Raw genomic sequence first — 57,671 nt, forward strand, 5'->3', positions numbered from 1 at the left:
CCCGCCGTGCCCGCCTGGACGCGTGGCGGCGTCGGCGTGGTGCAGGCCGCCGCCAGCAGGAGCGCGAGCCCGGCGGCGGTCCGGGCGGTGGCCCTGAGGGCGCTCTTGAGGACGGTCATGACAGGCGCCTTCGGACCCACCAGAAGCAGAACCAGGTCAGGCCGACGGTGAGCAGGGTGTAGATGCCGGTCTCGATCCACTGGAAGGGCCAGAAGCGTTCCAGGGGCTGGTAGGTCGCCTGCTGCCGGTAACCGAGCCGGTTGATCTCGACCAGGCACCCGTCCATGCCCTGTCCGCCTCCCGCTCCCGGCGGTGCGCAGGGTCCCGACGTGGTGGAGGTCTTGACGGCGCCTCTCGTGTCGCTGCCGGAGATCGTGCGCCCCGACGGGTCGAGGAGATCGCTGGACAGGACCCAGGCGCCGGCGTGACCGGGAACGGCTGAGTCCAGCCCGATGTGCACAAGCTGGGTTTCGTCATTCCTCACACCGATGCCATCCACGTTCGTCTTGCTGAGCTCGAAGGCCGCGGTGACCGGGGGCATCAGGTGGGGACGGACCAGCAGCGGCATGGCGAGCTGGATCGCGACGAAGACGGCCAGGGTGAGGGCCATGGCGGCCAGCGTGCGGCGCACCAGCATGCCCACGGCCACCCCGAGAACGAAGGCGAAGGCCGCGTACCCCATCGGGGCGATGCCGCGCGCGCCGAACACCAGGGGGGCCATCAGGGCCAGATCCGGAACGGCGGACTTGTCCAGGGGGTCGGACCACCAGGTCACCGCGAGGCCGCACACGCCGGCGGCGGTCATGGCGGCCAGGCCGGTGAGCCCGAGCTTGACCGCCAGCCAGCGGCCGCGGGTGACGCTCTGGTTCCACACCAGCAGGTGCGTGCCCGCCTCCAGCTCCCGGGTGATCAGCGGCGCTCCCCAGAAGAGCCCGGCGAGGGCGGGCAGGATCAGCACGACGAGGCTGACGGCCATGAAGGGCAGCTGGTACTCGTCGAAGAAGCGGTCGAAGAAGCGGTCGCAGGTGCCGTCCTGCGTACAGGCGGCGATCCCGGCGGAGTAGCCCGAGACCAGGCGCGGCCCGGTCAGGGCCAGAACGGTGATGAGTGTGACGAGCAGGGCGGCCATCATCGTGGCGGAGCCGCGGAACTGGCGCCAGGTGAGCCAGATCATCGCTGTACCTCCAGGGCGGCTCGCCGGTTGTCGGTGGTGCGCTTTTCCATGTAGGCCAGGACGAGGTCCTCCAGGCTGAGCCGGGTGACCGTCCAGGCGGGGTCGTGGATCGGGGCGTCGGTGCGGACCACGTACGTGCTCTGCCGGTCGGTGTGGCGCGCGGAGACCACGTGCTGGTCGGCGGGGAGGCGGTCGGGGTCGCGGCGCGGGCCGGTGAGCCGGTGATGGGTGGACAACAGCTTCTCGGTCTCCCCGGCGATCTGGACGCGGGAGTCGACGAGCACGATCAGGAAGTCGCAGGTCCGTTCCAGGTCGGATACCAGGTGGGAGGAGAGCAGAACGCTGAACTCGTGCTCGACGGTGGCCTCCATCAGTCCCTGCAGGAACTCGCGGCGGGCCAGCGGGTCCAGCGAGGCCACGGGCTCGTCCAGGATCAGCAGTTCGGGTCGCTTGGCCAGGCCGAGGGTGAGGGCGAGCTGGGCGCGCTGGCCGCCGGACAACTTGCCCGCCCGCTGGGTGGGGACGAGGCCGAGCCGTGCGATGCGCTCCCGTGCCGTGGCGGCGTCCCAGCGGGGGTTGAGCCGGGCGCCCAGCCGCAGGTGTTCGGCGACGGTCAGTCCCGCGTAGACGGGGGTGTCCTGGGCGACGAAGCCGACCTTGGCCAGCTGGGCGGGCGTGCCCCCGGGCCGCCCGCCCAGCACGGTGATGCCGCCCGCCGTCGGTTCGAGCTGGCCGCTGGCCAGCTTCAGCAGCGTGGACTTGCCGGCTCCGTTGGGCCCCACCAGCCCGACGACGTGGCCGGCCGGGATGTCGACGGTGCACTCGCGCAGCGCCCAGCGCCTGCCGTACCGCTTGCCCAGCGCCTGGGCCTCCAAGACAGCGGTCACGCTATTTCCTCCTGAGCGGTGGTCCGAAAGGTGGTCATGAACAGGGCCTCGATGCTCTCGTCGTCGAGGCCGGCTCGCCGGGCCTTGGAAAGCCAGCGCTGCAGCTCCAGCCGCAGCGGGCCGTGCGCGGCCAGCGAGGTGTCGGTGAGGGTCGCCGTGACGAACGTCCCCACCCCCGGCCTGGCGGCGACCAGACCCTCGTGCTCGAGTTCCCGGTAGGCCTTCAGGACGGTGTTGGGGTTGATCGCCAATTGCGCCACGGCCTCCTTGACGGTCGGCAGCTGGTCGCCCTCGCGCAGCAGGCCGAGCCGCAGCGCATGCCGTACCTGCTGGACCAGCTGCATGTACGGCGAGACGCCGGACTTCGCATCCAGATGGAACTCGATCACCGGTTCCTCCATTTATATACGGTACTAGTACTTTAGATTATTACATGTATGGAACTTGTTAGGAAACGCTCGATGGGGCCGGTGCCGGCGCGTGACGCCAGCGAGCCCGGTGCGGATGGCACCGGGCTCGCTGGCGGGGGTGGCCGCACCGGGTCCGTGCGGGTTCATGCGGGTTCATGGCGGGGACGACCCCACCTGGTTCGTGCGGGCTGTGACGGATCGGCCGGGCCGGGCCCGCGGTGGCGGGCCGGATCGGCCGGGCCGGGTCTGTGGTGGCGGGCCGGCGCGGCCGGGCCGCGATGGGGGACCGTCAGTCCCGCGGGTTCCAGCCGTCGGTGTCCACGTCGAGGTCGAGCGCGCCGGCGACGTCGCCCCACCCGACGAACTTGAAGTTCGTGTTCTCCCTGGCCTCGCCGTCCCCGTCGACCGCCCCCGGGGTGTTCTCGCCGTCGTGCGCCACGAGCAGGCCCTTGTCGAACCGGCCCAGCGGGACGTTGACCACCATCGAGCCGTCGCTGTGCTCGACGCCGTCCAGGCCGTGGCCCGCGCCGATCCGGAACCGTCCGGCGTAGTCGTTGTCCTTGCGGTCGTAGACGATGAAGGTGTTGTCACCCTGGCCGGAGGCGAGCAGGTAACCGCCGCCGCCGGCACCGTGGTAGATCGTCAGCCCCTCGGCGTCCGCCGACAGGTGCCTGCCGCCGTAACCGGGATCGGCGCCTGGCCGCGCGGCCGGGCACCGTGCTCGGGGCCCTCGGACCCGACGGCGTGGGAAAGACGACCGCGCGCCTGCCCGCTCAGCCGGGCTGCCGCGACGCCGTGAAAGGCCGCGCGGCCGGGCGGACGTCCAGCTCGGCCAGCAGGCCGGCCATGCGGGCGGCGCGAAGCGGGTCGACGGGCAGGACGTGGCCGGTCCACCAGCGGGCGACCTCCGGGGTCGGCCCCGCGGGAACCAGGTCCAGGTAGTCGTCCAGCGGCGGATCGTAGATGAAACCGGGCACCACGCCCCGGCTCTCCAGCCGGGCGACGACCTCGTCGCGGTCCTCGACCAGCAGGGGCACCCGCAGCAGCGGCTGCGGCGGCGCGTCGCGGACGCCCTCGGCCGCCCAGGGCAGGGTGCGCAGCAGCTCGACCCCGGCCACCCGGCGCTCCCGCTCGCGGTCGATCACCCGGAACCGGGAGCGGTGGTAGCCGCGCAGCAGCGGCCCCTGACGCATCCGCCAGTCGTCGAGGTCGATCCGCAGCCAGTGGTCCATGGCGCGCGGGTCGACCGGATCGGCGGCGACGACCGCGCGCAGCTCGTCCTCGCGGGGCGGGCAGCGGTGGCCGGTCCACCGCACGAGCCCGAGCGCCTTGAGCGCGTGCCACATCGGCCTGACCAGCCCGGTGCGGTAGATCGCCTCGCGCAGCACGGGCCGCAGCGTGCCGAGCAGCTGGGCGCGCGCCCCTCCGGAGAGCAGCAGCTCGTCCCTGGCCCGCGCCAGCTCGGGCAGCGCGGCCGGGTCCTCCGCGGTGAGGAACCCGCCGGACATCGCCCGCCCGTGCTTGGCGAGGCTGAACACCCCGGCGGTGCCGAAGGTGCCCGCCGGGCGGCCGTCCACGACCGTCTGCATGGCGTGCGCCGCGTCGTCGAGAAGGAGCACGCCGCGCCGGTCGCACTCGGCCCGCAGCTCGGTCACCCGGTCGGGCTGGCCGTACAGGTGCGTGGTGACGACACCGGCGAGGCCGGTCCAGTCGACGGCGGGGACGTCGATGTTGCCGTCGCGCCAGGAGACCGGCGCCATCACCGGCTCCAGCCCGGCGGCCAGCACGACGAACAGCACCGTCTCGCAGTTCGTCGGCGAGATCAGCACCCGGTCGCCGCGCTCGAACCAGTGGCGCAGCGCCAGCAGCAGGCCGAACCTGGCGGACGGCACGTGGAGGCACTCCTGGCCGATCCGGTCGCGCATGGCCGCCTCGAGCGCGCGGCGGCCGTCCGCGCGGCCGTTCCCGCGGTCGGACGTGGCGGGGCGATCGCTCATCGGGCCCTCCTTCGGGCGGCTCACGTGGTCTTCCTGCGGGTGCGCAGCCGACCGTACCGCTTCATCGCCCTGTCGGCGGCGCCGTACAGGGCCGGGCTGTCGAGGATGAACCGCCGCACCCGGCGGACCGGCTCGGTGCGCAGCCAGTGCGCCGCCGCGCCCGCCGACCGGCGGCGCACGATGCCCTCGGAGACGGGAACGGTCCGGCTGCACAGCGCGTCCTTGTACTCCGAGCCGTTGCTGATGCCCAGGTCGAACGAGGTGACCCCGAGCTTCGCGGCGGACTCGACCATGCGCAGGTGCTGGATCAGGCCGGGGGAGTATCTGGCGTACTCGGGGTCGTAGGCGGGGAACCACCCGATCATCGTCGTGCCGGTGCGCAGCCCGAAGTGGCCCGCGACGGGCCTGCCGCCGGCGTACAGCATCGACAGCGGCCCGGCGAAGTCGCCGGTGTCGACGGCGTGCAGGCGCTCGGCCAGCTCCACGACCCACGCCCTGCCGAAGCGGTCGGGACGGCCCATCCGCTGGTACTGGGCGGACTTCCACTCGCGCAGCAGCCGGAACTGCTCCGGGTCGCGCACCGCGAACTCGGAGGTGACCTCGCCCGCGTCGCGGCCCAGCTTGCGCTCCTTGTACAGGGTGGTCTTGAGGAACTTCGGGGAGCGCTCGCGCAGCTCGTCGAGGAAGGCCGAATAGCCGCCGTTGAGGTCGAGGACCACGGCCTCCTGCCTGAGCGTCTCGAACGGCTGGAACCACGGCTGGCGCTCGACCATGCAGCCGAACTCCCACACGCTCAGCCCGCACGCCTTGAGCAGGGCGCCGGAGTCGAGCTCGGCGCCTGGCCGGTGGACGACCCCCTGGCAGAGCGAGACCCACCCGCCCAGCGCGGCGCCCACCCCGCCACCGTGCCGCTCGAAGGGGAAGAACCCCACGGGCCCGTCCGACTCGGTGATCACCGCCACCCGCGCCGCCGCGCTGACCTCGCCCATCGCGACCGTGAAGTCCGGGCTGAGGAAGGGGTTGTCGAGATGCGGGCTGGAACGTTGCATCCCCCGCCACGCCGCGATCTCGGCCGGGCCCAGCTCCGCGGGCCGGATGACACTGATCCTCATACGCCGCCCCCCGCCGGGCGAGGACGACCAGTGATGGGCGCAAACCTGCCGTTCACGAGGCGGTGGTCCTTTCTCGAAGTCCTGGTCCCAGGCACTGGACGTCGTCGGGGCGAAGGACGAGATCCATTGGGCGCGGGCACGGAGGGGTGTGCGTCACGGCATGAGGAAACCATCCCGGAACCAGGAAGCGATCCCCCGAACCGCCAGCCGGTAATCAATGAGTCAAATCTATCGGGGATGTCGCCCTACTCGCTCAGTAGCCCGCCAGATTCGCTAAGCGACGTCGAAGGAGGCCGGTCCCGGGGGCACCCTGGGCGGCATCGGCGGGATTGCGGGGATGAGCCGCTCGATGACCGGCAGGGCGCGGTGGGCGTACAGCGGGTCGATCGGCAGCACGTGCCTGGCCCACCAGCGCGCCACCTCGGGCGCGGGAGAGGGGTCGGTGAACTCCGGCAGGTAGCCGTCGTACGGCGGGTCGTAGAGGTAACCGGTGGCGACCCCGTGCCGCTCCAGCTCGGCGATGGCCCCGTCGCGGCCGTAGACCAGCAGCGGGACCCGGAACAGCGGCTGGTCCAGGTGACGGCGGACGGCCGGTGCCACGGTGGGCTGCGCGGCCAGTACCGAGACGCCGGCGATCCGCCGTGAGCGCTGCCGGGGCAGCGCGTGCAGGCGCCGCGACTGGTACCAGCGCGAAAGGTGGCCCCGCCTGGCCCGGTAGTCGTGCAGGTCGGCCTGGACCCAGGAGTCGAACGCCGGCAGCTGCTGCGGTGCGTACTCCAGCGCCCTGAGCAGCTCCGCCGGACGCGGGGCGATGCGGTACCCCTCGCGCTCCTCCTCCATGCCGAGCGCGCGCATGGCCCTCAGCGCCGGGCGGACCATGTTCAGGCGCAGCGCGGCGTGCCGGCCCGCGGAGGTCAGCACGCTGTGGATCTCCTTCCTGAAGACGCCGGGCTGCAGCAGCCGGTCACGCTCGCGTTCCAGGGCGCGCAGGTCCGAGAGGTGCTCGACCGCGATCACCCCGCCGGAGCCCGCCCCCGCGTGCTTGGACAGGCTGAACACGCCGGCCACCCCGAAGGTGCCGATCGGCCTGCCGTTCACGCTCGTCTCGATCGCGTGCGCGACGTCCTCGATCAGGATCTTGCCGCCGAACGCGGACACCCGGTCCGGCAGGCCGTACAGGTTGGTGGTGAGCACCGCGTCGACCGTGTCGAGGTCGACGGCGTCGACGTCGATGTTGCCGTCGTCGAGGGAGAGCGGGGCGATGACCGGGCGCAGCCCGGCCGCGAGCACGAGGAAGAGGATCTCGTCGGCCGACAGCGGTGACATCAGCAGCCGCTGGCCGGGATGACACCAGTGCCGCAGGGCCAGATACAGGCCCAGGCGGTTGGAGGGCAGCGGAAGGCAGAGGCGATGTGTCCGCTTCGCCACAATGTGCTCAGGAGTCACTGGAGACCGTCTATCACGTACGACATCGGGACCGCAAACCGGCGGCCGCGTGTCGCCCTAACCGGTGCTCACCTGGGAGGTCTTGCCATGGTTCATCACCCTGCGCATGTTCGGGAAGACCAGCAGCGCCACCAGGAGCTGGCTGCCGAGCATGGCGTAGCCCACCGCGGCGATCCCGAAGTGGGGGAAGAGCACCGCTATTGAGGTGAGGACCAGGACGGCCATCCCGATCTGGACGAGGGCGAGCTTGCGCGCCTCGCTCTGGGCGCGCAGCATGCTGAGGCAGATCTCGATCACCGTCTGGGGGAGCACGGCGATCGCCATCAGGCGCAGCAGCGGCGAGCCCGCCTCGGCGAAGCCCGGGCCGAACACGCTCAGGATCAGCGGCGCGCCGATCACGACTATCGCGACGACCGGGCCGACGATCAGGAAGGTGCGCCGCAGCGCGTTGCGCACGCTCTGTGCCAGCCGGGCGGCGTTGAAGGACCCCTCGACGGTCAGCGAGACCGCCATGTTGGCCGCGAGCAGCCCGACCATGGAGCCCAGCGTGTGGGCTATCGAGAAGTAGCCGAACGTCGGCGCGTCGTCGAGCCAGCCCGCGACGATGACCGGCACGAGATAGAGGATCAGCAGGATGGAGAACGCGCCGGGGAAGTCTCCGGCGAGGAAGCGGCCCACCTCGCGCAGGCGCGGCGGGTTCGCGGCGCTCACCTCGGTGTTCTTGACGTGCTTGGGGATGATCACGCCGAAGATGAGCCAGCTGATCGGGATCAGCGCGATGGCCGTCGGCACGATCCACGAGACGAAGATCCCGCCGAAGACGCCGCCCTGCGGCAGCGCGTACGCCAGCGCGACGAGCAGGCCCATCTTGACCAGGCCGAACGCCAGGCTGTTGACCGGCACCCAGACGGCGTTGCGCAGCCCGGCCAGCGTCACGTCCTGGAGGGTGAAGACGGTCCACACGAGCACCGAGGCGAGGAAGAACAGTCCCGGGCCGAGCCCGCCGAGGTCGGCGTAGACCGAGCCCCAGACCGGCAACGTCAGCAGGAACCCCAGCGCCGCCACCAGACCGGCGGCCCCGGCGACCGCGTAGCCGCGCAGGACGAACTCGGCGGTACGGCGCCCGGCCACCGGGATGAACCTGGCCAGGGCGCCCGCGAAGGCGAGCCCGGTCAGGGAGGAGAACAGCCGCATCGCGCTGATCTGGGCCTGGCCCTCGCCGAAGGCGGCGGCGGTGTACAGGTGCGTCGCGAGGAACCAGTAGCCGAGGCCCAGCACGGCGGTGATCCCCGTATTGATCATCAGCGCGTAGCCCTGCAGGAACAGCGGGTTCCTCAGGTCCTTGCGCAGGCGGTCCATCAGACCGGCCCCGCGCTCCTCGGTCGCCGTCCGGCCCGCCGCCTGGTCGCTCCCCTCGCGCGTCACGCCGCCATCGTCGGCCGGGCCGCTTGCACCGACCTTGCCACCCGCTGTACGGAGGCCGGTGGCCGCGTTCACCGGAGGTTCGGGGCCCTCGGGCCGGGTGCCCGGCGCGGGAACGCCGCCCCTGGGCCTGGCGTGCCGGCCTCGCCCGGTGCCGTGCTCACTCACCCCGGTGCTCCCGGTCGGCGCCGTTCCCGGAGGCGGCGCGGGAGCACCGCGGATCGCTCGGGCGGGGTGGATCGGTGGCCTCGCCGGCGGGCCCCGAAGGGCACGTCACCGGCGTACGCGTCTCGTCACGAGACCTGCCGGTCACCGAGGGGTACATGAGAATCGGCACGTGAGTCATGATGCCCCAGTTTCAAGCGAGCCGTGTCCGGCATGTATCCGGAAGTCCCCGGCACGGCCTGATCGTGATGGGGACTGCCCTGCTTTCGCGGGGTTGAGGGGGTGGAGCGGGAGTGGCCGAGGTCACCGAGGTCACCGCGAGCGACCCGCGGTGTGCGGAGCGGGTTCGCGGGAGCCGGGCGGTCCGGGGCGAGGGGGCGGTCCCGCGCGCCACCCGGGCCCTCAGGGGGTCCTCGGGGCCGGGGGTCTCAGGGCTTTTCCGGGTCCTCAGAGGGCCGGTGCCGGTGCGGGCGCCGCAAAGGACCGGGAACCCCGGGAGGTGAGGAGACGGTTCAGGACGCGGACGCCGAACTCCAGGCCCTCGACGGGGACGCGCTCGTCCACGCCGTGGAACATGCCGAAGTAGTCGAGGTCCGGGGTGAGCATCAGCGGGGCGAAGCCGTAGCCCCTGATGCCGAGCTCCGCGAAGGACTTGGCGTCCGTGCCGCCCGACATCACGTACGGCACCGGCCGCGCCGCCGGGTCCTCGGCCACCAGGGCGGCACCGAGCCGGTCGAAGAACGGCGAGTCCATCGGGGCCGAGGGGGCGTCCTCGACGTTGACGAACTCCCGGGTCACCCGGGGGCCGAGCAGGCGGTCGATCGTCTCCAGGAACTCCTCCCGGTATCCCGGCAGGAACCGCCCGTCCACGTGGCCCTCGGCGGTGCCGGGGACCACGTTGACCTTGTAGCCCGCCTGGAGCATCGTCGGGTTCGCCGAGTTGCGGATCTGCGCGCCGAACAGGTCGCCGATCCGGCCGAGCCGCGCCGCCTCCTCCTCCAGCCGGTCGAGGTCGATGCGCTCGCCGAGGATGTCCGACAGGTCCTCGATCAGCGCCGCCACCCCGGGCGTCAGCCGCACCGGCCAGGGGTGGGAGGCGATCCTGGACATGGCGTGGCAGAGCTCGGCCACCGCGTTGTCCACCGGCGGGCGGGAGCCGTGGCCCGCGACGCCGGTCGCGGTGAGCCGCATCCAGGCGGTGCCGCGCTCGCCCACCGCGACCGGGTAGATCCGCGTGCCCGGAGCCTCGACGCTGTAGCCGCCGGACTCGCTGATCGCGTCGGTGCAGCCGTCGAACAGCTCGCGATGGTGGCGCACCGCGTAGCGCGCGCCGTACTCGCCGGTGGCCTCCTCGTCGGCGAGGAAGGCCAGCACGACGTCCCGGTCCGGCCGTACCCCGCGCCGGGCCCAGTCGCGGACCAGGGCCAGCGTCATGGCGAGGGTGCCCTTCATGTCGACCGCGCCCCGGCCCCAGACGCATCCGCCGGAGACCTCGCCGGAGAACGGGTGGATCCGCCAGTCGGAGGGCCGGGCGGGGACCACGTCGAGATGGCCGTGGATCAGCAGGGCCTCGGGCGAGTCGCCGGGGATCCTGGCGACCACGCTGGTCCTGCGGCTGGCCGACTCGAACACCACCGGCTCGATCCCGGCGTCGGACAGCAGGGCGGCGACGTGCTCGGCCGCCGGACGCTCGCCGGGGCCGGGGTTGGTGGTGTCGAACCTGATCAGGTCCGAGCAGATCTGCGCGACCTCGCTGCTCATCGACTCGCTGCTCATCGACGGAACGCCCCCCGGAGACAAGAACCCACAATATGGATCAAAGGTGCATACCCCTCCGGGTTGGAAATAGCACCTCGGGTCGTCGTGTCGAGCACTCCCGGCCGGCTGCGACGCCGCTACCCCTCCAGGGCCCGGGAGCTTGGCTCACTCGCTGAGCGCGGCCTGCGGAGTCTCCTTGGTCGATCCCTTGGCCACGCTGGGGTCGCCGGCGGCGAACGCCTCGGCGACCTTCCCCCCGATGCGCCCGCGCTCGCTCACCTCGATCCCGTGGGACTTCGCCCACGCCCGGATCTCGGCGCTCCGCTCGCGGTTGCCGCCGGAACCCTTCGCCCGGCCCTTGCGGCTCAGAGAGGTGCTCGCCTTGCGGGCGGCGGACTGGAACGGTTTGAGGGCCTCACGAAGTTTCGTGGCGTTCTTCGAGCTCAGATCGATCTCGTAGGCGGTGCCGTCCAGGCCGAACGAGACGGTCTCGTCCGCCTTCTTGCCGGTGATGTCGTCGGTGAACGTGACGACTTGCTGACGTGCCATTGTGCGACTCCTTAATCTTGGCGCCGGAGCGTGCGGTCGTGAACCCGACCGACGATGGTTCCCGCGTCTCTTCCCCGTGCGCAAAACTCTAGTCCCTCCTTTCACCGCCGCGCTCAGGAAACCCCTGTCCATCGGAGATCCACCCTTCAGGCTAATTACTCAAGGCCGAACTCCGACGTCTCCACGTCATTGGGAAATGCTTCCCGCTCTCGGGGGATTAAAAACGACGGCGGCGCCGTGGTTTCCGAGCGCCTTGTATGCCGAGATCTGTCGGCCACCCCGGCGGATTTTCCGGAAGGGGGCATCTGGGCGCTATGGAGTTTCATGACCTCCGGGTGGTTTCCGGCCTCGCCGCCCGGAAAAAATCGACTTCCGCCACTTGGGGCGACTCCGGTCCGTCGTTCCACCGCCGTTCGTTTCACGGACGCCGTCGCGCCGGGCGCGGCGATCTCCCGTCGTCGCCCCTCTCGGTCGCCGGAGGTGTCCTTCGTCCCCTTTTCGCTGCTCAAGGTACCTGCCGAGCCGGGGTCGCAGGGAGGGAACCGGGGGGCGGGCCGGGTGCGGAGAGGCGGGGAGGAGAAGCTCCGCGCGCGTCCTCCCGGGCGCTCGGCGGACAATTCACGCACGCCGGATGTCCGTAACCGAACGCGTTCCGGGATTCCGGCGGACAAATGACTTCGCCGCGTCCGGAATGCGTGCCGCCGGTCCACGGGTTTGCCGGCGTCCGGCACCGGGTCTCTTCGAAGGCGCCCGGCGTACGCGGCCGATCACATTGAGGTGCGGTCCGGACACTCTGAGGTAAGGCAAGACTCGCCTTGCGGACCGTATGATTCCGGGCGTCTCGCATTGTGAGGGAGGGGGACGGCGGGCGTCGTTTGGTCCTTGGCGGTCATTGGCGCGTTCCATCGTCCGTCCGCCCGGATCAATCAAACGGCGTTCCCCGAATTGTTCGCGAACCGGCGGGGCATCGGATAGGGGCATTGACCGGATCCGGCGTCCCCGCGCCCGGCCCCGGTCCCGCGTCCCCGCGCCCGGCCCCGGTCCCGCGTCCCCGCGCCCGGCCCCGGTCCCGCGTCCCGGCCCTGTCCCCGGCCCTCGGCCTTCGAGGCCGGCGGTCCGGACGCCGGCCGTGCGGTCGCGGCCGGATTTGTCGGTCGTGATCTCTACCGTCCGGCCCATGACAAGTGCAGTGCAGGCCTACTCCTACGCCGGCCCCTCCACGCTCTCCGACGGACATCTGGGACTGTCGACGTCCGGAGGCCGGACCACGACGGGCTTCCTCGACCATCCCCGCTTCTTCAGCGGGTTGCTCACGCAGGCCGCGCCCGCCGCGACCGGCCTGCTCGCGGTCGCCGACGTGGCGCTGGCCCGCTACCACCGGCCGCAGCCCGGGTTCACCCGCGATCCGGTCGTGACCTGCGGCGGCGACCGCCTCAGGTTCGAGTCGTTCTCCGCCTGCGGCGGCGTCTACGCCCGGCTGGACGTGCTGGGCCCCGCCCTCGACGGCGAGGTCTTCGACCGGGGCACCACCAACGTGGACGTCAACAACCCGCTGCGCGAGGCGCTGGCCAGGGTCGGCGGCCGTGACCCGCTGCACGTCGGGGTCGGTCCCGACGAGCTCACCGTGACCACCCTGGACGGCGCGGTCGTGGAGAAGAAGGTGCCGCTGCCCGACCGGTGGCTGCGCGGTTTCGCGGAGGTCCAGGTGATCGCCTCCGGGTTCGACCTGCGCGCCGAGCTCGCCGGGCCGCAGGCCGTCAGGTTCCTGCGCGGCCTGCCGAAACGGGCGGCGGCCGAGGTGTGGGCGGTCCCCGCGGGCAGGGAGCTGCGGCTCTCGGAGCGGGCCGTACCGGGCGGGGTCCACCTGGCAGGGGTCGGCAGGCTGGCCACGATGATGCCGTCGCTGCGCTTCGCCAAGGCGCTGCGCGTGTACGGACCGGCGGACGGCTCGGGGTCGAGCGCCTGGGAGCTGGAACTGCCGGGCATGCGCTACACGCTGGTGCTGTCCCCGCAGGCCTGGCGCGGTTTCTCCGGGGAGGGCGCCGTCCTGGACGACCTCTCCTCGGACGTGGTGGCCGGAGACGCCGACCTGGTCGGCATCCTGCTCGACTTCGAGCCCACCCTGGAACTCGGCGTGCTCGCCGAGCGCTCCGGGCTCGCGCCGGAGCGGGTCCGGGCCTCGCTCACCCAGCTCGGCACGGCGGGCCGGGTCGGCTACGACCTCTTCGAGGCCGCGCACTTCCACCGCGAGCTGCCCTACGACCGCGACCACGTCGCGGCGCTGAACCCCAGGCTCGGCTCCGCCCGCGCCCTGGTCGCCTCCGGCGCCGTCCGGCTGACCGGCCCCGACTCGGCCGAGGTGACCACCGACGGCGGCGTCCGCCTGGTGCGGACGGCGGAGGGGTCGTGCACCTGCCCGTGGTGGTACGACCACCGGGGCTCGCGCGGCCCCTGCAAGCACGTGCTCGCCGCCCGGATGGCCGCCGGCACCGCCGGCGCCCCCGCCGGCTCCCCGGCGGCACCGGCCCCCCTCACCCGGGAGGACGCCCGATGACGGTCTGGGACGAGGTCCGCGGTCTCATGGAGAACGGCGGCCTCGACGCGCTCGCGGCCCGGATGGTGGAGCTCGACGACGCGGAGCGCAGGGAGGTCGCCAGGGAACTGCCCGGGTATCTCAGGCCGGAGCGTCGCGAGGCGGGGTCCTTCGAGCCGTGGAGGAGGCGGGGCGGACGGGGAGAGCACCTGCGGGTGGCGGGGGCGGGCTCGCTCGGCGGCGCCGCGGCCGTGGCCACCTGGCTGAACCGGCGCGAATTCACGATCTTCGAGTGGGAGAGGCCGGGCGACACCGGCGCCCTCATCAAGGTGATCTCCGCGCGGGAAGCCGGGTGGCGGGCCGATCTGGTCTCCCGGCTCGTCCTGCGGATCCGTACCGCGACCTCGCCGGGACTGCCGCTGGTGCTGGCCCTGCTCCGCGGTACCGGCGTGACCCCGCCCCAGCACGACCCGCTCGTGCTGGGCTGGCTCGCCACGCCGCCCAGCGCGGGCGGGCTCCGTCAGGACCCGCTCCTCGACGTCCTGCTGCCGAGGATCTTCGAGGCGCAGGGCGTGGGCCGCGCCCTGCGCGAGGAGCGGAGCGACCCGCCGGGCGCCCGGTCCTGGCTCGGCGCGCTGGCCGTGCTGAGCGGCGAGGGGAGGGTGAGCCGCGAGATGCTCGTGAACGGCTGCGTCAGCCGGTTCCTGCGCGGAGGGGACGCCACCGACCTGCGGTTCTTCGTCCGCCTCCACGAGTTGCTCGAACCCGCGCACGCGGAGGTGGAGGCCCGCGCCCGCGACTACCTGCGCCTGCTGCCGGCCGCGCCGGGACCGGTCGCGGAGCCGGCGCTCAGGCACCTGCGCCGCCTCGACCGCCTCGACCCGGCCGACGTGACGGAGGCGCTGGAGGGCCTGCTGTTTCGCGCCGAGGTCGGCCTGGTGCGTACCGGACTGACCTGGCTCGACCAGACCCTGCGACGGTCGCCGGAACGGGCCCTGGTATCGCGCTCCCGAGGAGATCAGGCCCGACCGGCTTCCCCTCGAGCACGACGTCTCCGTGCCGCACCGGTTCGTGCTCCGGCGGTGCGCGGAGGTGCTCGCCGCGCTCAAGGCGGGTACGTTGCCGCCGGTCCTGCTCGCGACGCCGACCGGCGCCACCGGCCACCTCGACCCCGCCGTGTTCCTCACCCGCCTGGAGACGGTCGAGGCCGCCGGGGCCGAGCCGCTGCCCGCCGACTTCCAGCAGGCGCTGCTGCGGTTGCCGGGAACCGCAGATCCCGAGGTGGTCGCCCGGGCCGGACGGCTGACCTCCGAGGCCGGGCGCCGGGCGGCGCGCCGGCTGGCGGAGGGGCCGGTCGAGCCGGAGACGCGCGTCCGCTGGACGTTCTTCGAGAACGAGAAGTCGTACCACGCCGACGAGCGCGAACCGCCGCCGGGCGCCCACCTGAGCCCGGTCCCCCGGGTGCGGACCGATCCGACCGGCCTGCCCCTCGTCGACGAGCTGCTCGGCGAGGTGCGGGATCACCACTGGGGGGAGCACGGCCGGTACATGACGTGGTGGCCCGCCGTCCTGCCCTCGCACCGCGACGTGATCGCCGCCCGCTGTCTCCCGCACGTGCTCCGCTCCTGGGACCGGCCCGGGGTCCACGCCGAGTACGCCGAGGCGCTCGCCGCCTGCGACGGGCCGGTCGGCGAGCCCACCGCGCTGCTGCTCGCCTTCTTCCTGGTCCAGGCGGACCCGGTCCACGGTGTGCGGCTGGTGCTGCGGATGGCGGCGCGGGGAGACCTGCCGGCGGACGCGCTCGGCAGGCAGCTCGCCCTGCTCACGGGGCAGACCTGGGTGAAGCTGCCGCACGCGGTGGCCGGGCTCGAGCAGGCGGCCGCGCAGGGCGCCCACCGGGAGGTCTGGGAGGTGATCCGGGCGGCGCTGCCGCACGTTCTGCCGGGGCCGGGGAAACGGCCGCGCCCGGGCGCGATCGATCTCGTCGCCCTGGGCGCCGAGGTGGCCCGGTGGGCCGGGGCGCGCGGGGAGATCGCCGGCCTCGTCCCGCCGTCGCGCCGCTCGTCGGAGTTCGGCCGCCAGTGCCGCCGCCTGCACGACTATCTCGTACGCCCCTGATCCCGCTCGCCCGGGGCGGGGACGGCGGGGCGGCGGCCGGGCGGACTCCGTCCCGCCGGGTGCTGCGAGAACCCGGCGACGGCGAGCTTGCGGACCACCACCGTGAGCGCCGCCGTGATGATCGCCGCCCAGGTCTGGGCCTGGGAGAGGCGCAGGAGCCCGGCCGCGAGGAGGAAGTCGAGCAGCACCGCGAGCGCGCCGCCGGCACCGCCGCCGGAGAGCAGCACGGCGAGCCCGGCGGCCAGCCCCATGACGACGAGCAGGGGGACGAGCGTCCGGACGAGGTCAGCCATTCCCGGCACCGGGCGGGACGCGCCCGCCGGGGTCGTCCGGCGCGCCGTGCCCGCCCGGGGCGTCCATGGAGCCGCGTCCGCGCGCGTCGTTCACCGTGCGCCCCTCCCGCTCGATCTCCCTGTTCAGGAAGAAGTTCAGCGCGGTACGGATGGCCGCGATCGCCGCGAGCTGCCCGATCTGCGTGAAACTCGGCGCGATGGCCGTGCGCAGCACGTCGCTGGCCAGCTGGAACTCCAGGCCGAGGGCGAGGAACCGTCCCAGGAACAGCCGCACGGCGATGAACCCGTCGTCGTGCCGCCGTACGGCCACCAGCACGAACCGCACGAACGCGATCGCGGCACCGACGAAGATGACGGCGGCCCCGGCCGCCTCGACGAGGCGGACCAGCAGGTTGACGAGCTGCCGGAGGGTCTCCTCCGGTAGGAGATCGAGCATGCGCTGCTGTTACCCGGTGGATCCCCGCCCATGCGGCCGCGGTCGCCGCCCTGTCCGCGGTGGCCGGGGGTCACCCAGGGGTCGATCAGAGGTAGAGGCCGGTGTTCTCCGGGGCGGACGAGGTGCGGTCGAGGACGCCTTCGCGGCGGGCGAAGAGCTCGGCGAGGGTCGCGCCGGAGGGGGAGAGCCCTTCGGCGGTGCCGAGCCAGCGGGCGGCCTCGTCGTAGGGGAAGGCGCCGACCTCGATCTGGGCGAGGCAGCGGCCGGGGCGGGTGACGGCGGGGTGGAGGTGGGCCAGGTCCTCGTTGGTGGTGATGGCCACCAGGACGTCACGGCCCTGACCGAGGAGCCCGTCGGTCAGGTTGAGCAGCCGCGACAGGCCCTGCCCGGTGGCCTCCTTGGCGCCGGCCCTGATCAGTTCGTCGCAGTCCTCCAGCACCAGGAGCCGCCATCGGTCACCGCCTCCGTCGCCGTCGTGATCGTGGTCATGGTCGTCGGAGCCGACCGCGACCTCCATGAGGTAGCCGGGGGACTGGAACAGCAGCTCCGGATCCAGCACGCAGTCGACCTGGCACCACGACCGCCACTCGTGGGCGAGCGTGCGCAGCAGCGTCGTCTTGCCGGTGCCCGGCGGGCCGTGCAGCAGGATCAGCCGGCCGTGCGCCTCGGAGGGGGTGACGGACATCAGCCGCGACAGCGGCTCGCTGACCGACCTGGCGTAGTTGCCGGAGATCTCCGCCCAGGGGGAGGCGGTGATCGGCTTCTTCGAGCGGCGGCTGCCCCGGGGGCTCTGCCACCAGAAGCCCATCTCGACGTGGTCGCTCTCGGGGGCGGGCTCCTCGGCGTCCCTGGTGACCTCCTCGATCACCGAGCGGGCCAGCCCCTCGTCGACCGCGGTCACGCTGACCGTGGCGGCGCGGTTGCGGTAGCGGACCACGCGCAGCGTCCAGCCCTCCCCGCACAGCAGCCGCGAGTCGCGGCCGTCCTTCTCCGAGGCCGCCCGGACGAGCGTCCCCGAGGCGGGGGCGAGGGAGGCGTCGGGACGGACCCGCTCCAGGCTCGCGGTGCGCGACCAGGGCTGGGCCCCGGTGGCGAACGGCGACAGCGCGAGCGCGTCGATCACGTCCACCGCCGCGTCGCCGTCGTCGAGCCAGATCTTCATCGGCAGCTCCACCGGGCGCGGCTCCGGCTGGAAGTCGACCTCCTTGAGTACGGACATGGCGCCAATGATCCTCGCGAGGCGCCCGCCGGTCGAAGGGTTTTCAACCGTGACCCGTCTGGAGATCGGCCGTGGACGCGTTCGGCGAGGCCTCGGGGACGCCGGTCGTCAGCGCGGGGCGCGGCCGAGGTAGCGGAGCAGGTCGTCGACGACCGGGGTGGAGGAGGGGCTGCCGGCGGTCTCGACCACCGGCGCGTAGGCGCCCCACTGGCGCAACGGTTCGACGATTCCCCGCGCCGCGGCGAGAAGGTGGCCGGCGAGCTCGTCGTCGAGCGGGGACGGCCGGCCCGTGGCGATCGCGATGTCCCATGCGTGCACGGCGGCGTCGAGCGCGCACATCACCGCGGCGACCGGAGTGGGCAGGTCACCGTGCGGCAGCGGCGTCGGAACGGTCTCGGTGTCGTCGGCGACCGTCGCCCACGCCGCGGCGGTCTGCTCGACGGCGTCCTTCACCAGCTCCGCCGCGGTGCCGTCGACGGCTCCGGAAGGAGAGAAGGGGTCGTAGGCCGGGCCGTTTCCGATGCCGAGCATCTTCGCGTAGGCCAGCTGGTCGCCCGCGGCGTGCTGGACCACCTGGGTGACCGTCCATTCCGAGCACGGGGTGGCGTTGTCCCACTGGCCGTCCCGCACACCCGCGACGCTGTTCTCCAGCGCCCGGTAGGAGACGGCCAGCACCTCACGCCAGACCGGCTGCAGGGAGGTGACGGTGGCGGTGGTGGTGGTGTTCATGATCTCGCCTTTCGATCTCTTCCTTGCCTGTGACACCAATCTATGGGTCCATTAGGCTGTTTTCCTTCCTAATGACTTTTCGGGACGAAAAGAGATCGATGGCTGCGACGACGACCCGGGTGCTGCGCCTGCTGTCCCTGCTGCAGGACCGGTCCCACACCGGCCGCGAGCTCGCCGAGCGCCTCGGCGTCACCGGCCGCACCCTGCGGCAGGACGTCCAGCGCCTCCGCGAACTCGGCTATCCGGTGCACGCCGCCCGCGGCTCGGTGGGCGGATACCGGCTCGGACAGGGCGCGAAGATGCCCCCGCTGCTGCTCGACGACGACGAGGCGGTGGCCGTGGCGCTGGCCGTCGGCCTGGCCGAGGACGGTTCCACCGGGATCACCGACATCGACGCCAGCCTCACCCGGGCGCTCGCCAAGCTCCAGCAGATCCTCCCCAAACGCCTGCAGCGCAAGGTGACCGCCCTGCGGTCGGCCACCGCGGTCGGGCCCGCCACGGTCGGCTCCCGCGAGCCGGACGCCCCGGTGCCCGCCGAGACCCTCACCGTCGTCGCGAGCGCGATCCGCGACGGCGCGACCCTGCTGGCGACCCGCGACGGCACCGAGACCGAGGTGGAGCCCTACCGCCTGATCAGCTGGCGCCGCCGCTGGTTCCTGGTCGCCTACGACCTCGGCGCGCACGCCTGGCGGGCGCTGCCCGTCGCCGGCCTGACCGGCGTCCGGTCCGCGTCCCGCCGCTTCGCGCCTCGTGCCCTGCCCGACGACGACCTGGTCGCCTTCGTCCTGCGCGAGGTCGCGCAGACCGGCTGGAAGGTGCAGGCTCGCGTCACCGTCCTCGCCCCCGCCGAGACCGTGATCGCCCGCATCAACCCCGCCGTCGGCGTCGTCGAGGCCGTCGACTCCCACACCAGCGTCCTCGTCACCGGTGCCGACGCCCTGGAGACCATCGCCGTCTACCTCAGCATGCTGATGATGGACTTCCGCGTCGACGGCCCACCCGAACTGGTCGCCCACGTCCGCACCCTGGCCCGCCGCTACACCGAGGCCCTCGACGGGTAGGCCGGGCCTGCCCGCCGGTCCTCCGGCCGAGGCGGGCAGGAGTCCCGCCGCGACGGTGAGCGTGGAGGGACTCCTGCCCGCGGCCAGGTGCCGACCGGCTCCACCGCGAACCGGGATCAGGGCAGCGGTTCACCGGGATCAGAGACGCGGGACAGGGTTCACCGGGATCAGAGACGCGGGACAGGGTTCACCGGGATCAGAGACGCGCGACAGGCGCGGGGACCTCGGGGGCGGCGCGGAGCAGGGCGTCGACCAGCGGGCTCGGCGGCCGGGTCAGCGGGCCGGTGAGGACGAGGGCGCGTTCCAGGGACGGCTTCAGCGGGACCATGACGAGCCCGGGAGGCAGCAGGCCGCGGCCGAGGTCGGGAACCGTCGAGACGCCGATGCCCGCGGCGATCATGCCGATGAGCGTGCCGAGTTCGCGTACGTGCTGGGCGGGCGTGTAGGGGACGCCCGCCATGGAGCACAGGGCGCGGGTCTGGGGCTCGCAGCCTCCCTTGGAGACCAGCAGCGGATCCTCCACCAGCTCGGCCATCGTGATGTGCTCCTGACCGGCCAGCGGATGGTCGGCGCGGACCACCGCGTGGAAGGCGTCGCGGCCCACCACCACGTGCGCCGGCGGCGGGGGCACCGGGTCGACGAGGATCGCGGCGTCGACGACCCCGGTCTCCAGCCAGGGGGACAGTTCGTCGTCGTCGCCCTCGAAGACCTGCACCTCGACGCCGGGGAGCTCCGCCCGCCACGTCCGCATGAGCTGGGGCAGCAGCCCGCAGCAGACCGTGGGCGGGGCGGCGACCCGGACGGTCCCCGCGTGCTGTCCCAGGTGCGAGGAGACGACCTCGTCGATGGCGGTGACCGAGGCGAGCGCGGCCTGGGCGTGCGGCAGGATCGCCGCGCCCAGCGCGGTGGGGCGCACGCTCCCGTGCCGCAGCACCAGCGGGGCGCCCAGGGCGCGCTCCAGGGCGGCGAGCGCGTGGGAGACCGCCGACTGGGACATGCCCAGCTCCTCGGCGGCCACGCCGAAGCCGCCGTTCGCGATCACGGCCGTGAAGACCCGGAGTTGCGCGACCGTCGCACCCATGAGGACATCTCATCACATCCGGCGGGCAACTCATTGGACGCATGATCCGGGTGATGGCGAGACTGCTCCCGTGACCCGTGAAGGAACCGTCTCCGCACCCCCGTCCCCGCCGACGACCGGCGCCGCGCCGTCCTCCGCGGGCCGGTCCGTCCTCGCCGCGTATCTCGCCCTGGCCCTGACGTGGGGGGCCAGCTTCCTGTTCATCAAGGTGGCCCTCACCGGCCTGTCGCCCGCCCAGACGGTGCTGGGACGCCTCGCGCTGGGGGCGCTCGCCCTCAACGTGATCATGCTGGTCACCCGCCGGAGATGGCCGGGACGGCCGGTGTTCTGGGCGCACATGGGGGTGATCGCCCTGATGCTGTGCGTGGTGCCGTTCCTGCTGTTCGCCTGGGCCGGGCAGTACATCCCCTCGGGGCTCTCCAGCATCTACAACGCCACGACGCCCCTGATGACGATACTCGTGACCCTGGCCGCGCTCCGGCAGGAGCGCCTCGGCACGGCCGGGGTGCTCGGCCTGCTGCTCGGCGCCGCCGGTGTCGTCGTCGTGCTGGCCCCGTGGGACCTGGGTGCGGAGACCGGTCCCTGGTGGGCGCAGGCCGCCTGCCTGGGGGCGACGTTCTGCTACGGCCTCTCCTTCGCCTACACGCGGCGCTTCGTCCTGGCGTACGGGCACGACGCCCCCACCGTCGCCGCCGCCCAGGTCAGTGTGGCCGCCCTGGTCATGCTCGCGCTGAGCCCGCTGCTGGCCACCGGCCCGGTACGCCTGGACCTCCCCGTCGTGGCGAGCATGGCCGTCCTGGGCGTCTTCGGCACGGGTCTCGCCTACGTGTGGAACACCTCGGTCATCGCCCGCTGGGGGGCGGCGACCGCCTCGACGGTGACCTACCTGACCCCGCTGGTGGGCGTCGTCCTCGGGGTGGCCGTCCTGGGCGAGACGCTGACGTGGAACCAGCCCCTGGGCGCGGTGATCGTCGTCGTCGGCATCATGACCGGCCAGGGCGTCATCGGCTCCTGGTCAGGTCGCCGGTCTCCGTGACCAGTCCGGGACCGGGGACGTCCTTCCAGGTGTAGGTCAGGGCGCCGCCCTTGCGCCTGAGCCACACGGTGCCGGGGACGCAGCCGGTGCCGGAGCCGAGGGTGAAGGTCAGCTCGTCGGCGGTGACCTCGGTCAGGGCGATCCGCCCCTTGCAGCCGTTGACCGGTTCCGCCCACCCGGCTCCGTCGTCGCCCTCCCTGAGCGTGACCTCGATCCGCTTCTCGCCGGGGGAGAACGGGTTGGTGGAGGTGACGCCGTCGCCGGCCCACGCTCCGGCGAAGGAGGCGGGGACCTCCCTGCCGCCTCCCCGCGAGGCCGGCCCATTCGTGCCGGAGGGTTCCGGGGTGGACGGGGCGTCGCCCCCGGACGGGGACGGGGAGGACGAAGGCGTCGAGGGGGACGGCGTCGCCCGGCCGGTGTCCCCGGCGACGGTCTCGGGGGTTCTCAGAACGAACCAGGCGGCGATGCCCGCGGCGACCAGCAGGGACACCGTGACGAGGACCGCGCCGACGACGACCCCCCGGGAGCCGCGACGGGATTCCTGGGTCGTGAGCGCCGACCGTCCCGGCGGGGCGGCGATCCGGCTGCCGAGCCTGGCCAGATCTTCGATGGACCCGGCGGAGGGGCCGGCCGTGCCCGGGTCGACGAGGCCGACCATCAGCGCGCGGGCCGTCGGGCGGCGCGCGGGATCCTTGTCCAGGCAGGAGGCGATCAGCCCCGTGAACGCGGGGGGCAGGACCGACAGGTCCGGGTGGTGGCTGACGATCCGGTTCAGCACGGCCGGCACGGTGTCGGCCCCGAAGGGGGGCCTGCCGCTCGCCGCGCAGAGCATGGTGGCCGCCCAGCCGAACACGTCGGAGGCCGGCGAGGCGGGAGCCCCGTTGATCTGCTCGGGGGACAGGTAGGCCGGGGTGCCGATGAGGCCGGAGGCGGTCGTGGCCGCGCTCTCCGCCCTGGCGATGCCGAAGTCGACCACCCGGGGGCCGTCGGGGCCGAGCAGCACGTTGGCGGGCTTGAAATCGCGGTGCACCACCCCGGCGGCGTGGATGGCCGCCAGCGCGGTCGCCGTACCGACCACCAGGCGCTCCAGCTCGCCGCCCCGCAGCGGGCCCCGCTCGCGGATCCGCTCCTCCAGCGAGGGGCCGTCGACGAACTCGCTGACCACGTACGGGAGGGGGCCGTCCACGGAGGCGGTCAGCACCCGCGCCGTGCAGAAGGGGGCGACGCTCTCCAGGGCGGACAGCTCGCGGGCGAGCCGCGCCCGCGACGCGGTGTCGCCGCGGAACAGCACCTTCACCGCCACCCGCTCGCCGCTGGGCGCGTGCGCGAGGTAGACGACGCCCTGGCCGCCCTCGCCGAGCCTTCCGGCCAGCTGGAACGCGCCGAGCCGGTCCGGATCGCCAGGGATGAGGGGGGTCGCGACCATGGAGGCAAGGCTATCCGTCTTGTCTGTGATGAGAGGTGTCCTGGACGAACGGTTTAGGGCCTCCGGCCGGGGTTAGGGGGACGGCTGTTCCGCTGCCCGACGATCATCAGGAGCGCTTCCCCGCCATACCGTGCCAAGGGACTCAGTTGGTTTAACGGCCTCATACGGTGTCGTGTCAACCATTACGCTCCGGTAGGGCAATATCACTCAGACAGTGGAGACGTTTCGTGGCCATCGATCTCGTTACTCGCCGTGAGTGGGGTGCCCGCCAGCCGCGCGGTTCCTACAGCAGGCTCACCTCCACCAAGGGGGTGAAGGTCCATTACACGGGTGGCCAGGTCAGCCCCGACATCGTGAACGACCACGCCAAGTGCGTCGCGCTGGTGAAGTCCATCCAGAACCACCACATGGACGGCAACGGCTGGATCGACGTGGGCTATTCGATGCTGGTCTGTCCGCATCGGAAGGTCTTCGAGGGCCGGGGCGCGCACCACGTTCCGGCCGCCAACGGCGCCGGGCTCAACAGCGACCACTACGCGGTGCTCGGCCTGGTCGGCTCCTCCGGTTTCACCAAGCCGACCGACAACGTCCTGCACGGCATCCTGGACGCCATCGAATACCTCAGGGACAAGGGCGGCGCGGGCAAGGAGATCAAGGGGCACCGCGACGGCTACTCGACCAGCTGCCCCGGCGAGCCCCTGTACGCCTGGGTCAAGCGCGGCGCCCCCCGCCCCGGCGGGGCTCCCGACCCGCCGGAGCCGCACCCCTCCTTCCCCGGCCGCGTCCTGAAGCAGCCGCCGGTCATGAAGGGCGAGGACGTCCGCACCTGGCAGCGGCAGATGCGCGACCGGGGCTGGGCGATCGACGTCGACGGCCTGTACGGCCCCGGCTCCAGCGAGGTCTGCAGGAGGTTCCAGAAGGAGAAGGACCTGCCCGTGACCGGCGCCGTCGACCGCGCCACCTGGGACGCCGCCTGGCAGGAGCCCGTCAGCTGACCCCGGTCCGGGACGCCTCCCGGCAGCGGGCCCTATTTCCCCAGACGGATCAGCGGACCCCTGTTCCAAGGCATTGGTAGCGGTTAGCGAGCGCATAGAAGGCGTGCTTCGGTTCCCAGGGCATGTCGGGATAGGCGCGTGAGGACGAGGGAATGCCGTGATCCTTCTCGAGGAGCTTGACGATGCCGTAGGAGGCCATGTCCAGATCCGGAGCACCGTCCGTGCGGTGCGGGGCGCGGCGGTCGATGAAACTGAACCAGAAGACGGAGTCGACGCCCTCCTCGTCGAAGATGGGCATGAGGTCCTCGATGTACCGGACCTGCTCGCTCTCGTCGCGCACCAGATCGGACCTGAGCGTGGCGCCGTCCGCTTCCATCGCCACGTACCAGCCCGCGCCACCGTAATCGCCCGCTCCCCGGAAGGTGCAGCAGCCCACTTCCAGGATGGCCACCGGCTTGCCGTGGGTAAATTCCTCGCGCAGGTCGTCGCGGTAGGTGGCGGCGTTGCGCAGGCCACGAAAGGCATCAAGACCGATGATGTCGAACGGCTCCCAGTCCACTCCGTCCAAAGGGTTGGAGGCATATGTGACCGGGCCGCCGAAGGCGGGCCGTACGGCGGCGACGACCTCGCCGAGGAAGGCGTTGACCCGGTCAGGGATGCCTTGGAGGGCGGTTTCGCGGTCAGGACCGGCGAGGACCGGGACGCGATCCGCGAAGGTGTTGCCGGGAAGGTATCCCTGGGCGAACAGGCTCAGCTCGCAGCCGGTGACGAGAACGACGTCCGTGCCGTCACGGCGCAGCCGTTCGGCCCGCTCCGCGCAGTCGACAAGAAACGGCAGCATCTGATTGTTCGTCATGTCGCAGGGGAAGGGCGAGTACCAGACCTGCAGTCCCGCTGCCGCTGCGTACCGTGCCGCTACGTCGATCCGGTCGGGATCGTCACCGATGACGCGGATGGCGTTGCAGTGAAGATCCTCAGCGATGATCCGTATCTCTCTCTCGACGACACCGGGGTCGAAGGACGGCCGGGAGTGTTTGCCGAGGACATACATGCCGGTGTCGTAGTGGATGCCTCTGCCGCGCATACCGACACCTCCAATAAGAGTCGTTGTGTATCTTCGATGTGAGATTAAGATACATGATGTGTCTAAAGAATCGGTACGCAAGCGCCGACGAGGGGCGGAGCTGGAAACGGCGCTCCTCGACGCCGCATGGGACGAGCTGATCGCCTGCGGCTTCGAAGGGCTGACGTATGAAGCGGTCGCCGCCCGCGCCGGCACGAGCCGGGCAGTGCTCTACCGTCGTTGGCCCACGAAACGGGATCTCGTCCTGGCCGCCTTGAGCCACAAAGCGCCGCCCGTACCTGACGAACCGCCCGACACCGGGAATCTTCGCGGTGACGTGATCGCCCTGCTGCGCTTCGTCGTCCGCCGGATGCTCGATCTCGCCCCGGTGCGACAGGTGCTCGCCGCCGAGCAGGGGGTAGACACGGAACTCTCCGCGTACCTGGCCTCCCGTAACCGCGGCCCGGGGGGCGACTGGATGCGAACGGTCCTGGACCGGGCAGCCCGCCGTGGCGAAATCGACCCGGCAGCCTCGCTTCCCGACCGGCTCGTCGCACTTCCGGTTGTCCTCGTCCTCCATGAACTCCTGATGGCCCGTCGCACCCCATCCGACACCGACTTGGAGGAAATCGTGGACCTGCTGTTCCTCCCCCTCGTCATGCCCCAGGAAGGCCAACGCACCTGAAGTCCTTCGTTCGAGTCGGGCCAGCTCAGGGAGCGGAGTCTGGCGCCGTGCATCGCAAGGTGGAGGAGGGAGTCGACACGGAGCGTCACCGAATAATGACAACGACGCCAGGTGCGGTGCTGGAGCGGGGCACCCCAGCGTGATCCGAACGAAAGCCCCTAGCCGGCCGTCACCCCCTGCGGGTGGTGGCAGGCCACCCACTGGTCGGGGCCGATCCGCCGCATGACCGGCTCCTCGGCGGCGCACCTCGGTGTCGCCGCCGGGCAGCGGGTCCTGAAGCGGCACCCGCTGGGCGGCGTCACCGGGGACGGGGGCTCCCCGCTGATCAGCCGGTCGGCGGGGGGAAGGTCCAGGCCGCCGCGCGGGACGGAGGCGAGCAGCGCCCGCGTGTAGGGGTGGGCGGGCCGGCCGACCAGGGTGTCGCCCGAGGCCAGCTCGCAGGTCTTGCCGAGGTACATCACCAGGACGCGGTCGCTGACGTTCTTGACCACGGCCAGGTCGTGGGCGATGAACACCAGCGTCAGCCGGTAGCGCCTCTTGAGGTCCTCCAGCAGGCTCAGGATCTGGGCCTGCACCGACACGTCGAGCGCGGAGACCGGCTCGTCGCAGATCACCACCTCGGGGTCGAGCACCAGCGCCCGCGCGATGGAGATCCGCTGGCACTGCCCGCCGGAGAACTCGTGCGGGCGCCGGGTCGCGGCGGTGGCCGGGTCGAGCCCCACCGCCTCCAGCATCTCGTCGACCCTGTCGCGGCCCGTCCCCCAGACGCGCGGCCCCTCCGCGACGATGTCGCGGACCCGCCGCCGGGGGTTGAGCGACGAGATCGGATCCTGGAAGATCATCTGAAGTCGCCTTCGGGTCCTGCGCAGCGTCTCGCCCCGCAGGCCGGTGAGCTCCACGCCGTCCAGCCGGACCGACCCGCCGAGGGGCGCGGGCAGCTGCATCAGCGCCCGCGCGGCGGTGGACTTCCCGCAGCCCGACTCGCCCACGATGCCGAGCGTCTCTCCCCTGGCCACGTCGAAACTCACCCCGGAGACCGCGTGCACGCGCCGCCCGCGCCCGGCGGGGAACTCCACGACGAGGTCCTCGACGCGGAGCAGCACCTGCTCGGGGGGACGGAGATGGGCGCTTCCGCTACCTGCCACGGGTGTCCACCCTTTCGATCCTCGTGTTCCCCACCTGTTCCGGGTACCAGCAGGCGTACAGGTGGCCCGGGGTCTCGGCCTCGGCCAGCGGGGGCGCCTCGGCCGCGCACCGCTCCCGCGCGTACGGGCACCGGGGGTGGAACGCGCATCCCGGGGGCAGGGCCGCCAGGTCCGGCGGGCGGCCGGGGATGAGGTGGAGCGGGTGGTGGGCGGGGTCGGTGAGCCGGGGCACCGCCCGCAGCAGGGCCTCGGTGTACGGCATGCGGGTGCGCTCGAACAATGCCTCGGCGGGCCCGCGCTCGACCACCCTGCCCGCGTACATGACGACGACCTCGTCCGCCCAGCGCGCCACCACGGCCAGGTCGTGGCTGACCAGCACCATGGCCATGTCGTGTTCCTCGCGCTGCCGGTGTATCAGCCGCAGCACCTGGTCCTGGACGGTGACGTCGAGCGCGGTGGTCGGCTCGTCGGCGAACAGCACGTCGGGCCCGCAGGACAGCGCCATCGCGATCGTCACCCGCTGCCGCATGCCGCCGGAGAGCTGGTGCGGGTAGCGGCGCAGCGCCCGCGCGGGCTCGGGGATGCCGACCGAGGCGAGCAGCTCGACGGCCGCCGCCCGCGCCCGCCTCCGGCTCAGGCCCAGGTGCACCCTGAGCGGCTCCGTCACCTGGGTGCCCACGGTCCTGACCGGGTTGAGCGCCGTCATCGGGTCCTGGAAGACGGCTCCCAGCCGGGTGCCGAGCACCACGCGCAGCTCTTTGGGGGACAGGGCGGTGAGGTCGCGGCCCTCCAGGCGCACCTGCCCGCCGCGCAGCACGCCCGCGCCGGGCAGCAGGCCCAGCACCGAGCGGATCAGCATGGTCTTGCCGGAGCCCGACTCGCCCACCACGGCGAGCGTGCGGCCGCGCTCCAGGGTGAAGGAGACGCCGTCGACCGCCCGCACGACGCCCCGCCCGGTCACGAAGTGCGTGCGCAGGTCGAGGACCCGCAGCAGCGCCTCCTCGCCGTCGGTACCGCCGGAGACGTCTTCTGCGGCGGGTGGATCCCCGATGACCGCGGTGCCGCGCCGCGCGGGTTCCAGGCCGCTCTGCCGCACGTCGGTCAGCGCCCTGAGCCGGTCTCCGACGACGTTGAACGACAGCACGGTCAGGAACATGACGAGCGAGGGGGCGAGCACGACGTGCGGGGCGCCGTCCATCACCGCGCGGCCCTCGTTGATCAGCCCTCCCCAGGTCGGGGTGGGCGCCTGGACCGACAGTCCGAGGAAGGCGAGGCTGCCCTCGGCCACCACGGCGATCGCCATGCCGACGAAGGCGTAGGAGGCGGCCGGCACGGCCACGTTGGGGGTGATCTCCCTCAGCAGGATCCGCCGGTCCCGGGCACCCAGGGCGCGGGCCGCGAGCACGAACTCCCGCCCGGCGAACGACAGGGTGGCGCCGCGGATCAGCCTGGTCCAGGCGGGCACGCCCAGCACGCCCAGCACGATCAGCACGTTGGTCAGGCTCGCCCCGGCGAAGGCGACGACGGCCAGCGCGAACACCAGCGCGGGGAAGGCGAGCGCGACGTCGTTGACCGCCATGATCACGGCGTCCGTCGCCCGCCCGCGGTACCCGGCGACGATGCCGAGCGGCGCGCCGACCAGCAGGCCGAGCAGCACCGCGCCGACGCCGACGCCGAGCGAGACCCGCGCGCCGTAGACGACCCTGCTGAGCACGTCGCGGCCCAGCCCGTCGGTGCCGAACGGGTGCGCGGGGCTCGGCCCCGACTGGGGCGGCCCGGCCAGGGTCGCGTCGTAGCGCGGCAGCGGCAGCGCGTCGGCGGCGAGGGCCGCGGCGAGCACCAGGGCGATCCAGGCCGCCGAGATCCAGAACCCCCGTCCCAGCCGCCTAGGCACGCCGGATCCTGGGGTCGACGGCCACGTAGACCAGGTCGACCGCGAAGTTGACCAGCACGTAGCCGATGGAGATCAGCACGACGCCCCCCTGCACTGTCAGGTAGTCGCGGGAGAAGATGGACTCGACGATGAGCCGCCCGACGCCGGGCAGCCCGAAGAGCGTCTCGATGATCACCGTTCCGCCGATGAGCGCGCCGAGGTTGAGCCCGACGGCGGTGACCAGGGAGATCGCGGACGGCCGCAGCGCGTGCCGCCACAGGATGCGCCGGGGCGACAGGCCCCGCGCGCGGGCCAGGGTGATGTAGTCCTCCTGGAGGGTGGCGATGAGGTCGGTCCGCAGCAGCCGCGCGTAGACGGCCATCTGCCCGCAGCCCAGGGTGACGGCGGGCAGCAGCACCGAGGTGAGGTTCCAGCCCAGGTCGAGCGAGATCGGGGTCCAGCCGGTCGCGGGAAGCACACGGAGCTCGACGGCGAACACCAGGATCAGCACCACGCCCAGGACGAACACCGGGGTCGACAGCAGGCCGAAGCTCAGCGCGGTGAGCGCCTGGTCGAGTGTCCGGCCCGCCCGGCGGGCCGCCGCGACCCCGACGGGCACGGCGAGCCCGAGCGCGATCAGCTGCGCGGCCACCAGCAGCTCCAGGGTGACGGGCAGCCGCTCGGCGAGGGCTTCGGCGACCGGGACGCTCGTGATGGCGGAGGTCCCCATGTCGCCGGTGACCAGGCCGCCGAGCCAGTCCAGGTAGCGGACCATCAGCGGGTCGTCGAGGCTCAGCTCCGCACGGAGCCGCTCCCTCGCCTCCTCGCTCGCCGACAGGCCCAGGATCTGTGTGGTCGGGTCGCCCGGCAGCAGGTCGAGCAGCGCGTACGACAGGAAGGTGACGACGAGCAGTACCAGCGCCAGCCGGGCCGGCCGGGCCCAGATCACGGATTGCCGACCCAGACCTGCGAGAACGGGTGGTAGGGGATGGGGGCGCCGGTCAGGGGCACGCCCTTGTCGCCGTCGGGCAGGAGGTGCTCGCCGATGCCGCCGACCTTGGTCTTCGCGATCACCGCCCCGGTGCTGAGGTGGTCGACGAAGACGTAGGGGACGAGCTCGCGCAGTCGCTGCTGGACGGTGGCGTAGGCCTGCTTGCGGACGTCGTCCTGGGGGTTGCTCCTGCCGGTGTCGAGGGCCTGGCTGAGTCGCAGGTCCTTGAGGCGGCTGAAGTTCAGGGCGATGCTCCCGACGGGCCCGGCGTAGTTCTGGTGCATCCAGACGTACTCGCCGTCGGGGTCGGCGGCGGAGAACTGCGTCCACACGGTGGCCTGGAAGTCGCCGGTCACGGCCCGGTTCACCAGGTCGGCCTGGTCGACCTGCCTGATCCGCACCTCCACCCCGGCCTTGCGCCACATGTCCTGGGCCAGCTCGATGCCCTGCATGGTGTTGGGGTCGGGCGGTGTGATCACCTCGAAGGAGACCTGGCCCTTCTCCGCCTCGACCTCGGCGATCAGGGCCTTTGCCCTCTCCAGGTCGTAGGCGGGGTAGCCGCCCCCGGGGGCGTACCACCCGGAGTCCTTCGACCAGGGGCCGTCGGCCTCCTCGGTCAGCCCGCCGCGCAGCGTGGAGATGACCGCCGCCCGGTCGGTGGCGTGGGCCAGCGCCCGGCGCAGCCGCAGGTCGTCGAAGGGCGGCGCGGCGGTGTTCAGCATGAACATGTACTCGGGCACCGACATGCCCGCGGCCCGCTTGACCGTGTACACGTCCTTGAGCGCGCCGAACTTGAGGATGTCGTCGTCGCGGGTGGTGCCCATCGCGTCGATCCCGCCCGCCTCCAGGGTCTGCGCCCGGGTCTGGGTGTCGGGCAGGATCCGGAACTCGACCTCGTCGAGGTAGGGCAGCCCCTTGCGCCAGTAGGCGGGGTTCCTGGTGACGACCATGCGGCTGCCCGGCGTGTACTCCTTGAAGACGAACGGCCCGGTCCCCACCGGTTTGCGGCTGGCCGCCTCGGGGTCGGCGAGGGAGGACGGGGGGACGACCATCCCGATCTGCGCGGCGAGGTGGTAGGGGAAGGCCACCCAGGGGCCCGTCAGCTTCACCTTCACCGTCATGGGGTCGACCAGCTCGAAGGAGCCGACCGGCGTGAACGCCGCGCTGGTCAGCGGGGACGCCTTCTGCGCCTCCAGGTTGGCCTTCACCGTCCTGCCGTCCAGGGGCTCGCCGGTGGAGAAGGTGATCCCCGGGCGCACCTTGATCGTCCACTCGTCGGCGTTCCTGCTGGGGGTGAGCGACTCGGCCAGCACGGGTTTCCACTCGCCGGTGGCGGTCACGCCGACCAGGGTCTCGATGATCGTGCCGGCCATGCTGTAGCTCACGGCCGCGAACTGGTCGGTCACGGGGTTGAAGCCCGCCGCGTCGGCGCCGAGGCCGTACACCAGGCGCCCGCCGCGCACCGGCGAGGCCCCGCCGGCCGCCCCGGCAGAGGCGCCGGTGGCCCCGGAGGCCCCGGCGGCCCTGTCCGAGGGCGCGACGGGCCGCTCGCCGCTGCACCCGGCCAGCGCCGGGACCAGCCCCAGCGCCAGCGAGGTGAGCAACGCCGTGGAAACCGTCAGACGCTTCACGTACGTCTCCTCCCGGTAGATCCCCCCGAGAGCAATTTCACCGATAGTACTATCGGCGAAAAATCGCACAAGTCCCTTGAGGCGATTGTTCGCGCCGGATGTCCGTGGAAGCTCGCCGGTAGGCTTATCGGTGAACGGGAAGCGAGGCGGCAGTGACGAGCACACCCCTGACCAGGAGCGAGGCCAAGGACCTGACCAGGCGCCGCCTCATGCGCGCGGCGTTCGCCATCCTCGACGAGGAGGGGGAGACGGGCCTGACCACGGTCAAGGTCGCCCGGGCGGCGGGGATCGCCCAGTCCAGTTTCTACGTGCACTTCAAGGACAGGCAGGAGCTGCTGCGGGCTCTCGGTGACCGGGTGGGGGAGCGCCTGCGGGGGGCGATGCGCGAGGCGCGGCGCCGGGCGCGCGAGGCCCCCAGCGACAGGGAACGCCACCGCGAGACCTTCCGGATACCGCTGGAGGCCATCTGCCGGCACCCCGCGCTGTTCCGCCTGGGCCTGCGCGCCCGGCACGACCCCTCGTCGCCGTTCCACGAGTTCGCCGTCGAGAGCGCGGCCGCCTACCGGGCGCACCTGGTCGCGGACCTGGCCTCGTTCGGCTTCCCGGCTGGCCGCGAGAGCGACCGGCGCCGCCTGGAGATGGTCGCCGACGGGATCGGCGCGCTGAGCGACGCGATGGCGATCGGACACATCGACGGGCGCTACCCCGACCTGGAGGAGGTGGTCGACGTGCTCGTCGCCTTCTCGTACGGATACCTCAGGCTGCTCCGCAAGGACCCCTCCGCTGCGTCGCCCGGCGGCCCCTCCCTCCCGCCCGGCCCTGTTCGGAACGGTCCACGTACTCCCCCTATCGACCCCACAATCGGTATCCGGGATGAACCCGGGGGAGGCGCCCGGCGGGACGGCGCCTAGTATCCGGTGCATGACGGTGCCGCCTGAGGAACCTCGATCGGCCGCCGAGTTCCCACCGGTCACCCGTGACCGGTGGCGGGAGCTGGCGCTCGGGGTGTTGCGTAAGTCCGGTGTCGAGACCGGCTCCCCTGAGGAGGCGCTGGCCTCCACCACCCATGACGGTGTGACGATCGCACCGATCTACGACGCGTCCGACCTGCCCGGCGACCCGGGCCTTCCCGGAGCCGCCCCCTACGTCCGCGGTTCCCGCCCCGAGGGCGGCTGGGAGGTGCGGCAGCGCCACGAGGTGCCCGATCCGGAGGCGATCCTGGCGGATCTGGAGAACGGCGTCACCTCGCTGTGGCTCACCCTCGCCCCCGAGGACCTGCCACGCGCCCTGGAGCGGGTCTACCTGGATCTGATCTCGGTCACGCTCGACGCGGGCAAGCGGACCCGCGAGGCGGCCGAGGTGCTCTTCGCACTGGCCGGGGAGGGAGGGCCCCAGGTGCCCGCCGGCGACACGGCCGGCGCGGCCGGAGCGCCCGGCGGGGCGGGGACGGCGGTGTCCGGCGGTGAGCCGGGGACGGCCTCCGGCGCCACCGGCCGCGCGCCCGGCGGCGGATCGGTGACGCTCACCGGGAACCTGGGCGCCGACGCCCTCGCCGACGCGCGGACCGCGATCGAGCTGGCCCGCCGCTGCGTCAGGGACCACCCGGGGCTGCGGGCGGTCGTCGTGGACGCGACGCCGTACCACGAGGCGGGGGGCGGCGACGCGGAGGAGCTCGGCTGCTCCGTCGCCGCCGGGGTCGCCGCGCTGCGGACCCTGGTCGGCGCCGGCCTGACGATGGAGCAGGCGTTCGGGCAGCTGGAGTTCCGCTACGCCGCCACCGCCGACCAGTTCCTCACCATCGCCAAGCTCCGGGCCGGCCGCAGGCTCTGGACGCGCGTCGCCGAGGTGTGCGGCGTCTCCGGTGCCCCCGGCGCGGCGCAGCGGCAGCACGCGGTGACCAGCTCGGCCATGATGACCGCCCGCGACCCGTGGGTGAACATGCTCCGCACCACGCTCGCCTGCTTCGCGGCCGGGACCGGCGGGGCCGACGCGGTGACCGTGCAGCCCTTCGACGCCCGGCTCGGCCTGCCGGACGCCTTCGCCCGCCGCATCGCGCGCAACACCCAGTCGCTGCTCGTGGAGGAGGCCGGGGTGGCCCGGGTGATCGACCCGGCCGGAGGCTCCTTCTACGTGGAGCGGCTCACCGAGGACCTCGCGGGCCGGGCCTGGACGTGGTTCCAGGAGATCGAGCGCGCCGGGGGCATGGCAGACGCCCTCGCCTCGGGATTCGTCGCGGGACGGCTCGCCGCCACCTGGGAGCGGCGCGCGGCCGCGATCGCCAGGCGCCGCGATCCGATCACCGGCGTCAGCGAGTTCCCCGACCTGGCCGAGAAACCCCTCGGCAGGCGGCCCAGGCCCGCCGGGGCGGACGCCGGGAGCGCCGGGGTGCACTACGCGCAGGAGTTCGAGGCGCTGCGCGACCTGGCCGACGCCCAGAAGACCCGCCCGAAGGTCTTCCTGGCGACCATCGGCCCGGTGGCCGCGCACACCGCGAGGGCGTCGTTCGCGGCCAACCTGTTCCAGGCGGGTGGCATCGCCACCGTGACCGGCGGCGCCGTCACCGATCCCGGCGAGATCGCCGCCGCGTTCGCCGCCGGCGGCGCGAAGGTCGCGTGCCTGTGCTCCAGCGACCGGCTGTACGCCGGGCACGCCGAGGCGGTGGCAGCCGCGCTGAGGGGCGCGGGGGCGGTAAAGGTCTGGCTGGCGGGGAAGGGAGAGTTCGAGGGCGTGGACGCCAACCTCTACGCGGGGTGTGACGCGCTCGGCGTGCTCCGGACGACCTTCGAGGACCTGGGGGTGGCTCGATGATTCCCGACTTCTCCGGCATCGAACTCGGCGCCCGCCCGGCGGCCCCGGCCCCCGGCCTGGAGGACTGGGCGCGGGCGGTGCGGGAGGCCACCGGGAGCGACCCCGGGGAGCTGGTGTGGGAGACCCCGGAGGGGATCGGCGTCAAGCCGCTCTACACCGCCGCAGACCTGGCCGGGCTCGACTCCCTGGACACCTACCCCGGCGCGGCCCCCTTCCTGCGCGGCCCGTACCCGACCATGTACGTCAACCAGCCGTGGACCATCCGCCAGTACGCCGGATTCTCCACCGCGGCCGAGTCCAACGCCTTCTACCGGCGCAACCTGGCCGCCGGGCAGAAGGGCCTGTCGGTCGCCTTCGACCTGGCCACCCACCGGGGCTACGACTCCGACCACCCGCGGGTGGCCGGGGACGTCGGCATGGCGGGCGTGGCCATCGACTCCATCTACGACATGCGGCAGCTGTTCGACGGGATCCCCCTCGACAGGATGAGCGTGTCGATGACCATGAACGGCGCGGTGCTCCCGGTGCTCGCGCTCTACGTCGTGGCCGCCGAGGAGCAGGGGGTGGCCCCCGAGCAGCTCGCCGGGACCATCCAGAACGACATCCTCAAGGAGTTCATGGTCCGCAACACCTACATCTACCCGCCGGGCCCCTCGATGCGGATCATCTCCGACATCTTCGCGTACACCAGCGAGAGGATGCCGAAGTTCAACTCGATCTCGATCTCCGGGTACCACATCCAGGAGGCCGGGGCCACCTGCGACCTGGAGCTCGCCTACACCCTCGCCGACGGGGTGGAGTACCTGCGGGCGGGCGTGGAGACGGGCCTGGACATCGACGCCTTCGCGCCGCGCCTGTCGTTCTTCTGGTGCATCGGCATGAACTTCTTCATGGAGGTCGCCAAGCTGCGGGCGGCGCGGCTGCTCTGGGCGCGGCTGGTGTCCGGGTTCGGGGCGAGGAACCCCAAGTCGCTCTCGCTGCGGACGCACTCGCAGACCTCCGGCTGGTCGCTCACCGCCCAGGACGTCTACAACAACGTCGTCCGCACCTGCGTCGAGGCGATGGCCGCCACCCAGGGCCACACCCAGTCGCTGCACACCAACGCCCTCGACGAGGCCCTCGCCCTGCCCACCGACTTCTCCGCGCGGATCGCCCGCAACACCCAGCTGCTGCTCCAGCAGGAGTCGGGCACCTGCCGGGTGATCGACCCCTGGGGCGGCTCCTACTACGTCGAGCGGCTCACCCACGAGCTGGCCACCAGGGCCTGGGGCCACATCGAGGAGGTCGAGGCGGCCGGGGGCATGGCCAGGGCGATCGACCAGGGGCTGCCGAAGCTGCGCATCGAGGAGGCCGCCGCCCGCACCCAGGCGCGCATCGACTCCGGGCGCCAGCCGGTCATCGGGATCAACAAGTACCGGCTGGACGTCGACGAGCCCATCGAGGTGCTGAAGGTCGACAACACCTCGGTGCGCGCCCAGCAGCTGGACAAGCTGCGCCGCCTGCGCGAGGAGCGCGACCCGGACCGGGTGGAGGAAGCGCTCACAGCGTTGACGAAGGGCGCCGCGAGCGACGGGAACCTCCTCGCGCTGTCGATCGAGGCGGCCCGCGCGATGGCCACGGTCGGAGAGATCTCCGACGCGCTGGAGCGGGTGTTCGGGCGGCACGCGGCGCAGATCCGTACGATCACCGGGGTCTATCGCGAGGAGGTGGGATCGGGCGTGGACGGAGTCCGCGCGGCCTGCGCCGAGTTCGAGCGCCTGGAGGGCCGCCGCCCCCGCATCCTGGTGGCGAAGATGGGCCAGGACGGCCACGACCGGGGCCAGAAGGTGATCGCCACGGCGTTCGCCGACCTCGGTTTCGACGTGGACGTCGGCCCGCTGTTCCAGACGCCCGACGAGGTCGCCCGCCAGGCGGTCGAGGCCGACGTGCACGTGGTCGGCGTGAACTCGCTTGCCGCCGGGCACCTCACTCTCGTGCCCGCGCTCCGCGAGGCGCTGGCCGCGCTGGGCGCGGACGACATCATGATCGTGGTCGGCGGGGTCATCCCGCCGGGCGACTTCGACGCGCTGCGCGCGGCGGGCGCGAGCGCGATCTTCCCGCCCGGCACCGTGATCGCCGACGCCGCCCGCGGGCTGCTGGCGGACCTGCTCACCCGGCTGGGCCATGACGCGGACTCTTGAGGACTACGTCCAGGGGGTGAAGGAGGGGTCCGTGGCGTGGATCGCGCGGGCGATCACGCTGGTGGAGTCCTCCCGGGCCGACCACAGGGACCTGGCCCAGCGGCTGCTGGCCGAGCTGACCCCGCTCGGCGGCGCGGCGCGCAGGGTCGGTGTCACCGGCGTGCCCGGCGTCGGGAAGTCCACGTTCATCGACGCCCTCGGCACCCGGCTGACCGGGCGGGGCCACCGGGTGGCGGTGCTGGCCGTCGACCCGTCCTCGACGCGTACCGGCGGGAGCATCCTGGGCGACAAGACCAGGATGGCCCGCCTGGCGGTCGATCCGGACGCCTTCATCCGCCCCTCGCCCACCTCGGGCACCCTGGGCGGGGTCACCAGGGCGACCCGCGAGGCGATGGTCGTGGTGGAGGCGGCCGGGTACGACGTCGTCCTCGTGGAGACCGTCGGCGTCGGCCAGTCCGAGACCGCGGTGGCCGACATGGTCGACACCTTCCTGCTGCTCACCCTGGCCAGGACGGGCGACCAGCTCCAGGGCATCAAGAAGGGCGTGCTGGAGCTGGCCGACGTGATCGCGATCAACAAGGCCGACGGGTCCGAGGGCAGCCCTCACGAGCTGGACGCGCGCAAGGCCGCCAGGGAGCTCGCCGGGGCGCTCCGCCTGCTGGGCGCGGAACGGACGCCCCCGGTGCTCACCTGCAGCGGGCTGACCGGCAACGGGCTGGACGAGCTCTGGGAGCAGGTCGTCAGGCACCGCGACGCCCTGGAGGCCTCGGGGGAGCTCGCCGAGCGCCGCCGCCGCCAGCAGGTCCGCTGGACCTGGGCCCTGATCACCGACAGGCTGCTCACCCGGCTGCGCGATCACCCCGGGGTCGCGGCGATCGTCGCCGAGGTGGAGCGCGAGGTCCAGGAGGGCGCCCTCACCCCGTCCCTGGCCGCCGACCGCATCCTCGCCGCCTTCGCCAAGGACGGCTGACGTTCGCCACGGACGGCTGGTGTTCGAAGGGCGGCTGACGTTCACCACGGGCGGCTGACGTTCGCCACGGACGGCTGGTGTTCACCACGGACGGCTGACGGCTCCGGGCGCGAGCCCTCCGTCACTCTCGGTCACCGAATGTCATCGCGCGATCCGGCGGCTGATCCGCCATTAAAGCGCCGGTGTTAAGCGCAGGTTAACAAGGCGTGTGTCCGGAAGTGGCAAGATTTATGCTCTATGCGAGCTTGATCAATTCTAGTGAGTCATGTGATACTTCGTGCGAAGATTAACTAATGCTGTGATGTGATGCGCTTTAGCGTGTAAAACACAGAATGAGACAGGCGAGGAGGTCCGGAGCGTCCTGGGATTGTCGTCCGCCGGTTCCCGATCCGTCGGTTGACCAGTCCTTATCCACGCCCCGGGCGGGCGCGGGACAGGTGGGATGTCCCGTTTCCGAACACCGCCGCACCCACCCCGTGCGGGCGGTCGTCTCGTGCTGCGCGAATTCACGTCACGCGAGGTGGGAGACGCTTACCTATGTCCATGGACGTGCACGCCCGAACCGGCCGCCGGGCGAAATCCGTTCCGATGCACCGGGCCCTGCCGAAGCTTCTTCGCGAACCGGCGGGCGCGCTCGCCGAGTTCGCGCGCGAGTCCCGGGGGGAGGTCCTCCGGCTGGAGCTGGGGCCCTTCCGCCCCTACCTGGTCAGCCATCCCGACCACGTCCAGAAGGTGATGCGTCTCGAATGGACGAAGCACCAGCGCCTGGGCATGTTCTGGCGCCCCCTGGAGCGGCTCTTCGGGCACAGCATCATGAGCGACGGCGAGCACTGGCAGAACAGCCGCAAGGTCCTGCAGCCGCTGTTCACCACGCGGTACATCGCCACGATCGCCGACGAGGTGTCCAGGCGCGTCGCCGGGCGGGTCGAGGAGTGGGACGAGTACGTCCGGTCGGGGCGCGACTTCGACGCGGCCACGGAGATGTCGCGGATTCTCAGCTACATCGTCAACCGGGTGCTGTTCGGGGACAAGCTGAACCGGGAGGACGGGGAACGCATCATCCCCGCCTTCGAACAGGCGTCCTATTCGCTCGTCTACCGGATCCTCATGCCGTTCATGCCGTATTTCATGCGGATTCCCGGCGACCGGACCTTCCTGAAGGCCGTCGAATCGATCGACGAGGTGGTGTTCCCCATCGTGAGAAAGGCGATGGCGAACCCCGACGACAACCTCGACGTCATCTCCGTGCTCTGCCGCTCCGTCGACGAGAACGGTGACAGGCTCACCGAGAAGCAGATCCGCGACGCGCTGGTCAGCGTGTACGCCGCGTCCTCGGAGACCACCGCGATGGTCCTCACCTGGCTGTGGCTGCTGCTCGAGGAGCACCCGGACGTGGCGGCCAGGCTCCAGGCGGAGATCGACGAGGTGGTCGGCGAGGGACCGGCCGTGCCCGAGGACATCCCCCGCCTCGTCTACACGCGCATGGTCCTGCAGGAGACCCTCCGCCTGTACCCGGCGGGCTGGTTCCTGCCCCGCAAGGTCATGGAGGACGCCGAGATCGGCGGCGTGCGGATCAAGGCCGGATCCTCGGTGCTGGTCACCCCGTACGCCACCCAGCGGCTGGACGAGTTCTGGGAGCGCCCGGACGAGTTCGACCCCGAGCGGTTCGCGCCCGGGCGGCAGGAGAACGAGGAGCGCAGGCACCGGTACTCCTACTTCCCCTTCGGCGGCGGCCCGCACAGGTGCCTGGGCGAGCCGCTGTTCTACGTCGAGGCGCCCCTCGTGGTCGCGAGCATCCTCAGCCGGTTCCGGATGTCGGTGCGCACCCCCGGGCCGTTCGACACCGGCTGGGCCGCCTCGCTGCGTCCCCGGCAGAAGGTCGCGCTGGGCGTGTCCTTCAACGGCCGCGACCGGAGCGGGGCCCTGCGATGACGCGCCGGCCCGATCCGGGCGCCCGGCCGGACGCCGTCGAGGCCGGGGCGATCTGCGCCCGCGCCGGGCGGTCCCAGCGGGACATGCGCCAGTGGGCGGAGACCTATCCCGGCCTGTTCTCCGCCAAGCCGTTCGACGCGGCCCTGTACAGCACGCTCTCGCTCGCCATGGCGTTCGGTGGCCCCTGGTTCGACGCCGGGCAGTTGCGGATGGCGAACAAGGTCTCCCTGTGGGCGTTCGGCCTGGACTGGCTCGTCGACTACGTCGCCACCTCGTCGTCCGAGGTGGAGGACATCGCCCGGCGGTGCCTGGACGTGGCCGGCGGCGCCCCGCCGGTCCCCGGTGACGACCTCACCCGCATGCTCGGCGACATCCGCGACGAGCTCGCGTCCTCGCCCGCCTTCCCCGAGCTCGGCCCGGTCTGGCGCGACGAGCTGAAGCGCATGCTGGACGGGATGCTCACGGAGTGGCGCTGGAAGACCGACAAGGTCACGCCGGCCTACGAGGAGTATCTCGGCAACGCCGACAACCTCGGCTTCTCCTACGTGTTCGCCGCCCACTGGATCCATGTCACGGGCTCCGGCGCGGTCGCGGACACCGACGCGCTGCGGGAGGCGGGCTGGGCCGTGCAGCGGGTCATCCGCCTGCTCAACGACCTGGGCACCTACGAGCGCGACGTCGCCTGGGGGGACCTCAACGTCCTGCTGCTCGGCATCGACCGCGCCGAGGTGGAACGGCGGATCGCCGGGCTCGCGGCCCGGAGCCGGGAGCTGATCGCCCCCCTGCGGACCGCCCATCCGGAGCTGGCGGGCTACATGGAACGGCAGATGGACTTCTGCGCGGGCTTCTACCAGGTCGGCGACTACTGGGGGGCGTTGTGAGCGTCGACGGCCTGTCCACCTTCACGGAACTCGGCGGGGAGACCGGCGCCGGCATCCGTACGGAGAGCCGCTCGGGGACCGGCGCGGGGATCGACGTGGCCGCCGAGGCGCGCGAACTGGTCGCCGGGCTGCTGGCCGAGCCCTGGGGCCAGGTGTCCGCCTCTCCGTACGAGACCGGCCGGGTGGTGAGCCTGGCGCCGTGGCTGGCCGGGCACGCCGAGCGGGTCGAGTACCTGCTCGCCACCCAGCGGCCGGACGGCGGCTGGTCGCCCTCCGCCGACCACACCCTCGTCCCCACCCTGAGCGCGGTCGAGGCGCTCCTGGCAGAGCTCGGGCGCGACACCTCCTCCAGCCGCGACCTCCTCGCCGAGGCCGCCGGCCGCGGGCTGGAGGCCGTGCGGAAATGGCCCTTCCAGGCCGCCTGGCTGCCGGACACGCCCGCGATCGAGCTCATCGTGGCGTCCCTGCTCGCCCTGATCGACGATCACCTCGACGGGGAGGGGCCGGAACCGCCCCCGGGCATGGGCAGCGCCAAGCTGGCGGCCGTCAGGGCGTGGCTGATGTCGGACGCGGAGATCCCGCAGAAACTGGTCCACGCCCTCGAGGTGGCGGGTCCGGAGGCGACGGCCGTCTCCGGAATCCTCCCCACGCCGATGCCCGGCGGGATGGCGGCCGTCGGGGCCTCGCCCGGGGCGAGCGCCGCCTGGCTGGCCGCGCCTCCCGAGCCGGGGTCCGGAACCGAGGAGCGCGACGCGCGCAGGGCCGGGGACGAGGCGGCCGTACGGCGGTACCTGGAGGCGGTCGTGGCCTCCTCCGGCGGTCCGGTGCCGTGCACCCTCCCGATCACCGTGTTCGAGCGCGGCTGGACGCTGAGCTGGCTGCGGCGCGCGGGAATCCCGGTGGACGCGCCGCCGGAACTGGTCGCGAGCCTGCGGGACGGGCTCGGCCCCGACGGGATCGCCACGGGTCCCGGCCTGCCCGCCGACGCCGACACCACCTCCGTCGCCCTGTACGCGCTGGCGCTGCTCGGCGAGCCGCGCGAGCCGGAGGGGCTGTGGCCGTTCGAGCTGGAGACCCACTTCTGCACCTGGCGCGGGGAGGAGGGGATGTCCCCGACGACCAACGCGCACGTGCTCGACGCCTTCGGTGAGTACCTGCGCCGGTGCGGGGGAGAGCCCCGTCACAAGAGTGTCGTCGCGAAGCTGGCGGCATGGCTGCGTGACCGCCAGGAGGCGGACGGCAGCTGGACGGACCGCTGGCACGTCTCGCCGTACTACGCCACGGCCTGCTGCGCGATCGCGCTGCACGAGTTCGGCGGCGGGGAGTCGGCGGGCGCGGTGGGCGGTGCCGTGGAGTGGGTGCTCGGCACCCAGCGCGGGAACGGGTCGTGGGGTCTGTGGGAGGGCACCCCGGAGGAGACCGCCTACGCCCTGCAGACCCTGCTGCTGACCGGCGTGCGGCGGGACGGGCGGTGGCGGGAGACCGTGGAGCGCGGATACCGCCACCTGCTGGCCGCCCGTGACGGCGCGACGCCGTCGCTCTGGGTCGACAAGGACCTGTACCTGCCGATGGCGATCGTCAGGGCGGCCGTTCTGGGCGCGCTCCACCTGGCGCGACGCGCGCTCTCCATTCCCGAGGATCACTCGTATTGAGAATTGACCGTGAATTCAGAACAGGACACCAGGGTGCATTTACCTGCCCGCTTGAGGGTTTTTAGCGATATTGCTAGGGTTCGGCGGGTGTGACGTGAGGTGTCCCGCTGATCCCAGCGATGTGGCGGCTGTCTAACTTGTTTGACCAGTTCATGTCAACCGCCATGAAGAATGCCGTCTATTTTCTTTCTGCTTCCCGGGGTGGATACCATGCGCTTGCGTAACGCGAGCTTGCGGACCAAGGTCACGGCACTTCTGGTGTCGCTCACCGCGCTCTGGGCGTTCACGGCATGGGTGACGGTCCGTGACGGTCTGAACATGCTGGGCGTGGCCACCCTCAACACCGAGGTCGCCGACCCGAGCGAGCGGCTCATCGTCGAGCTGCAGGCCGAGCGGCGGCTGACCGCGATCACCCTGGGGTCGACCGGCGCGGAACGCCAGCGGCGCGAGGCGATCGCCTCCCAGCGCAAGCGCACCGACGCCGCCGACGCGCACTTCCGGGAGCTCACCGGCGGCAACGGGGTGGCCCTGCTGGGCAGTCCCGCCCTTGAGCGCCGGATCGACGAGACCCGCCGGTTGATGGACGACCTGCCCGCCGCGCGCAAGGCGATCGACGCCGGCCGGGTCAACCGGACCTGGGCGGCCGCGGAGTTCACCGCCATCGTCGACTCGATCTTCCGCGTCTACGACTCCCTGGCGACGCTGGACGACGAGGAACTCGCCAAGGACACCCGCACGCTCATCGAGATGAACCGGGCCCGGGACATCCTGGCCCAGGAGGACGCCCTGGTGATGGGCGCCCTGACGGCGGGCCGGTTCGCCGACGGCGAGCAGGTCAGGTTCACGCAGATGGTCGGCACGCGGCGCTTCGTCACCGACCAGGCGGTGGCCGAGCTGCCCGTCGCCGACCAGGAGGCCTACCGGCGGCTGGTCGCCGGCGAGCAGTTCGTCCGGCTGCGCACCATGGAGGAGCAGCTGATCGAGGACCCGAACGTGGTGCAGGCCGGAGTGATCGACGTCACGCGGTGGAGCTCCGACGCCCAGCCCGCGCAGACCAAGTTCACGCAGGCCGTGCTCGCGGCCGGCAGCGGAGTGGTCGAGCGGTCGGGTCCGGTCGCCGCCGGCGTCATCGTACGGCTCGCCCTCGCCGGCGGCCTGGGCCTCGTGGCCGTCATCGCCTCGGTCGTCCTGGCCATCACCACGGCCCGCGCCCTGGTCCAGCAGCTGGAGAAGCTGCGGGCCGCCGCCTGGGAGCTCGCCAACGAGCGGCTGCCCGCCGTGGTCGAGCGGATCGGCCACGGGCAGGTGGTGGACGTCGCGGCGGAGGCGCCTCCCCTCAAGTTCGGCGACGACCAGATCGGGCAGGTCGGCCAGGCGTTCAACGCCGTGCAGCGGACCGCCATCAAGGTCGCCGCGGAGCAGGCCCAGCTGCGCCGCGACATCGCCGACATCCTGCGCAACCTCGCCCGCCGGACCCAGTCGCTCGTGCACCGCCAGCTGAGCGTGCTCGACGTCATGGAGCGGCGCGAGAACGATCCGCAGGAGCTGCGCGACCTGTTCCGGCTCGACCACCTGGCGACCCGCATGCGGCGCTACGCGGAGAACCTCCTCGTGCTCTCCGGCGCGGCGCCGGGCCGCGCCTGGCGCGACGCGGTCCCGATGATCGACGTGGTCCGCGGCTCCCTCGCCGAGATCGAGGACTACACCCGGGTCGACGTGATGCCCCTGGGGGAGGTCTCGCTGGACGGCCGGGCGGTGAGCGACGTCATCCACCTGATCGCCGAGCTCGTCGAGAACGCGGCCTCCTTCTCCCCGCCCTACACGACGGTGCAGGTCGGCGGATACCCGGTGGCCCACGGCTACGCCCTGGAGATCGAGGACCGCGGCCTGGGCATGAGCCCCGCGGACATCGCGAGCGCCAACGAGCGGATCGCCAACCCCCCGGAGCTCAAGCTCTCCGGCAACGCCCGCCTCGGCCTGTACGTCGTCAGCCGCCTGGCCGAACGGCACGACATCCGGGTGACCTTCAAGTCCTCCCCGTACGGGGGCACGACCGTCGTCGTCCTCATCCCGCAGGAACTGATCAGCGAGGAGGACCCGGGCCCCTCCGTCGGGGTCGGCGTGCCGCAGGCACGCCCGGCGAGCGGCGAGATGAACGGCGCCACCTCCGCGGTCGCCGCGGTCCGCGGCAGGGTGGGCGACCCGTTGGGCATCACCGGCGGTCCCGTGCGGGCCGCCGGAGCGGAGGGAGAGGTCATCGGCGAGCACGTTCCCGGTAGCGGCTCCGAGGCCTGGGAGCCCGCGTCGCCCGCCAACGGCCGGTCGCATCCGGCGGGTCCCGCGCCCTCCGGTCTTCTCGCCGACCAGGTCTCCTCCGGAGGCTTCGCCGACCCCGGCCGTCCCGTCACCCCGTCGACCTCCGGCCGTTCCACGGATCCGGGTCCTCCTGCCGGCCTCGCCGACCAGACGTCCCCCGGGCGGCATTCCGCGGGTCCCGCGCCCGCGGAGGGTCTCACCGATCCGACGTTTCCCGGCCGCTTCGCCGACCCCTCGGCACTCAGGCAGATGCCCGAGACCGGGGCACCCGGCCGGCTGCCCGATTTCACGAACCCCGGATCTCCCGCCTCGCCGGGCGCTCCCGGCGGGGGCCCCGACGGCTCCGGCGCCCACGGGCGTCCGGGCGGCTCCGGGACGTCGTCGCTGCCGCCGGTGCTGCCCCCGCCCGACAGCAGCCACACCCCGGGTGGCCTGCCGAGGCGCGTTCCGCAGACCCACCTCGCCGCCCCCCTGCAGGAGGACGAGCCCGCGGCCCCGCCCCCGGCCGACGACGCCGGCGAGCGTTCGCCGGAGATGATCCGCGCGGCCATGTCGTCCTTCCAGGCCGGTACGCGCCGAGGCCGCGACGACGCCGCCCAGTTGCTCGATCGCGACGGCGATCCCGCGGACGAGGGCGGGCCCGCCGTGTGATCCCGGTGAATGATCTCAAGTCGCGTGTGCCAGGCAGGCGCCGATGAGCCGCCGGGAACCGGCGACGTGATGTCGGCAGGCAGAAGGAGAGGACAACGAGTGGTGCAGGGAACAGGATCCTTCACGGACCTGGCCTGGTTGCTGGACGACCTGGTCTCGCGGGTGGAGGAAGCTCAGCACGGAATCGTGTTCTCCACCGACGGCCTGCTGCTGGCCGCGTCGGCGGGATTCTCCCCGGCCGACGCCGAGCACCTGGCCGCCGTCGGGTCGGCGATCCAGAGCCTGGGCCGCGGGGTCAGCGACCGGGTCGGCGGCGGGCCGATGCGCCAGACCATCATCGAGATGCGGACGGCGTACCTGATCGTCACCGCCGCCGGGCAGGGAGCCTGCCTGGCGGTGTTCTGCAGCGCCGAGGCCGACGTGGGCCTGGTGGCCTACGAGATGGCCATGCTCGTCACCCGCGTGGGGCAGTACCTCACCTCGCCCACCAGGACGGCCGAGTCCTCCTTCAAAGGCGACTCCCCCCGGGCCGGCTCCTTCAGAGGCGACGGCACACGATGAGCGTCTTCGACGAGCAGCCCGACACCCAATGGGTCGGCGACGAGGCGGGGCCGATCGTCAGGCCGTACGTCCTGACGCGGGGCAGGACCGAACCGAGCCGCGGCCGGTTCGACCTCATCACCCTGGTGGTGACCATCCGGCAGGTCTCGTCGAGGGAACCGGGGCTGGACCCGGAGTGCCTGACCATCGTCCGGCTCTGCCGGCAGGCACAGTCGGTCGCGGAGATCGCGGCCCACACGAACCTTCCGGCAGGCACGGTCCGTGTCCTGCTCAGCGACCTGCTCGACCAGGGATTCATCGCCATGCAAGAACCGCATTCGGAGACGGACATGCACGACGAGAGGCTGTACAGGGCGGTGCTCGATGGACTCCGTGCGCTCTAGTCGCGACGCCGGGCGCGTGAAGCTGCCCAAGGCGATCAAGATCCTGGTCGCCGGCGGGTTCGGCGCGGGCAAGACCACGCTGGTCGGCGCGGTCTCCGAGATAGAGCCGCTGCGCACCGAGGAGACCCTGAGCGACCGGGGCATCGGTGTCGACGACCTGTCGGGCGTGGAGACCAAGCGGACCACCACGGTCGCCATGGACTTCGGCCGCATCACCATCGGCGACGACTACCGCCTCTACCTGTTCGGCACGCCCGGCCAGGAGCGCTTCTGGTTCCTCTGGGACGAGCTGGCGCTGGGCGCGCTGGGCGCGGTGGTCCTCGCCGACACCCGGAGGCTGGCCGACTGCTTCCCCTCGCTCGACTACTTCGAGCGGCGTGAGACGCCCTTCATCGTCGCGGTCAACTGCTTCGACGGGGCCCGCCGCTACGAGCTCGACGAGGTCAGGCTCGGGCTGACCCTGCACGAGGACATCCCGATCGTGCTGTGCGACGCCAGACGGCGGGAGTCGGGCAAGGAGGTGCTCATCACCCTCGTCGAGCACGCGATGCGGATGCGGCTGGGCACGACGTCCCAGCCGTCGGGCGCCTGACCCCTCGAGGGACGGGCGGCGGCCCGTGGACACGACGGGGCCTGCCGGGGCGGGTCATCACCGCCCCGGGAGCGTTTTTACCCCTCCGGTAGGGACGAATCCCTCACCGTGGGACGCCCTGCAACAACACCCCGTATCCGGCGTGTCACGATAGCGGCGATCACCGGCGTCCTACCGTTCGGGGAGACCTATGTGTGACGATCCGACCATTCCTCTCACCGTCGCGCGGGCGCTCGGAGAGTACCGGGCGCTGCTGGACGAGCACGGGGTCACCTGGGGCGAGGATCCCATCTTCTACGTCAAGTCCATGGCCACCGACGCCTACCTGATGGGCACGACGAGCTTTTGGGAAGTCTGTTACGACATGCTCGGCACCCGCTATCCCGGGGTGCCGTTCGAGGAGCTCAGGGACCATCTCGACGAGCTGGACCTGGACGAGGTCGTCCGGGGCGTCCTCGCGGGCCGGGTGCTCGACAACCTCGCCGCGCTCCGCCTCACCGACGGGGGAGCCGCGCTGCGGGCACGGGCGCAGGCCGTGCTGGACGGCAGGCCCCTGCGCACGACGCTGCTGGTCGACTCCATCAGGTCCGGGCCGGCCACCGTGCTGGTGGACGGGCGGGCGCACGTGGTCGGACCCGGCGGCGCCCGGCTCATCAAGATCACGAGCCGGAGCGAGGTGGTCGCCGACGGCGTACCGGTCGACCTGTCGCCCCTCACCCGCCCCGCCCCCACGGCCCGCCTGCGGGTGCGCGCGGGCTTCCCGTGCAAGTGGAGCGTGTACGGCGAGCACGGCCAGGGCTGGTACCCCGAAGGGGCCCCCGACCGGCGCGACTACCACGTGATGCCCTACTTCCACGGCGACGACCTGGTCCTGGACGTCCCGGCAGAGACGCTGACCGTGCGGGTGTCCAGAGGCATGGAGTACGGCTCCGCGCAGGTCACGCTCACCCCGGCACCGGACGGGGAGACCCTCGTCGAGCTGACCCCCCAGCGGCTCTACGACGCGGCCGCCCTGGGCTGGTACGGCGGGGACATGCACGTCCACCTCAACTGGGCGGGCGACATGGTCGGCACGCCCGGGCTCGCGGGGATCATGCAGCACGGCGAGGACCTGCACGTCCTCAACCTGGTCGCCGGGAACGTCTCCTCCGAGCGGGTCTACGACCTCGAGGCGCTCGAGCACTGGGCCGGGCGGGACCTGCCCTGGTCCGACGCCTCCCACGTGGCGAGGATCGGCGTCGAGTACCGCAACGACCTGCTCGGCCACCTCTACGCGTTCGGCGTCTCGGCCTCGCCCTCGCGCTTCCACACCGGTTTCCTCGGCACCGCCGACTGGCCGCCCAACAGCGTCGCCTGCGAGGAGCTTCGCGGCCTGGGGGCCGTCACCGGCTACAGCCACCCCTTCCACAATCCGTTCACCGACATGGACGGACCCGACAAGGCGCTGCGGTGGGGGCGCAACTGTTCCTCCCGGGAGATCGTCGCCGACGCGGCGCTCGGCCTCGTCGACACCCTGGACGTGCTCAGCCAGACCTCGATCACCGCGACCGCCGCCGTCTACCGGCGCCTGATCGGGGCGGGCAACCGCATCGCGGTCACCGCGGGCACCGACGCGATGGTCTCCTTCGCCCGGCGGGGAAACCAGTCCAACCCGCCCGGCTGGGCGCGTGTCTACGCCCGGGTGGACGGGCCGCTGACCGCCGCGTCGTTCGCCGAGGCGGTCAGGCGTGGCCGTACCTTCGGCACCACCGGGCCCTGGCTGGAGCTGTCGGTCGCGGGCCACGGCCCCGGGACCACCCTGGACCTGTCACCGGGGGAACGGGTCACGGTCACCGTCCGGTCGGTCGGCCCGGAGGTGGAACGGCTGGAGATCCGCACCGCGGACGGCGTGCTGGCCGAGGGGCCGCCCGGCGAGCTGACCGCCGAACTGGTCGCCGGCGACCCCACCTACGTCGTCGCCCTCGCCACCGGCGGACGGCACGAGCGGTCCTTCACCGGCGAGGTTTACGCCCACACCAGCCCGGTCTACCTCGACGTGGGCGGCCGTCACGTGGCCAGGGCCGAGGACGTCGGCTGGTGCCTGGAATGGCTGGACGCCCTGGAGTCGCTGCTGCGCAAGGAGGGCACCTTCGAGACCGGCGGTCAGCTCGCCGACCACCTCACCCTGATCGGCCGGGCCAGGGAGGTCTACCGGGACCGCCTGGCCTGACGGCGCGCGGCGGCCGCTCCCGTACCCGTCCGGCTCGCCGCCGTGACGCCGGGACCCGGGCCGGGGAGAGCCGGACGGGGACGCCCGGCCGGGACCGCGCGGCGGCGGGACGCGGACCGCCCGCCTGGACCGCCCTCGAGCGGGGGCATGCGAGGCTTGTCGGCATGAATCGCCTGTCTGAGGTCGACCTGTCGCAGAAACTTTCCAAGAAGGACGCCTCCGAACGTCTCGACGCCGCCCTGGATCGCCTGCTCCACCTTCGGCTCACGCTCGGCGGCCAGGTCGGCGAGCAGCGCATCGGCCCGCCGCTGTGCGTGGTCTTCGAGGGTTGGGACGCCTCGGGCAAGGGAGGGGCGATCAAGCGGCTGGTGCGCCCGCTGGACCCGCGCCACGTCCGCGTCGCCCAGTTCGCCGCGCCGACCTACGACGAGAAGCGCCACCACTTCCTGTGGCGGTTCTGGCCGGTCCTGCCCGGCTGGGGCGGGATGGCCGTGCTCGACCGCTCCTGGTACGGCCGGGTGCTGGTGGAACGGGTCGAGGGCTTCGCCACCGAGGAGCAGTGGTCCCGCGCCTACGGGGAGATCGTGGAGTTCGAGCGGACCCTCGCCGCCGAGGGCATGATCATGGTCAAGTTCTGGATGCACGTCTCCGAGGAGGAGCAGCTCAGGCGCTTCCGGGATCGGGCAGGCGACCCGCTGCGGGCGTGGAAGCTCACCGACGAGGACTGGCGCAACCGTGAGAAGCGCCCGCAGTACGAGGTCGCGGTGGAGGAGATGCTCGCCCGCACCGACCACCCGAAGGCGCCCTGGCACGTGGTCCCCGGCGACGACAAGCGCCTGGCCCGCGTCACGGTCGTGGAGACCGTCTGCGCCGCGGTCGAGGCCGAACTCGCCGCCAGGGGCCACGAGCCGGTGATCTCCTCCCCGGCGGGCGGCGCCGTCGACGAGTAGCGAGGCCGCCGCCGTCGCCGCAGTGGTCGCGGTCGTCGCTGTCGCCGGTGTCGTCCGCGCCGTTGCCTCGAGAAGTATGGGAGCGGCGGAAACGCCCTGGGCGCGGGGGCGCGCGGCAGAATCGAATGGCTGTCCTTTCGTTCGTCGTGAGCGGTTCGTCGTGGCAGTTGGTCGTTGCTGTTCGTCAACGCAGGAAGGTGCGGCGCATGCGGTTGGGCTCGCGGCTGAGCAGGCTGGACCGGCGGGTGTTCGCCATGGTGGCGGGCGCCAGGTTGCCCGGTCTCGAACGCGTCGTGCCCGCGCTGTCGCGCGCGGCCGACAACTCGCTCCTGTGGGCCGGGGTGGCGGGGGCGCTGGCGGTCAGCGGGCGGCGGCCGCTGCGCCGTGCCGCGACCAGGGGGCTGCTCGCGGTCAGCCTCGCCAGCCCGCTGGTCAACCTGGTCGGCAAGCAGGCCTTCCGCAGGAACAGGCCGTCGGCCGAGGGGCTCCCGCTCGCCCGGCTGATCAAGATGCCCGCGTCGGCGTCGTTCCCCTCGGGCCACTCCGCCACGGCCGGCGCCTTCGCCGCGGCCGTGGCACTGGAGGCGCCCCGGGTGGTCGCGGTCCCCGTCGCGCTCCTCGCGGCGGCCGTCTGCTTCTCCCGCGTCTACACCGGCGTGCACTATCCCGGCGACGTGCTCGCCGGGGCCGGGATCGGCGTGGCGGCAGGGCTGATCACCCGTCGCATCTGGCCCGACGCCGGTGAGGCGGGGCAGGCGCGCGCCGCCCTCACGGCGCCGTCCGTGCCGCTCGACCAGGAGGGCGAGGGGACGGTCGCCGTGGTCGACGGCTCCGCCGACGCCGTCGCGGGAGCGGCCGAGGCGCTGCGCGAGGCCCTCCCACGGGCCGAGGTCGTCGAGGTGGCGCCGGGCGCCGACCTCGGGGCCGCCGTGCGGGACGCCGCCTCGCGGGCCAAGGTGCTCGCGGTGGCCGGGGGAGACACCGTGGTCAACCTGGCGGCCCAGGAGACGGCGGGCGGGGCGACCCCGCTGCTGGTCGTTCCCGCGAGCGCCCACGGCCGGTTCGCCCGCGCGCTCGGGGTGGAGACCCCCGAGGAGGCCGTGACGGCCTACCACAGCGGCGACCTCGTGGCCGTCGACGTCGGCGAGGTCGCGGGCCGGACGTTCGTCAACACCGCCAGCGTGGGCGTCTACCCGGCGCTGGTGGAGCGCAGGGAGCGGCGGCAGGGCCGGATCGGCAAGTGGCCCGCGCTGTTCTGGGCCATGGCCGAGGTGCTCGGCCCGGGGGGCGCGCAACCCGTGGATCTCGTCGTGGACGGGGTGCCCCGGCGCGTCTGGATGGTGTTCGTGGGCAACTGCCGCTACGAGGCGCGCGGCGGAGCCCCCTCCAGGCGGCAGCGCCTGGAGGACGGCCTGCTGGACATCCGCGTGCTCGCCGCCGCCGACCGGCTGCCCCGGCTGCGGGTGTTCCTCAGCCTCCTGGCGGGACGGGTGAAGCTGTCACGCCACTACCAGCAGTGGCAGGCCGACACGCTGCGTGTCTCCGCGCCCTCGGGAAGGCTGCGGCTGGCACGCGACGGCGAGACGTTCACGGTCACGGGCGAGGTGGAGTTCACCAAGCGCCCGCGGTCGCTCCTCGTGATCCGGCCGGCCGGCTGACCTCCGGGCGATGCCCCGGCCGTGGCCGCGCCGCCCCCGGCGGGCCCGCCCGCCGTCGCGGGACGGCCGCGCGCACCGGCCAGGGACGCGGGGCGTGGAAAAAGGTTTGACGCGGCCCGCGGCGCGTCGGTTAGGTTTCAACCGCACTGTCACCGTCCGTGGGAGAGTCCGTTGAAGTTCTGAGGTCCCGACACCGCGCCCCCGAGCCGTCCTTCCGGCCCGGCGCGCGTCCGACCTCGGCGGATCTCGTCATCGTCGCGATGACGCTTCCCTGGTGAATCCCGGCTGAGCGCGTGCGCGCCCGCGGTGTCTCCCGTGTCCTGTTCCATCTCGACACTTTTTGGGAGCCGCCCCATGTCTTCTTCGATAGTCGTCGACGGCCTGTCGTTCGCCTGGCCGGACGGCACCGTCGTCCTCCACGACCTCGACGCCGCCTTTCCCGCCGGGCGCACCGGTCTGATCGGCGTCAACGGCTCGGGCAAGTCGACCCTGCTCAGGCTCATCGCGGGGGAGCTCACCCCCCTCTCCGGCTCGGTCGGCGTCGCCGGGCAGGTGGGCTACCTGCCGCAGGGCCTGCCGCTCGACACCGGCCGCAGCGTCGAGCGGCTGCTGGGCGTCGCCGAGCGCAGGGCCGCGCTGCTCGCCATCGAGCGCGGGGAGGTCTCCGAGGAGAACTTCGCCGCCGTCGGCGACGACTGGGACGTCGAGGAGCGCGCCCGCGCCGAACTCGACCGGCTCGGCCTGGCACACGTCGGCCTCGACCGTACGGTGGCGACGCTGTCGGGCGGCGAGGTCGTCATGGTCGGGCTGGCGGCGCTCTTCCTGCGCGGGCCCGACGTCCTGCTGCTGGACGAGCCGACCAACAACATCGATCTCGACGCCCGGCGCAGGCTCTACGCCGCGGTGGAGTCGTGGCCGGGGGTGCTGGTGGTCGTCAGCCACGACCGGACCCTGCTGGAGCTGGTGGACAACGTGGCCGACCTCACCGGCGGCACCGTGCGGATGTACGGGGGGACCCTCTCCGGCTACGAGGAGACGCTCGCCGCCGAGAAGGAGGTCGCGGAGCGGATGGTCAGGGTCGCCGGTGCCGACGTGCGCAGGCAGAAACGCGAATGGGAGGAGGCCCAGGTCAAGCTGGCCCGCCGGGTGCGCTACGGCAACACGATGTACGAGCGGAAACGCGAGCCGAAGATCATCATGCAGGCGCGCAGGCGGCAGGCCCAGGTGGCGGCCGGCAAGCACCGCGTCATGCACGCCGGCAAGCTCGCCGAGGCCCGCGAGCGGCTCTCCGAGGCCGAGGACGCCGTCCGCGACGACGCCGTGATCCGCGTCGAGCTGCCCGAGACGGCCGTCCCCGCGGGACGGACCGTGCTGATCGCCGACGGCCTGCGCACGGTGGGCGGCGCGGCGCCCGCGGACCTCGTGGTCAGGGGGCCCGAGCGGATCGCCCTGGTCGGCCCGAACGGCTCGGGCAAGACCACGTTCCTGCGTACCGTCGTCGGGGAGCTCGAACCGGCCGAGGGCTCGGTCACGATGTCCGTGCCCGGCGTGCGGTACCTGCCGCAGCGGCTCGACCTGCTGGACGACGCGCTCAGCGTGGTCGGCAACGTCCGCCGCTTCGCGCCGTCGGTCCCGGTCAACGAGATCAGGGCCAGGCTCGCCAGGTTCCTGTTCCGCGGCGCCCGCGCCGACCGGGCGGCGGGCACCCTGTCGGGCGGTGAGCGGTTCCGCGCGGTGCTCGCCGCGTTGCTGTCGGCGGAGCCGCCGCCACAACTCCTGCTGCTGGACGAGCCGACCAACAACCTGGACATGGCCAGCGTCCGGCAGCTCGCCCAGGCTCTGGAGGCCTACCGGGGCGCGCTCGTCGTCGTCAGCCACGACCTGCCGTTCCTGGGGTCGATCGGCATCACCCGGTGGCTGTCCGTGGACCGGGAGGGGGTGTTGTCAGAGATTGCCGATTCCCGGGCACTGTTTGACGCCCAGTGATCGATCCGGCGATAGTTGTGCAGGTGACTACCCCCCGATTGCTCGCCTGTGCCGTGGTCACCCTGGTGGCCCTCACCGCCTGCACCCCGTCTCCCGGCGACCCCGTGGTCGGCCCGGCCACCGCGGGCGGCACGGTGGGAACGGGACAGGGATCCGGTGACCGGATCTCCTCATCTCCCACCGGCCCGCCCGCCGCCGTGACGCTGACGCCCGACGAGTACCGGGCCGAGCTTGAGGAGGCGCGCGGCCCGGTGCGCGACGCGGTGAAGAAGCTGGCCGCGACCGGCGGGCTGAAGACCCTCGGCAAGCAGCTGCAGAAGACCTCCGGCGCGGTGGAGGGCGCGGTGACCAGACTGTCCGCGCTGGCACCTCCCGCGGAGGTGAAGGCCCAGCACGACAGCTACGTCGAGGCCCTGGGACGGTTGCGGACCTCTTTCGACACCGCCCGTCAGGACGCCGAGGAGCAGCGGGTGTGCACCGGCCCGGCCGTGCTGACCGGCATGGCCGAGGCGGACCAGCTGTCCGACGTGGAAGACGTCGCCAAGACGCTGAGCGGGTATCCGGCGAGCGTCATCCCGGTCAAGGCGGCCAAGAAGCGCGACCGCCGGCTGTCCAACGGCAGGTTCATCGCCTCCGAGGGGCGTACGGGCCGCGCCTACCTCGAGCTGCGCAACGGCACCCGGCAGGACGCCGTCGTCGTCCTGGTGCGCGGCAAGAAGAAGGCCGTCACCGTGTACGTCCGCAGGAAGTCGAACTTCAAGATCCGGGGTGTGCGGGACGGCAGCTACAAGATCTACTACACCCTCGGCCAGGACTGGGACGCGAAGGCGCGTACCTTCACCCGCTCGTGCGCCTTCGAGCAGTTCGGCAAGTCCGTGCGGTTCAGGACCGTCCACACCGCGACCCAGATCCGCTGGACCGATTGGACGATCACCCTGCACGCCGTGAGCGGCGGCACCGTGAAGCCCAAGAAGGTCAGGCCGGGCGACTTCCCCACCTGACGCGCGGCTCTCCCGGAGGTGCCGGGAACGCGAGGACCGCGACCTCGTGACGAGGCCGCGGTCCCGGTGTCACCTCGGCCGATCAGGTGGAGAAGAGCATCCCGACCCAGCTGCGCTGGCGGTGGTGGCCGTAGTGGCCTCCGTGGTGCTGCGCACCCCAGGCGGGAGCGCCGTAGCCGGGAGCGCCGTGCACGGGCGGCGGCGGGGGCGGCGGCGGAGCTGCGTGGGACTGCTGCGACCACTGGCTCTCCATGCGGGTCAGCGTCTCGAGCTCGCCGTAGTCCAGGAAGATTCCGCGACAGCTCTCACACTGGTCGATGTGAACGCCGTTGCGCTCATAGGTGCGCATGGCGCCCCGACACTTGGGACACTGCATCTGGCTGGTCTCCTTGTTCTGGCGTGGTAACCAAGTAACCACAACCTACTGCGTGGGCACACCATGGCAGGCGCTTCGATGCCGGACAATCCTCAGGCAGGATTCGACCAGGACCTTCTCCACCTCGTCCAGCGGACGCCCCTCCCGTCCCGCGGCGGCCACCGCGGCCGCCGCGAGCTGCACGGTCATCGCCTGCGCCGGGATCTCCAGCCGTTTCCACGGGTCGCCGTCCGGCGGGACGGCGACCCCGCCCGCGGCGCGGTAGGCACCCAGGAAGCGGTGCCACACCTCGGGCTCCAGCAGTCCGGCCGCGAACCAGGCGGCGGGCCTGGACAGATCCCAGGCCTGGTCGCCGACGCCCAGGTCGTCGACGTCGATGAGGATCCACTCCTTCGGCGCGCGGACCATCTGGCCCATGTGCCAGTCGCCGTGGGTCAGCCCGCCGGGAGCGACACCGGAGGAGCCACCGGAAGTGACACCGGAGGGGCCGCCGGGATCCGTGCCGGAGGAGCCGGGCGGGTTCGCGCCGGAGGAGTCGCCGGGATCCACGCCGGGCGGGTTCGCGCCGGGTGCGGAGGGGACGGGCAGGCAGGTGAAGGCCCGGCGCACCGCCAGCTCGGCGGCGGAGCGGTCGCCCAGGCGGGCGACGGTCGAGGCCACCCGCGCCGGTCCCCCCGCGGCCCGCAGCGGGGGCAGCGCCCGCGCCGGTACGGCGTGCAGCCGCGCGAGCAGCCGGGCGGCGGCCTCCCAGGGCGCCGCGTCCGGATCCGCGTGGTCCACCGGCGTCCCGGCCGGCCAGACGGTGACCAGCCGGTCCCCGACGGTCATGACCTCCTCGGTCACCGGTTCGAGCATGATCCCGCGCAGCGCCGGGTGCGCGGTGACCCGCATCCGCTCCACCAGCGGTTCCCGCTCCGCCCCCGGCGCGTGCGCCTTGACCACGACGGAACCGGCCCGCACGATGATCACGTCCGGCCTGGTCGGCAGCACCGTGCCGGGCGCGCCGCCGTATCGGGCGCCGATCCGGCGCAGTTCGTCGATCAGGTCCTCGCTGTCCATCCGGCAAGTGAACCACCGGTCGCCGCCCCCTCCGGACCGGCGGCATAAAGTGCGGGGTATGAGGATCGGTTTCGCGGTGCCGGTGTCGGGGTCCTGGGCGACACCGGAGAACATGGCGCGGGTCGCCCGGGGCGCCGAGGAGCTCGGCTACCACGAGCTGTGGACCTTCCAGCGCCTGCTCCACCCGCGGGGCCACGCGATGGGCCCGACCTACCGCAGCGTGCACGACCCGGTGGTCACGCTCGCCTACCTGGCGGGCCTGACGAGCCGCGTCCGGCTGGGGGTGGCGGTGCTCAACCTGCCGTTCGCCTCGCCCGCCCTGATGGCCAAGCAGCTCGCGAGCCTGCAGGCGGTCTCCGGCGGGCGGCTGGACGCGGGGCTCGGCCTGGGGTGGCTGCCCGAGGAGTTCACCGCCTCCGGGGTGTCGTTCGAGCGGCGCGGGCGGCGCGCGGAGGAGTACGTCCCGCTGCTGCGGCGCCTGTGGACGGAGGAGACCGTGGAGCACAGGGGCGAGTTCTACGAGCTGCCCCCGGTGCAGCAGGATCCCAGGCCGTCCGTCGTGCCGCCGATCCTGCTGGGCGGTTCCGCCGAGGTGGCGCTGAGACGCGCGGGGCGGCTGGCGGACGGCTGGATCAGTTCGAGCCGCGAGGATCTCGACGGCATCGGCGAGAAGATCTCCGTCGTCAAGGAGGCGGCTCGTGCCGCCGGGCGCGACCCCGAGGCGCTGCGCTTCGTCACCCGGGGCGTCACCCGCGTCCGCCCCCCGGGAGCGGCCGGGCGCGAACCGCTGACCGGCTCGTTCGAGGAGATCCGGCGCGACGTCGGCGACCTCGCGGACAGGGGGGTCACCGACGTCTTCCACGACCTCAACTTCGACCCGGAGATCGGGTCGCCCGACGCCGACCCCGGGGAGTCGATGCGCAGGGCGGAGGCGGCCCTGGAGGCGCTCGCACCCTGATCGGCATGCGGTTCTGGCGTACCGGGAACCGGGCGGCGAGCGGAGCCCGGCGGGCCGTGCGGTGCGGCGGAGGCCCCGCGTGACCGGCCTTCCCCGTGGATGTACGGGTCTGATGGCACGTGACCGGGCCGGTCCTGTCATCCTTGTTCCGGTACGTACCCGGCGGGAACAGAGGAGAACGGTGGACGAGCGCAAGCCGATCGAGTGCTGGCTGTCGGACATGGACGGGGTCCTCGTCCACGAAGGACACCCGGTGCCCGGTGCCGACGAGTTCATCCGACGCCTGCGCGAGTCGGGCAAGCGGTTCCTGGTGCTGACCAACAACTCGATATACACCCCGCGCGACCTGGCCGTACGGCTGCGCGCGGCCGGACTGGAGATCCCGCCGGAGTCGATCTGGACCTCCGCGCTGGCCACCGCCAGGTTCCTGGACGGCCAGCGCCCCGGCGGCTCGGCGTACGTGGTGGGGGAGGCGGGGCTGACCACCGCCCTGCACGAGATCGGCTACGTCCTGACCGACATCGCCCCCGACTACGTGGTCCTCGGCGAGACCCGCACGTACAGCTTCACCCAGATCACCCGGGCGATCCGGCTCATCGAGGGCGGTGCCCGGTTCATCGCCACCAACCCCGACCCGGTCGGCCCGTCGAACGAGGGGTCGCTGCCCGCCTGCGGAGCGGTCGCCGCGATGATCACCAAGGCGACCGGGGTGGAGCCCTACTTCGTGGGCAAGCCCAACCCGATGATGATGCGCAGCGCGCTGCGGGCCATCGACGGCCACAGCGAGAGCACCGCGATGATCGGTGACCGGATGGACACCGACATCGTCTCCGGCATGGAGGCCGGGCTGCACACGATCCTGGTGCTCAGCGGGGTCGTCAGCAGGGACCAGGTCGACCGCTACCCGTTCCGCCCCTCCATGGTGGTCGACTCGGTCGCCGACCTGATCGACCTGATCGACTAGCGCGGGTCCCGCCCGGCCGGAAGCGCCGCTCGAAGTCCCCGGCGGGACGTTCCCGGGTCCTGCCGGGGACATTCCTGCCGTGGACTGTCAGGTATGGGTGCCATGCTGTCGCCCATGACGCGTGTTTACCTGGAGATCGGCCCGAAGAAGGTCTTCGCCTGCTCGGCGGAGTGGCCGGGGTGGTGCCGGATCGGCGGATCCGAGGAGGCGGCGCTCGAGGCGCTGATGACGTACGTACCGCGCTACCGGGTGGTCGCGGAGCGGGCCGGGCTCGCCTTCGAGCCGGGGGACCCGGTGGTGGTGGAGCGGGCCAAGGGCGGCACCACCACGGACTTCGGGGCCATCGAGG

The 57,671-nt window shown here is 72.5% G+C and carries 49 protein-coding genes (1 of these 49 running past the window's edge); 25 read left to right on the top strand and 24 right to left on the bottom strand.

Annotated features, from left to right (window positions below; genetic code table 11):
• Positions 1–115 precede the first annotated feature (115 nt).
• The 10 genes from AB0G15_RS23650 to AB0G15_RS23695 all read right to left on the bottom strand — a co-directional run bounded on the left by AB0G15_RS23650 (position 116) and on the right by AB0G15_RS23695 (position 10,920).
• The gene (locus tag AB0G15_RS23650; protein WP_362843415.1) at positions 116–1,174 is read right to left on the bottom strand and encodes an ABC transporter permease; all 1,059 of its coding nucleotides are present in this window, start codon (positions 1,172–1,174) and stop codon (positions 116–118) included.
• Positions 1,171–2,061 carry an ABC transporter ATP-binding protein gene (locus tag AB0G15_RS23655; RefSeq protein ID WP_362843417.1) on the bottom strand — a complete coding sequence of 297 codons (891 nt, stop codon included), beginning with the start codon at positions 2,059–2,061 and terminating at the stop codon, positions 1,171–1,173. Before AB0G15_RS23655 ends, AB0G15_RS23650 begins: the two co-directional genes overlap by 4 nt.
• Positions 2,058–2,462 (bottom strand): GntR family transcriptional regulator, encoded by a 405-nt coding sequence (locus AB0G15_RS23660; RefSeq protein ID WP_362843420.1) that lies wholly within the window; start codon positions 2,460–2,462, stop codon positions 2,058–2,060. The genes AB0G15_RS23655 and AB0G15_RS23660 overlap by 4 nt, the downstream gene beginning before the upstream one ends.
• Before the next feature lie 298 nt (positions 2,463–2,760).
• Positions 2,761–3,138 carry a phytase gene (locus AB0G15_RS23665; RefSeq protein ID WP_362843665.1) on the bottom strand — a complete coding sequence of 126 codons (378 nt, stop codon included), beginning with the start codon at positions 3,136–3,138 and terminating at the stop codon, positions 2,761–2,763.
• 106 nt (positions 3,139–3,244) lie between these two features.
• Positions 3,245–4,468 (bottom strand): DegT/DnrJ/EryC1/StrS family aminotransferase, encoded by a 1,224-nt coding sequence (locus tag AB0G15_RS23670; RefSeq protein WP_362843423.1) that lies wholly within the window; start codon positions 4,466–4,468, stop codon positions 3,245–3,247.
• A gap of 20 nt (positions 4,469–4,488) precedes the next feature.
• Positions 4,489–5,580 (bottom strand): GNAT family N-acetyltransferase, encoded by a 1,092-nt coding sequence (locus AB0G15_RS23675; RefSeq protein ID WP_362843426.1) that lies wholly within the window; start codon positions 5,578–5,580, stop codon positions 4,489–4,491.
• Between the two features lie 273 nt (positions 5,581–5,853).
• Positions 5,854–7,008, bottom strand: coding sequence for a DegT/DnrJ/EryC1/StrS family aminotransferase (locus AB0G15_RS23680; protein ID WP_362843429.1), 1,155 nt, complete (start codon positions 7,006–7,008; stop codon positions 5,854–5,856).
• A gap of 75 nt (positions 7,009–7,083) precedes the next feature.
• Positions 7,084–8,451: a hypothetical protein gene (locus tag AB0G15_RS23685; protein ID WP_362843432.1), complete on the bottom strand. Its 1,368-nt coding sequence runs from the start codon at positions 8,449–8,451 to the stop codon at positions 7,084–7,086.
• Between the two features lie 609 nt (positions 8,452–9,060).
• Positions 9,061–10,389: a M20/M25/M40 family metallo-hydrolase gene (locus tag AB0G15_RS23690; RefSeq protein ID WP_362843434.1), complete on the bottom strand. Its 1,329-nt coding sequence runs from the start codon at positions 10,387–10,389 to the stop codon at positions 9,061–9,063.
• 147 nt (positions 10,390–10,536) lie between these two features.
• Complete coding sequence (locus AB0G15_RS23695) at positions 10,537–10,920, bottom strand: Lsr2 family protein (RefSeq protein WP_362843437.1); 384 nt, start codon at positions 10,918–10,920, stop codon at positions 10,537–10,539.
• 1,177 nt (positions 10,921–12,097) lie between these two features.
• Here AB0G15_RS23695 and AB0G15_RS23700 point away from each other — a divergent pair.
• Complete coding sequence (locus tag AB0G15_RS23700) at positions 12,098–13,474, top strand: SWIM zinc finger family protein (protein WP_362843439.1); 1,377 nt, start codon at positions 12,098–12,100, stop codon at positions 13,472–13,474.
• A 499-nt stretch (positions 13,475–13,973) separates the two neighbouring features.
• On the opposite strand, the gene AB0G15_RS23705 is transcribed toward AB0G15_RS23700, so the two are convergent.
• Positions 13,974–14,177, bottom strand: a complete 204-nt coding sequence (locus AB0G15_RS23705) for a hypothetical protein (RefSeq protein ID WP_362843442.1) — start codon at positions 14,175–14,177, stop codon at positions 13,974–13,976.
• Positions 14,178–14,509: 332 nt separating this feature from the next.
• Between AB0G15_RS23705 and AB0G15_RS23710 the strand changes: the two genes are divergently transcribed.
• Positions 14,510–15,571, top strand: coding sequence for a hypothetical protein (locus AB0G15_RS23710; RefSeq protein ID WP_362843445.1), 1,062 nt, complete (start codon positions 14,510–14,512; stop codon positions 15,569–15,571).
• On the opposite strand, the gene AB0G15_RS23715 is transcribed toward AB0G15_RS23710, so the two are convergent.
• The 4 genes from AB0G15_RS23715 to AB0G15_RS23730 all read right to left on the bottom strand — a co-directional run bounded on the left by AB0G15_RS23715 (position 15,553) and on the right by AB0G15_RS23730 (position 18,248).
• Positions 15,553–15,864 (bottom strand): hypothetical protein, encoded by a 312-nt coding sequence (locus AB0G15_RS23715; RefSeq protein ID WP_362843448.1) that lies wholly within the window; start codon positions 15,862–15,864, stop codon positions 15,553–15,555. The two genes, AB0G15_RS23710 and AB0G15_RS23715, sit on opposite strands and share 19 nt — an antisense overlap.
• Positions 15,857–16,300, bottom strand: a complete 444-nt coding sequence (locus tag AB0G15_RS23720; RefSeq protein ID WP_362843451.1) for a DUF1622 domain-containing protein — start codon at positions 16,298–16,300, stop codon at positions 15,857–15,859. The genes AB0G15_RS23715 and AB0G15_RS23720 overlap by 8 nt, the downstream gene beginning before the upstream one ends.
• An 85-nt stretch (positions 16,301–16,385) precedes the next feature.
• Positions 16,386–17,519, bottom strand: a complete 1,134-nt coding sequence (locus tag AB0G15_RS23725; protein ID WP_362843454.1) for a DUF5925 domain-containing protein — start codon at positions 17,517–17,519, stop codon at positions 16,386–16,388.
• Between the two features lie 108 nt (positions 17,520–17,627).
• Positions 17,628–18,248 carry a TIGR03086 family metal-binding protein gene (locus AB0G15_RS23730; RefSeq protein ID WP_362843457.1) on the bottom strand — a complete coding sequence of 207 codons (621 nt, stop codon included), beginning with the start codon at positions 18,246–18,248 and terminating at the stop codon, positions 17,628–17,630.
• 98 nt (positions 18,249–18,346) lie between these two features.
• Between AB0G15_RS23730 and AB0G15_RS23735 the strand changes: the two genes are divergently transcribed.
• Positions 18,347–19,309, top strand: a complete 963-nt coding sequence (locus tag AB0G15_RS23735) for a WYL domain-containing protein (RefSeq protein ID WP_362843460.1) — start codon at positions 18,347–18,349, stop codon at positions 19,307–19,309.
• 196 nt (positions 19,310–19,505) lie between these two features.
• Here AB0G15_RS23735 and AB0G15_RS23740 read toward each other — a convergent pair whose 3' ends face one another.
• Positions 19,506–20,390, bottom strand: coding sequence for a LysR family transcriptional regulator (locus AB0G15_RS23740; protein WP_362843463.1), 885 nt, complete (start codon positions 20,388–20,390; stop codon positions 19,506–19,508).
• A gap of 70 nt (positions 20,391–20,460) precedes the next feature.
• Here AB0G15_RS23740 and AB0G15_RS23745 point away from each other — a divergent pair, with 70 nt between their 5' ends.
• Positions 20,461–21,426, top strand: coding sequence for a DMT family transporter (locus AB0G15_RS23745; RefSeq protein WP_362843465.1), 966 nt, complete (start codon positions 20,461–20,463; stop codon positions 21,424–21,426).
• Here AB0G15_RS23745 and AB0G15_RS23750 read toward each other — a convergent pair.
• On the bottom strand, positions 21,392–22,852 hold the full coding sequence (locus AB0G15_RS23750; protein WP_362843468.1) for a serine/threonine-protein kinase: 1,461 nt from the start codon (positions 22,850–22,852) through the stop codon (positions 21,392–21,394). The genes AB0G15_RS23745 and AB0G15_RS23750 overlap by 35 nt on opposite strands.
• A gap of 227 nt (positions 22,853–23,079) precedes the next feature.
• Between AB0G15_RS23750 and AB0G15_RS23755 the strand changes: the two genes are divergently transcribed.
• Entirely contained in the window at positions 23,080–23,847 is a 768-nt protein-coding gene (locus tag AB0G15_RS23755; RefSeq protein WP_362843470.1) for an N-acetylmuramoyl-L-alanine amidase, read from the top strand.
• A gap of 49 nt (positions 23,848–23,896) precedes the next feature.
• On the opposite strand, the gene AB0G15_RS23760 is transcribed toward AB0G15_RS23755, so the two are convergent.
• Entirely contained in the window at positions 23,897–24,931 is a 1,035-nt protein-coding gene (locus AB0G15_RS23760; protein WP_362843473.1) for a hypothetical protein, read from the bottom strand.
• Positions 24,932–24,989: 58 nt separating this feature from the next.
• On the opposite strand from AB0G15_RS23760, the gene AB0G15_RS23765 reads away from it, so the two are divergent.
• Positions 24,990–25,595 (top strand): TetR/AcrR family transcriptional regulator, encoded by a 606-nt coding sequence (locus AB0G15_RS23765; RefSeq protein WP_362843475.1) that lies wholly within the window; start codon positions 24,990–24,992, stop codon positions 25,593–25,595.
• A 158-nt stretch (positions 25,596–25,753) separates the two neighbouring features.
• Here AB0G15_RS23765 and AB0G15_RS23770 read toward each other — a convergent pair whose 3' ends face one another.
• Genes AB0G15_RS23770 through AB0G15_RS23785 form a run of 4 tightly spaced genes read right to left on the bottom strand, consistent with a single transcriptional unit; the run spans position 25,754 to position 31,235 of the window.
• Entirely contained in the window at positions 25,754–26,740 is a 987-nt protein-coding gene (locus AB0G15_RS23770) for an oligopeptide/dipeptide ABC transporter ATP-binding protein (RefSeq protein WP_362683372.1), read from the bottom strand.
• Positions 26,730–28,634, bottom strand: coding sequence for a dipeptide/oligopeptide/nickel ABC transporter permease/ATP-binding protein (locus AB0G15_RS23775; RefSeq protein WP_362843478.1), 1,905 nt, complete (start codon positions 28,632–28,634; stop codon positions 26,730–26,732). Before AB0G15_RS23775 ends, AB0G15_RS23770 begins: the two co-directional genes overlap by 11 nt.
• Positions 28,627–29,562: an ABC transporter permease gene (locus tag AB0G15_RS23780; protein ID WP_362843481.1), complete on the bottom strand. Its 936-nt coding sequence runs from the start codon at positions 29,560–29,562 to the stop codon at positions 28,627–28,629. Before AB0G15_RS23780 ends, AB0G15_RS23775 begins: the two co-directional genes overlap by 8 nt.
• Positions 29,559–31,235, bottom strand: coding sequence for an ABC transporter substrate-binding protein (locus AB0G15_RS23785; protein WP_362843484.1), 1,677 nt, complete (start codon positions 31,233–31,235; stop codon positions 29,559–29,561). Before AB0G15_RS23785 ends, AB0G15_RS23780 begins: the two co-directional genes overlap by 4 nt.
• A 152-nt stretch (positions 31,236–31,387) precedes the next feature.
• On the opposite strand from AB0G15_RS23785, the gene AB0G15_RS23790 reads away from it, so the two are divergent.
• The 16 genes from AB0G15_RS23790 (at position 31,388) to AB0G15_RS23865 (ending at position 53,965) form a co-directional block, all read left to right on the top strand.
• A complete protein-coding gene (locus tag AB0G15_RS23790; protein ID WP_362843486.1) occupies positions 31,388–32,146 on the top strand; it encodes a TetR family transcriptional regulator in 759 nt (252 codons plus the stop codon).
• Positions 32,147–32,156: 10 nt separating this feature from the next.
• A complete protein-coding gene (locus tag AB0G15_RS23795) occupies positions 32,157–34,043 on the top strand; it encodes a methylmalonyl-CoA mutase family protein (RefSeq protein WP_362843489.1) in 1,887 nt (628 codons plus the stop codon).
• Positions 34,040–36,223, top strand: coding sequence for a methylmalonyl-CoA mutase (scpA, locus tag AB0G15_RS23800; RefSeq protein ID WP_362843492.1), 2,184 nt, complete (start codon positions 34,040–34,042; stop codon positions 36,221–36,223). The genes AB0G15_RS23795 and scpA overlap by 4 nt, the downstream gene beginning before the upstream one ends.
• Positions 36,207–37,193, top strand: a complete 987-nt coding sequence (meaB, locus tag AB0G15_RS23805; protein WP_362843495.1) for a methylmalonyl Co-A mutase-associated GTPase MeaB — start codon at positions 36,207–36,209, stop codon at positions 37,191–37,193. Before scpA ends, meaB begins: the two co-directional genes overlap by 17 nt.
• 543 nt (positions 37,194–37,736) lie before the next feature.
• Positions 37,737–39,125 (top strand): cytochrome P450, encoded by a 1,389-nt coding sequence (locus AB0G15_RS23810; RefSeq protein WP_362843499.1) that lies wholly within the window; start codon positions 37,737–37,739, stop codon positions 39,123–39,125.
• Complete coding sequence (locus AB0G15_RS23815; protein ID WP_362843502.1) at positions 39,122–40,006, top strand: terpene synthase family protein; 885 nt, start codon at positions 39,122–39,124, stop codon at positions 40,004–40,006. The genes AB0G15_RS23810 and AB0G15_RS23815 overlap by 4 nt, the downstream gene beginning before the upstream one ends.
• Complete coding sequence (locus tag AB0G15_RS23820; RefSeq protein ID WP_362843505.1) at positions 40,003–41,658, top strand: prenyltransferase/squalene oxidase repeat-containing protein; 1,656 nt, start codon at positions 40,003–40,005, stop codon at positions 41,656–41,658. Before AB0G15_RS23815 ends, AB0G15_RS23820 begins: the two co-directional genes overlap by 4 nt.
• A 210-nt stretch (positions 41,659–41,868) precedes the next feature.
• On the top strand, positions 41,869–44,625 hold the full coding sequence (locus AB0G15_RS23825; protein WP_362843507.1) for a nitrate- and nitrite sensing domain-containing protein: 2,757 nt from the start codon (positions 41,869–41,871) through the stop codon (positions 44,623–44,625).
• A gap of 99 nt (positions 44,626–44,724) precedes the next feature.
• Positions 44,725–45,186: a roadblock/LC7 domain-containing protein gene (locus tag AB0G15_RS23830; RefSeq protein ID WP_362843510.1), complete on the top strand. Its 462-nt coding sequence runs from the start codon at positions 44,725–44,727 to the stop codon at positions 45,184–45,186.
• The gene (locus tag AB0G15_RS23835; protein ID WP_362843513.1) at positions 45,183–45,569 is read left to right on the top strand and encodes a DUF742 domain-containing protein; all 387 of its coding nucleotides are present in this window, start codon (positions 45,183–45,185) and stop codon (positions 45,567–45,569) included. The genes AB0G15_RS23830 and AB0G15_RS23835 overlap by 4 nt, the downstream gene beginning before the upstream one ends.
• Positions 45,550–46,161 carry an ATP/GTP-binding protein gene (locus AB0G15_RS23840; protein WP_362843516.1) on the top strand — a complete coding sequence of 204 codons (612 nt, stop codon included), beginning with the start codon at positions 45,550–45,552 and terminating at the stop codon, positions 46,159–46,161. The genes AB0G15_RS23835 and AB0G15_RS23840 overlap by 20 nt, the downstream gene beginning before the upstream one ends.
• A gap of 190 nt (positions 46,162–46,351) precedes the next feature.
• Positions 46,352–48,370 (top strand): CehA/McbA family metallohydrolase, encoded by a 2,019-nt coding sequence (locus AB0G15_RS23845; protein ID WP_362843519.1) that lies wholly within the window; start codon positions 46,352–46,354, stop codon positions 48,368–48,370.
• 164 nt (positions 48,371–48,534) lie between these two features.
• Entirely contained in the window at positions 48,535–49,320 is a 786-nt protein-coding gene (locus tag AB0G15_RS23850) for a UDP-galactose-lipid carrier transferase (RefSeq protein ID WP_362843522.1), read from the top strand.
• Positions 49,321–49,526: 206 nt separating this feature from the next.
• The gene (locus AB0G15_RS23855) at positions 49,527–50,978 is read left to right on the top strand and encodes a phosphatase PAP2 family protein (protein ID WP_362843525.1); all 1,452 of its coding nucleotides are present in this window, start codon (positions 49,527–49,529) and stop codon (positions 50,976–50,978) included.
• Between the two features lie 354 nt (positions 50,979–51,332).
• Positions 51,333–52,964, top strand: coding sequence for an ABC-F family ATP-binding cassette domain-containing protein (locus AB0G15_RS23860; RefSeq protein ID WP_362843527.1), 1,632 nt, complete (start codon positions 51,333–51,335; stop codon positions 52,962–52,964).
• Positions 52,965–52,987: 23 nt separating this feature from the next.
• Complete coding sequence (locus AB0G15_RS23865; protein ID WP_362843529.1) at positions 52,988–53,965, top strand: hypothetical protein; 978 nt, start codon at positions 52,988–52,990, stop codon at positions 53,963–53,965.
• Between the two features lie 82 nt (positions 53,966–54,047).
• On the opposite strand, the gene AB0G15_RS23870 is transcribed toward AB0G15_RS23865, so the two are convergent.
• Both AB0G15_RS23870 and AB0G15_RS23875 read right to left on the bottom strand, forming a co-directional pair.
• On the bottom strand, positions 54,048–54,341 hold the full coding sequence (locus tag AB0G15_RS23870) for a zf-TFIIB domain-containing protein (protein WP_362683315.1): 294 nt from the start codon (positions 54,339–54,341) through the stop codon (positions 54,048–54,050).
• A gap of 45 nt (positions 54,342–54,386) precedes the next feature.
• A complete protein-coding gene (locus AB0G15_RS23875; RefSeq protein WP_362843532.1) occupies positions 54,387–55,400 on the bottom strand; it encodes an aminoglycoside phosphotransferase family protein in 1,014 nt (337 codons plus the stop codon).
• A 58-nt stretch (positions 55,401–55,458) separates the two neighbouring features.
• Here AB0G15_RS23875 and AB0G15_RS23880 point away from each other — a divergent pair, with 58 nt between their 5' ends.
• The 3 genes from AB0G15_RS23880 to AB0G15_RS23890 form a co-directional block, all read left to right on the top strand.
• Complete coding sequence (locus tag AB0G15_RS23880; protein WP_362843535.1) at positions 55,459–56,358, top strand: TIGR03619 family F420-dependent LLM class oxidoreductase; 900 nt, start codon at positions 55,459–55,461, stop codon at positions 56,356–56,358.
• 181 nt (positions 56,359–56,539) lie between these two features.
• A complete protein-coding gene (locus AB0G15_RS23885) occupies positions 56,540–57,322 on the top strand; it encodes an HAD-IIA family hydrolase (RefSeq protein ID WP_362843538.1) in 783 nt (260 codons plus the stop codon).
• A gap of 114 nt (positions 57,323–57,436) precedes the next feature.
• A protein-coding gene (locus AB0G15_RS23890) for a hypothetical protein (RefSeq protein WP_362843541.1) crosses the window boundary here: on the top strand, positions 57,437–57,671 show its 5' end (the start). 398 nt of this gene lie beyond the right edge of the window; 235 of the gene's 633 nt are visible here — the first part of the coding sequence; its start codon is at positions 57,437–57,439; the stop codon falls past the right edge of the window.

It is taken from the genome of Streptosporangium sp. NPDC023825 (assembly GCF_040639575.1).
Taxonomy (GTDB): Bacteria; Actinomycetota; Actinomycetes; order Streptosporangiales; family Streptosporangiaceae; genus Streptosporangium.

Excerpts from the sequence above, each read along its gene's own strand:
- AB0G15_RS23650 (WP_362843415.1), bottom strand. The coding sequence starts at position 1,174 with ATGATCTGGCTCACCTGGCGCCAGTTCCGCGGCTCCGCCACGATGATG.
- AB0G15_RS23660 (WP_362843420.1), bottom strand. The coding sequence starts at position 2,462 with ATGGAGGAACCGGTGATCGAGTTCCATCTGGATGCGAAGTCCGGCGTC.
- AB0G15_RS23670 (WP_362843423.1), bottom strand. The coding sequence starts at position 4,468 with ATGAGCGATCGCCCCGCCACGTCCGACCGCGGGAACGGCCGCGCGGAC.
- AB0G15_RS23675 (WP_362843426.1), bottom strand. The coding sequence starts at position 5,580 with ATGAGGATCAGTGTCATCCGGCCCGCGGAGCTGGGCCCGGCCGAGATC.
- AB0G15_RS23690 (WP_362843434.1), bottom strand. The coding sequence starts at position 10,389 with ATGAGCAGCGAGTCGATGAGCAGCGAGGTCGCGCAGATCTGCTCGGAC.
- AB0G15_RS23695 (WP_362843437.1), bottom strand. The coding sequence starts at position 10,920 with ATGGCACGTCAGCAAGTCGTCACGTTCACCGACGACATCACCGGCAAG.
- AB0G15_RS23700 (WP_362843439.1), top strand. The coding sequence starts at position 12,098 with ATGACAAGTGCAGTGCAGGCCTACTCCTACGCCGGCCCCTCCACGCTC.
- AB0G15_RS23715 (WP_362843448.1), bottom strand. The coding sequence starts at position 15,864 with ATGGCTGACCTCGTCCGGACGCTCGTCCCCCTGCTCGTCGTCATGGGG.
- AB0G15_RS23720 (WP_362843451.1), bottom strand. The coding sequence starts at position 16,300 with ATGCTCGATCTCCTACCGGAGGAGACCCTCCGGCAGCTCGTCAACCTG.
- AB0G15_RS23725 (WP_362843454.1), bottom strand. The coding sequence starts at position 17,519 with ATGTCCGTACTCAAGGAGGTCGACTTCCAGCCGGAGCCGCGCCCGGTG.
- AB0G15_RS23730 (WP_362843457.1), bottom strand. The coding sequence starts at position 18,248 with ATGAACACCACCACCACCGCCACCGTCACCTCCCTGCAGCCGGTCTGG.
- AB0G15_RS23735 (WP_362843460.1), top strand. The coding sequence starts at position 18,347 with ATGGCTGCGACGACGACCCGGGTGCTGCGCCTGCTGTCCCTGCTGCAG.
- AB0G15_RS23740 (WP_362843463.1), bottom strand. The coding sequence starts at position 20,390 with ATGGGTGCGACGGTCGCGCAACTCCGGGTCTTCACGGCCGTGATCGCG.
- AB0G15_RS23750 (WP_362843468.1), bottom strand. The coding sequence starts at position 22,852 with ATGGTCGCGACCCCCCTCATCCCTGGCGATCCGGACCGGCTCGGCGCG.
- AB0G15_RS23760 (WP_362843473.1), bottom strand. The coding sequence starts at position 24,931 with ATGCGCGGCAGAGGCATCCACTACGACACCGGCATGTATGTCCTCGGC.
- AB0G15_RS23795 (WP_362843489.1), top strand. The coding sequence starts at position 32,157 with ATGACGGTGCCGCCTGAGGAACCTCGATCGGCCGCCGAGTTCCCACCG.
- scpA (WP_362843492.1), top strand. The coding sequence starts at position 34,040 with ATGATTCCCGACTTCTCCGGCATCGAACTCGGCGCCCGCCCGGCGGCC.
- meaB (WP_362843495.1), top strand. The coding sequence starts at position 36,207 with ATGACGCGGACTCTTGAGGACTACGTCCAGGGGGTGAAGGAGGGGTCC.
- AB0G15_RS23810 (WP_362843499.1), top strand. The coding sequence starts at position 37,737 with ATGGACGTGCACGCCCGAACCGGCCGCCGGGCGAAATCCGTTCCGATG.
- AB0G15_RS23815 (WP_362843502.1), top strand. The coding sequence starts at position 39,122 with ATGACGCGCCGGCCCGATCCGGGCGCCCGGCCGGACGCCGTCGAGGCC.
- AB0G15_RS23825 (WP_362843507.1), top strand. The coding sequence starts at position 41,869 with ATGCGCTTGCGTAACGCGAGCTTGCGGACCAAGGTCACGGCACTTCTG.
- AB0G15_RS23835 (WP_362843513.1), top strand. The coding sequence starts at position 45,183 with ATGAGCGTCTTCGACGAGCAGCCCGACACCCAATGGGTCGGCGACGAG.
- AB0G15_RS23840 (WP_362843516.1), top strand. The coding sequence starts at position 45,550 with ATGGACTCCGTGCGCTCTAGTCGCGACGCCGGGCGCGTGAAGCTGCCC.
- AB0G15_RS23845 (WP_362843519.1), top strand. The coding sequence starts at position 46,352 with ATGTGTGACGATCCGACCATTCCTCTCACCGTCGCGCGGGCGCTCGGA.
- AB0G15_RS23850 (WP_362843522.1), top strand. The coding sequence starts at position 48,535 with ATGAATCGCCTGTCTGAGGTCGACCTGTCGCAGAAACTTTCCAAGAAG.
- AB0G15_RS23855 (WP_362843525.1), top strand. The coding sequence starts at position 49,527 with ATGCGGTTGGGCTCGCGGCTGAGCAGGCTGGACCGGCGGGTGTTCGCC.
- AB0G15_RS23860 (WP_362843527.1), top strand. The coding sequence starts at position 51,333 with ATGTCTTCTTCGATAGTCGTCGACGGCCTGTCGTTCGCCTGGCCGGAC.
- AB0G15_RS23870 (WP_362683315.1), bottom strand. The coding sequence starts at position 54,341 with ATGCAGTGTCCCAAGTGTCGGGGCGCCATGCGCACCTATGAGCGCAAC.
- AB0G15_RS23875 (WP_362843532.1), bottom strand. The coding sequence starts at position 55,400 with ATGGACAGCGAGGACCTGATCGACGAACTGCGCCGGATCGGCGCCCGA.
- AB0G15_RS23880 (WP_362843535.1), top strand. The coding sequence starts at position 55,459 with ATGAGGATCGGTTTCGCGGTGCCGGTGTCGGGGTCCTGGGCGACACCG.